This is a genomic window from Psychrobacter sp. NPDC064578, from assembly GCF_044901245.1.
GTDB lineage: Bacteria > Pseudomonadota > Gammaproteobacteria > Pseudomonadales > Moraxellaceae > Psychrobacter > Psychrobacter cibarius_C.
In genome coordinates this window covers 1-57,671 of sequence record NZ_JBJDPI010000015.1, presented here as the reverse complement: position 1 = coordinate 57,671, position 57,671 = coordinate 1, and the positions used below count along the sequence as shown (strand labels likewise).

Here is a 57,671-nt window from a genome sequence, read left to right as displayed (position 1 = left end):
ACCTCTATTATTTAGACTTAATAATTAGTGCTCATTGATAATAACAAGATATTACTATCATTTAATAATATAAAAAAGTCTAATGATAGATAGATTATCATTTAAAGGTTTTATGTTTTGGGTATAGGCTAATGATAGGAAAAAAGCACAGCAACCAGTCCTATAATTCAAAAGTCTGTTATAGATGACTGCATGTTAACAGTCTGCTTTAAGTAGTCTGTTAATAGGTTTGAAGGGTTAAACAGCTGGTTCCCTTAAGTTATGCTCTAACGAAAGGGTTTGGTTGCGTTATTGGCGTCAGTTTATATGAGTAATATTAACCAAACCTAACGTCTCAATATTGTCAATTGTTTGCTGACTCAGTTCTGGTACGTTTATATATAAGTTTTTTATAGCTCTACTGATTGCAACATACTGAAGTCTATGTTTTTCATTATCTAAGTTTGGAGCAGTTATAAAATCAAGATCACTCTCTTTATCTAAAACAAGTAAAACACTGTCAAATTCAGAACCTTTAGATTTATGTATTGTAATATTACTGCTTGTATCCTCAATAATATTTACACATAAAGAGATGTCTCTATAATTATTGTTGTCATAAAAATCTTTAGGTTTGCCAGGCTTAAATTTGTTAAGATCACCCATACCTAAATCTCCTCTTAATATATTATAGAGAGTCATCAACGGTTGATCGCAGTATTCATCGTATCTATTATTTAATAGAAAAAGTAAATTTAGTGCGCTATTTTTATTATCTTCATCTCTTTTAAAGCATCTCTTAAGCTCTTTTAAAGCCTCTTTGATTTTCTTCTCACGGCATAACTCTACTGCCTTTATACATGGTATTATTAATTTTGGACGATCAGATCTATCTATATTTATCAAGTCATTCAACAAATTATCGTTTAAATCTATACCTTCTATGTCTTTTTTTAGAGCATTAGCCGTTATATTTTTCCAAGACAAGGTTGTTACTTGCTCATTTAAAATATTAGCTTCAACCTCTTTGAAAACACTTAATCTATCACCAATGTAAATAACAGGCTTATTCCCAATAAAACCACTTCTATTTTCTTGTTTGAAATCAGCTCTGATATAGTTCAATAAGTCAACAATTTCTTTCGTACTTCTCATATTACAACTTATCCTGTAACTCTTCATGCCTTCTAATTCAAATTCCTCAAATTGAGTTGGCTCTGCCCCTTGGAAGCTGAATATGGACTGTGCCTTATCTCCAATGATTCCCACTATAGTATCTTGCTCTCCGATCATACGAAGTAATTTAACTTGAATAGGATTACTATCTTGAAACTCATCTACAAAGAAATAAGGAAACTTAGCTCTTAATATACTCAAGACAAAAGGATAATTTTTAATGATTTCAAAGCTAAAAAATAGGATATCGTCATGGCTTAATATGCCTTGATTCCAATACATTTCCTTAAAATTTTTTAAGTCTACTTCTAAAAGTTCTAAGCATTTTTTGGCTAGAGGTCTTCCATTCACGTAAGACTGTTTTCTGTCAGCTGTTATATATAAATTATCGTTAGTGTCAAATTTATAACTGACAGAAGATAGCCAGTTATGCACTTTAGATGATCCGTCAGGATTCTTTGTTAGTTGATCAAGAGAGTAAGGGTGTTTAAAGTAGTCTTTCTTAGAGTGTTCTTTTAACCATTTTATAGTTGCCCCTTTACTTATTTGAACGTCGTCATGACCATCTAATCTTGAAATGTTAAAGTTATATTCATTCGCGATAAAATGTATATATGGCTTTATAATATGCTTATATAAGAAGCTATGAATTGTTGAAATCTCAACTTGATTAGTTGATACGCCTAATCGGTTTCGAATTATCTCTACAGCTGTGTTTGTGTAAGTAATACAAGCTACTTCTCTACTTTTATCTAAACGCTTAGAGGTATGTAAAACCTCTTTAATATGATTGACAAGCCAATGTGTTTTACCAGCACCAGGCCCTGCCGATACTTTGAAGTGATGCTCAATATCGTCAAGTTTATCGCCTGAAGTAATGTGATTTATCTCTACTGACATATCCACTTTAAGGCCTCCTGGATATATACTGGCACTGTAAAGACTTCATTCATACTATCATGGTTTAAGTTTTCTTCTAGAGCATAAGCTAGTTCTAGTGCGTTTTCTCCCTTACCAATAGAGTTTAGATATCTTGAGGCTATAACTGCTTTTATTTTATCATCTTCTTCCCAACTACTACCTAGATCTCTAATACCATCTCTAATTTTATTAGATTCAGCACTTGTTCCTATTAATTCCAAATAGCTTTCTAAAGAGCTGCTATCATCTAGATTCATCATTTCCTTTATTTTACTTTGATTGGACATACTTTCTGTCACTAAAATTTCGCATTTAGGGTTGTATAATACTAAGTCGTACTCAAAAGTCTTGCCTCTGTTTTCATCTTGGCTAAAAAACTTGATATTTTTATGTTCACCATATATTTCAAATAAATCAGAGGCATGATTCTTATAATCATTATTGTTTTTTTTATATTCAAAAGGGTAGCATGCTACGTAGTTATTACCACTTTTCTTAACAGGGTCTCTATCTGTAATACACGCAACTTTTTTTAAAATTGCATAATTGCTATTTTTTTGTTCATCAAATAATTTTAGAAAATGTTTAAAATATCTTCCACCTATGTTAATAACAGCTACATGGTTATCTTCTAGGGATAATCCTAGATATTTCGCTAACACACTCATGAGTAATTGTTCAGCAATACCCTCTACAAAAATAATTTTCTCTGCAAACAACATATTTGATTTAGTAGCATCTAAAAATCTTTTTACATATTTTTTGGATTTTAAGTCGTCATCACTTTCATTAAATAGTCTTCCGAGGTAGCCAACTCTTGTACTTCCTTCAGTATCATGATGTAAACATATTATTTCTTCCAACTCAGTTGCTGATGTCACATGTGTTGAATGAGAAGTAATAAAAATCTGTCTAACTGTGTCATCACCGATATTCCCTCTGAGAAACTTCAAAAACTTATCCTGCATGGAAGGATGAAGATGAGCCTCAGGCTCTTCAATAACAAGCATAGGAAATACCTTAGAGTTACTTCCAAGAAAATCTTCATCAGCATCTGCTTGCATTTTGGCTAGTAAAATAGAGATATAGATAAGATTGTTATACCCCAACCCATTATGAGAAGCAGGAATTTTGAATCCGGTCTTTTCTTCGACAATCAACTTTAAGAAACCTAACATCTCAATATCTGAGGTTTCACCTTCAAAGCTGGGTTTAGACTTCAAAGATGCTCCAGTATCATTTGCATATGATAAGATTTTGTCTTTACCGATTCTCATTCGCCTATCTAATACTTCAATTAATTCTGATGCCTGCTTGGAGAAATCTTCTGATTCTTTTTTTAGTCTTTTGTTTCTTTCTTCATCGGTATCCTCTAACTTTTTAATATCGTAATCTAGAAAAAAGTGTAATACTTCTTTCAACATAACATTACGTCCTGAAATAAGATCTCTTTCTACATCTCTAATAGCATCAACGAACTGAAAGTCAAATTTCTGTAATGACTCACCGTCAGCTTGAGATTTATTTTTTACTTCACCACCCCAAATTTTATATGTATAAAATCTGAGGAAATCGTTATTAATAATTTTAAATATTTCGCTTTTTATTTTTCTTATAGGGTTATTTGATATTTTACTTATCAAGAGAGTATAATTCGTAGTATATGGTGCGCAAAAAGTACATTGATATTGAAGTAGTAGTTGGTTTATTTTTTCTAAATATTCTTTCTCGTATTTCTCAGGCAAAAAGAATTGGTAGGTCAACTTTGCCTCATATTTCCTATTAAGAACTGTTAGCCATTCACTTACAGTAACTAAGTCGTCTTCTGTAGAAGTCGTACCCTTCGCTATAGTAATTGTAATTGATACCTTTGGAGAGTATCTTGTTAAGTCATCTAAAGTACTATTCATATTAAAGTCATTAATATAGTCAGTCTTCTATAAATAAGATACAATGTTTTTAAAATAAGTGATACGGCAGAAGAATACATGACCTATTCAGCAGACTTTCGAGCGCAAGTTATCAAAAGTGTTAAAGAACAAGGCATGAGTATTCGTCAAGCTTGTACTTTCTATAACATTAGCAAAACCGCATTACAGCGTTGGCTAAAAAACCCAAATATCAAGCAAAATAGGGATAAGCCACCAAGTAAAATACCGAATGAAGCTCTTCTCAAAGACGTTGCTCAATATCCAGACGATTACATGTACGAGCGAGCACAGCGTCTAGGATGCAGCAAATCGGGTATTGAGATTGCCCTAAAGCGCCTCGGTATTAGTCAAAAAAAAGAGCTTAGAACACCCAAAATCGTGTCTGATAAAAAGAGCGAAATATCAGGCTAAGCTTGATAGCTTCAAACAGCAAGGCTATCCTATTGTGTATATGGACGAAAGTGGTTTTGAGGCTGAAACGATTCGTCCTTATGGCTATTCACCGATCGGCAAACCCTGCATTGATCGCTACAACTGGCAAGCAAAAAAGCGAACAAACGTCATTGGTGCTCTCTATGAAAAGGTGCTGTTTGCGCTTGATTACTTTGAGACAAACATTAATGGTCACGTATTTTACGACTGGTGCAAGTTCACGCTTATCCCAAGCCTTAAAACAAAGTGCGTGATTATTATGGATAATGCCCGCTTTCATAAAAGTAAACGTATTCAAAAACTACTCAATAGGCATGGCCATCGTATTCTTTGGTTACCACCCTACAGTCCTGATTTAAATCCCATTGAAAAGAAGTGGGCACAAGCTAAGTCTCTACGACAAGGATGGATGGAAAATAATCTACTTAAACTGTTTCATAATATGAGCTGTATCTCTTTTATTATAGACTGACTATACTTAGTCTTCTGTTGACAGCGGGATTTAAAACTAATGCTAATGCTTTAATTAAATTTGATTTGCCAGCGTTGTTATGACCAATAATAACGTTAATACCATCATTAAACTCAACTTCATTGCATCTAAAATTTCTAAAGTTTTCTATTTCTATTTTTGATATATACATATGCTTCAAATCCTGGTGTTAGACCTCGCAACTTCTTCAATGGAAGTCTATGAACTGGTACTTTCGCAACAGGTCTATTGAGTTAATTATAAGTTCAGAAGGTAGAGTGCTAACTACATAGCAGTATTTAAAATGACCCCTGCCGTCAAATCCGTACAACTAAACTTGGGAGATTTTAATTACGCAGCCTGACGATAATAGTCAAACCACACCTGTCTTGGCGTTTTATAGCCCAAGCCCTTTTGAATTCTAGTTTGGTTGTACTCAAGCTCAATATATTTAGTAATATCGTTGATGGCTTCGAATCTTGTTTTATAGTCTTAGTGATACACCAGCTCATTCTTTAATATGCCCCAGAAGCTCTCTATGGGCGCGTTATCAAAGCAGTTGCCTTTACCACTCATCGAGCCTGTAAATTGGTGGCACTTAATGATCTTATGATACTCATTGCTACAATACTGACTGCCTCTGTCAGAATGTAAAATCAACCCTTGGCTAGGTCGCTTGTTTTTGATTGCCATATTAAGTGCACGGCATACCAAATCAGCGGTCATGCGCTTATTGATGACATAGCCGACGAGCTCTTTAGTATATAGGTCTTTAACACCTGCTAAGTATAGCCAACCTTCATTTGTCCAAATATAAGTGATGTCACTGACCCAATCCTCATTAGGACGATTGGCATTAAATTTCTGTTCTAGACGGTTTGGATAGACCAGCTTGTTGTGATTAGAGTTGGTGGTGACTTTAAAGCGCTTGTGACGACGGCATTTAATGCCGCATTCTTCCTTTATACGTCTAACCATATATTTACTTATGGCATATCCTTGCCCTGTAAGGTAAGCATACAGTCGCTCATAGCCATAGCGCTGCTTAGTCTCATCATGAGCCACTCTGACTAGCAACTCACACTGATTGCGATGGATCTGCTGATTACTGATGCCACGATTTATCCAGTTGTAATAGCTTGATGGCTTAACATCTAATACGTGACACATGCAGGTGATGCTAAATATTTTCTGGTTATCCTTGATAAAGACGTACTTCATCAACTGTGCTTCGCGAAGTACGCCGTCGCCTTTTTTAAAATGTCTCGCTCCTCCTGAGCAACCTTGAGATCACGTTTAAGACGTTTATTCTCCTATAATGGCCATGAGTTCAGGATCATATTGCTTAGTGCCGACAAGCTTGCCTTCATTCGCTTTATTCTGCCAGTTAGATAAGGTCTGCATGGCTATACCTAGCTGCTTTGCAGTCGCTGAAACATTGCCATTATTATCTGCTATCTTTTTGACGGCTTCAGCTTTAAAAGCTGCACTGTAGGTTCTGACTTTCTTAGTCATGATAAACTCCTGTTAATACACTTAGTTTACCAAGTTTGGTTCTATAGTTTCTTCAGCATAGCTCACCTAAGCAACAGTGTTTATTTTGCCAGTGCTATTTTCTTCGTACCTTGCTTCCGCGTCTGACTTAAGAAAACAAGCATACGATGATACTGAAGCGATTCACAGCATTCAATAACATGTATAGTTTTTTGAGTTTTTTATACATATCCTTTTTATAAGCATAAAAAATCCGATTTTTTATGCTTATCGTTCGACCAACTTTTCCTCAATCATCTCAGTCAACAGCTCAGTAACCGTTTTGCGGTTATCTAGTGCATACTTTTTAAATTCAATGTACTTATCTTCATCAATATTGAAGTTTACTCTCGTTGTCTTTTTTGATGGGTCTATCACATCAGACAGCTTGAGCTCATTAATATTTTCCTTACTTGGTCTACCAGCTTTCATATTCACACCTCACTATTCTTGAAAAAATGTTTTAACTTCGTTTACTAGGGCTGTCATCTCTTGTACTGCATTGCTGTTAGCTGATTCAGTATCAAAAACCGTTTTACCTAATGAGGCGCTATTTGGATAACTTACACGTTGCATAATTCTACTATCTAACACAGGTAGACCGTACTCTAGTAAAACTGAAGCCACCTCTTTACCAATATTAGTATTCTGAATGGCCCGAGACACTACAAACGCTGCCTTTAGTTTGCCATCCATCATCTCTATACGCTGCTGCACCAAGTCAACCAAATCACTGGTCGCCCATATGTCGTAGGGGCTAGGCTGAACCGGTATCAAGATGAAGTCAGCAGCTTTAATAGCTGAAATGGCCAGACTGGTCGCTTGGGGTGACCCATCGATCACCACGTACTCTTTATCAGACACATATTTTAAATCTTTATCCAGCGTCGGCCGATCAAGTCCAATCACTGGAACCGGATTGTCTTCATCAACTGCTCTCCAGTCACGCGCACTACCTTGTTGGTCACTATCTACCAGCAGCACACTATGACCTTTTAGCTGTAGTCCTCGTGCCAAATGCGTTGCAATGGTAGTCTTACCGCTGCCGCCCTTTTGATTCAATACCGCAATTACTTTCATAAATACAGGTCCCTGTAGTATGTATTGAGTATATAAGTATATAAGTATATAAGTATATAAGTATATAAGTATATAAGTATATAAGTATAACTAAAAATGTACGTCACATCCTTACTAATAGCAATATCTCATAGTAAAAATAGCATCGTCTTTTCTAACGAGCGTATATCCATCATGATGGACGTTCTGTATCAAAGACAGCATAATAAACTGCCTGCTACTAGATAAATTGTCGCTATTAGATATCAATTTGAACTACTAAAAGCAATACTTTAGCCGCTCATATTCGTTATAATCCGCTCACCAATCAAAAACCACTAATATGAATGAGGGAACCACTATGGTGAAGTGTCACTTATCGACCATCATGGGTGAAAGACGCCTTAAAATTGCCGATATCTCAAGAGATACTGGCATCAATCGTGGCACCATTACTCGCATGTATCATGAAGAAGCCAACCGCGTTGATCTAGATGTCATCGAGTCTTTATGTACTTATCTTAGAATCAATGTTGGTGATTTATACGAAATCATAAATGAGGACAGCAGTGAGTCACCAGCATAAATAACGTTATCATGAGCTATGATTGTCTTTAAACGAATAAAAAGACCTACAGAAGGTTATTTTCTCTTGCAATAGATTAAAATATAGGTATAATTTGACCTGTAGTAAGTCATTTTATCTATTATATGTATATAATAATCTATAGGAGAATACCAATGAGTAACAATCTATCTCGGCTCAATAGCTGCACATGGTTTAGTGAACAGACTAAAACGTTAGCCTCTCAGCTGTTATTAAACTTACAAATACAGCAAGGCGTACGGCTGGCAACCTTACTTGGTGTTGACCCCATTCTTTATAATGATGAAGCGGTCTATGTATGGGTGCAACGACAGCTAGATGACGGTCTTATCGTTGATGATTATACGTTAAGCACTCTTGAAACTGCTTTTATAGAGTTGGTCACAGCTCACACTGACCAAGCAGCGTAATGGCTTTAGCTTATATTTACAGACTTCTTGTTTAACAAGAAACAATAACCCTTAAAGCCAGATAAAGTGTCATTATCTGGCTTTTTAATATAGACAAAGATAACGACAGTCAAACAAGCCTTTTTTCAGTCTTATATATTCCAGAAGACACATTTTTAGGCAATATGGCTCACTATTACCATACGGCTTTACTCAGTCGGCTCTGCACGCGGCATCCCAGCTATTTTATAATAAACAAAGCCTCTCTCATCTCTCAAAACACTCTTACTGTCTGCTCTAACGCACCAGCTGATTGCATCAGGCTGCGCTTCATCAACATCACAAGCCAAAATAATCTGCTGACTTTGAGCGTTATCAAATGCCTGCTTCCACCCCGTTTCAAGCTCATCGATGCCGCGCTGTAGCTCTGCTTGCTGGTATCTCATCTCTGCAATCTCATCAAAGCTTGGCACATACCAAAATACCAGGGCCACCAAACTTATTATCACAGCCATCGTACCCGCTGCGACAGCGACTGCAATCCTTTTAATACTCATAGTCTCAATGGACTTATGAATTTTGTCCAAGTCTTTACTAGCTCTACCCTCGACCTGCTCAATCCGCGTTTTGGTGGTGGTCTCAAAGGTCTCAATATCTTCAATAATCTGCTTATGACCAGCTTGGTACTGATTGGTGAATAGGGCTAGATTGTCAGCGCTTGCGCTAAGTTTATCAGCAACTCCTTGCATGGTACTCACTTGTACCTCTATGCTGTCGTTTTTAGCAGTGACCACCGACTGTACAGCCGTATCAATCTGCTGTTTCATATCGGTGATAATGCCCGCTATTTTGTTGTCATAACGACTTGGCATCTCATTGTCAGTGAAAGCAGTCACTGCCGCTTGTAGCTGCTTTAACACGAGTTCTTGATACTGACTCAATGCCTGCGAAGTCGTGCTTGCGCTACCACCTAATTCTTCAATGGCAGAAGACACCTCACTCACCTTGCTATCAATACCGCTAAGCGAACGCTCAAGCCGCCTCGCTACCGCATCATCGGCTCGCTTAATCAGCTCACGCAAGGCCCCAATGACCGGAGTCAATGAAGTCACTAGGTTAACAAGTTGATCGTGTATGTCTTGCTCAGTGCGGTCATTTTTATTCATAGTAAGTACTCATTATTATAATCATCACAACTAAAATGGGCGTGGTGACGAGTAATGGCGCGCTTTTTCTTGAATAGCCTTGTCTATATCCAGCACTTGTGCGGCCAAGATTTGCGCTAAATTTTGCGTGCCCACGCGGATGTCAGGAACCTGCTCAAAACGCTCATTAAGCGCGTTTATAGTATCAATTTTATGACGGTCGCTAGGAAGCGTGCCGAGCGCTTGTAATAGTGTCTGTACCGACGTATCTCTGTCTATCATCACCCGTTTTGCATCCGTGTCTCGCAAACGCTTTTGCAACGCGGTGACATTATCAGTATGCTGAAGCGTTTTTAAGACGAGGGCCTCAGCAGCTAACTTTTCAGCCGCCTCTATCACAGTGGCAGTAGTATCAATCGCTTTAAAGTCGATCTTATCAATACGGTCTTTAACCCGTACCAGCATATTATCAAACCTGCTCTGATACGCCTTGACTTCTGCCTGTCGGGTACGCGCAAGGGCAGTAGCATCTTGCTCTTTTTGTTGTTTTTCTTGCCGCCGCCGATGTGCTTCCTCTCGCTCACGCCTGGCTTTGTTCTCAGTTTCGGCTTGCTCATGCGCTTTGTTGAGCTGGTATTGGAGCGCCATGGTACGAGTACGCCAGTCATCAAGCCGATCTGCGTTCAATTGAGTGGTCTTGGTACGGGTAATCTCATCGTATAAGTTATCATCTTGCACAATCACCGCTTCACTTTGATCAAGAAGGGCAATACGCTGCTCATAAAACGGCGATAGGCGCTGATAGGTTTTTTGACTAGTATTGATTTGCAGCTTTAATTGTTTGATGTCTTCATTATTGGCGGTTTTAAATGTCTTTACATCAGATACAAGCATCTTCAAACGTGCCTCAGCGGTATCATCTATCTCTACCGCTTTAAGAGCACGCAGCGCCTCACGCTCTTGCTCAAGCGCTTTAAAACGCTCAACATCAAGATCTGCCATTGCCGCGAACTTATGATAGGTGTCAAGATTACTCGTTACCTCGATCGTCTGCAAATCCTCAAACGCCTCCCGCCAGTGCCGCTGCAGCTCAGTTTTTTCAACATCAATCTCATCAAGCACTTTAAAATCAGTAGCCAGCTTATTGAGCGTTGCGGCAAAAGGTTTTAAAGTGGCCTTTAGCGCCTTATGATCATCAATAACTCGATTGTTAAGGGGAATAAGCTTTTTTAAAACTGCTTTATTGTTCAGCACCGTTTTATCAATCTGTGACAGCTGCTCTTCAAGGCGGCTAACAGCGCGGCCTGTTTGTAGGGTGTCATCTTGTCTAAATTGATCAACCAACACTAAAGCCGTCTTTAGTGCCTCACTTTGCTCTTTCGTATGTATTTTCCGGGCAAGCTCAATCATTTTTTGGCGGGGCTCGCTAAAATCCTGTCCCACCTCCTCGGTGAACCGCTGGGTACTCTTAATGTTTTTATCAATGGTAATAATCTGTTTAGACTGGTGCGCTAACTCTTCATGCAGCGCATCAATGGTTGAAAATAAGGCGCTGCGTACCATCTTTTTTTGACTCACAAAGTTGGCTGAGATTGCTAAAAGCTCATCAAGTGCGTGATCATTGGCCGCATCACTATGCGTCTGACTCTTATTTTTAGGAATAGCGGGTTCAAGTTCAGCGGCAGGATCTACAAAGCGGATATTACTGAGCTCAATTCGCGCAAAGGGTTTACGCTTTTTATAATGTATTGTGACGCCGTTAACCTCTTGTTCATTGCTTTCTAGGTCAATACGTCCCTTGTCGTCATACTCAATTACCAGACCATTTTTTTCAATGTAAGCATTGATCTCATCAATCGTCTCGTTGTACTCATGAATCACTGAACGATTGCCTTTGAGAATATCCTTATATAGTGACTTACCCAGTTTCATTTTTGGTAAACGACTGATGCCCAGCTCACGGTAGGATTTCTCACTAATGGTTTTATTCTCAGGCAGTAGCTCATTGGCCATATCCGCCCAAAGGGTGCGTTGATATTTAAGTTCATCGCCGCGCCCGTTTAACCCCTTAGATAACCGCTCCTCCGTTGACCACTGCAACCAATTCTTGCGTGCTGATAAAGCATAACCCTTAACATCCGCTACTATCTCACGGCTTGAGAGTAAAATATGGGCATGAAAGTTACGACTGGTCAGCTCAACCACTTCAACCTCCCCCACATGTTTCTCGTGACTGTGGGGCCGATGAATGGCCACATCGACAAGCACGTTATAGCGATCAGATAAGGTTTGAGCGTAGCACTCGGCCAGAACTATACGCTGATCAGCGGTGATTCCATCAGGAAACATCACATCAATCTCAGTACCCAATTGCGCGTTTTTACGAGTCTCAATGCGTTCGATATCATTCCAAAAACCCTCACGTGTCACTGCTAGATCCCCAGCAAGAGTTGGCGTTAACAACGCCGTATGCACCACATTTTTCTCAATAACTTGCGTGTATTTAGTGCCATCACTGTCCACTAAGTTTAAGATTTTGTCTTTAGCTTTACTGGTATAATCGTGGACGACTCCTGACTGCTCATCAACCAGTTTTGAGCCAGAATTATAAGCCGACTTTGCCACCACACTATGATTTTTCGCCTTACTAACGGCGCTAACCGACAGATGAAACCCTTTATTATTCATAGCAAAAAAACCCAATATTGAGAGATGATTTTTTGGGGGTTGTAGGGGGTTCGCCCCCTGCCGAACGACGGAGTTTATGTAAAAAAATAGCGCCCCTTGTGGGCCTTTTTTACATAAACTCCTAAGTTCGCTCTTAACAGAGGGTTAAAATACTACTGCGCCCACGAAACAATGTGGTCTTGTGTATTTTACTACCTTGCATCCCTATGTGTACACTGCTAGGATCAACTCTATCATAGTTGACTAGAAAAGGATGAGATAATGTCAGTAATATCAGATGATCTATTCGCAGATAAGATAAAGCAGTTACAGGCTATTAAAAAAGAAATCAATCAGGACAGACTTGAGGCACATCAGGTGTTGGGGGAATGGTTAGCCAACGCATTAGACGATGATGACAATCATGAACTACAAGCTATATTTTTAGACGCCCATGATAATGAAAGGTACGTTCGTTTAAAAAAGCACCGTGAGTTTTTAAAATCAATCGCTCATAAGATGCAAAGTGAGGCTAAGGAAACACCAAGCAGCTTTACACCACCTAAAAGCAGTCAGGACAGTGACCACGGTTCATTGCTTGATGCTTACTCATCAGCACAGTAGCTGCTAGAAATCGCCTAATTGAAGGTACAGCTGGATCGTCTACTAATTAGCGAAAGGTTAGGAAACGGTTATCGGCTGTTTTAAGCGTTTTAGAATAGCTTTAGCTACCATCGTATCGGACAGAGCGTAAAACGTATATAAGAGTGGTTTCTAGGCTTTTTAGCAACGGTTTGATAAGTGTTTACAGATGTGTCGATAATGGCTACTGAAAATGAAGACAAACTATCTACAAAAAATGAGACTGATATTGAGAATGTGAAAACAGGGTTGTCCAGAATGACAGACGAAGATATTCAAAATATCTTTGACCATGCTTTTGAAGATCTTCAAAGATCTAAGCTTGATCCGAACCATGCGAACGTGGAATAACATTAAGTAAATGGAGAATTGCATTCTGAGCTACTGATCAGTTTTACAAGTGATTGGTCGATCAAATTATCATCTTAAATCCGTCGGTTTTTTGGTTTTTTCCTTATTATTTAAAATAAAAATATATTTTTTACTTTTAAAAACTTTTAAAGACTTTTAGACAGTCTGTAAGCTTTGCTATTAAAGGGTTACGCACTCTATTATGCTACTTTTATCCCGCATTATGCTACTTTTATCCCGCATTATGCTACTTTTATCCCGTTTAAATGCTACTTTTATCCCGCATTATGCTAGTATCTTAAAGTAACTAGCATAATGAGGTTGTCATAATGAATGATGTCGAGCTATACGAAAAAAAATATCCTGAAAAATGGATTGTTATGCAGAATAAAATTACTCAAGCTTTTAGAGAGATGTCTATTGATGAGAAGCGCATCATTATTCTAGCGAGCCCATTGGTTAGGGTTAATAATGCTACTGAAAAAACACCGATAGAGGTTGCGTCTTCTGAATTTGCTAAGCTTAGCGGAATAGATAGAAACTCGGCTTATAAGCAAATGAAATCAGCTAGCAAAAAATTAATGAAGCGTACATTCATTTATGAGGATAAGGATGGTGATGATACAGAGGTTCAATGGCTAATCAGGTCGAAATATGCAGATGGCTATATATCGATGCATTTTACAGATGAGGTAATATACTTACTTCAGGTTTTTGATAAGCTCAACCCTTACACTAAATATTTAAAAGAAGATATCTTAAACCTCAAATTGACTTACTCGTTAGACCTTTACCATCTAGCAAAAAAGTCTGAGGGGAAGGGTGGTTTTTCTATGACTTTAGATCAATATAGGCAAGAACTTGGCACGCCTAAGTCGTATGAGCGCATCAACAATTTGAAAGAGAATGCAGTTGATGGGCCCATAAAAGAAATTAATCAGAAAACCGACATCAAAATCACCTATGAAAACATCAAACGTGGACGCACAGTTACAGGTTTGACATTCACCGTCAAGGCCAAGCCAACTAAGAAAAAAGGACAGGAGGGCCTAAATCAGAATAATGAGGATAGAGATATCCCACCTCTAACCGTTAAGCAAATTGATCGTTTTGCCCCTTTGTTGGCTAACTACTCACCGTTTGGTAGTTACGCACCATCAGGTAAAAGCACTCAAGAAGTTATTAGTTGGTTACACACTCAATTAAGAGATGAGGCTTTTTTAAAGACCCACAAAAAGCACTTACTGGCGATAGGCTATACGTTCCCTAAGCAGAAATCATAGCAAAGAAAAAAAGAGTAATTGAGCTAGCGTAGCCTATACAAATGGCTTATATTATATGTACATAAATAAGCCAAAAGTGATGTTATGACGACAACTAATTATAATATTAGGCTCGATCAAGAGCTAAAAGAAAATGCTTTTTCGGTATTTGAAAGCTATGGATTAACACCGTCTCAAGCGATCAAATTATTTTTGACCCAAGTGGCGCAAACCAATAAAGTGCCACTATCTTTTGAGTATCAGAAAGTAGCAGCTGTCAGTCAAGATGAATTGCCAATCTATAAAGAGCATACTGATTGAGAGAAAAGATGAGTATTAGATTTGAATGGGATGAACAAAAAAACATCACCAATCAGTGCAAACACCGTTTATCATTTGAGGCAGCTACCCGGGTTTTTTAGATCCTTTATGCCTGCGTCAGCAAGACAGGTATGAAAATGGTGAGGAGCGGTGGCAGGCGCTGGGTACAATAGACGGCACAGCAGTCTTATTAGTAGCCCATACGCAGACAGACATAGATGGTGGCGAGGTTATACGCATTATCTCGGCTAGGCGTGCCACAAAGAGTGAGAGGAGGCAATATGAACAAGGTTAGCTATCAAATAGACGATTTACCACCACTAACGGCAAAGCAACAAGCGGACTTAGAATATTTAGCAACGCTTAGTGATGACAATATTGATTTATCAGATATTCCAGAAGTTACGGATTGGTCAAACGCTATCCGTGGCAGTATTAAGCCGCAAGCGTTCTCTGCTGAAGCGAGCGTCATCAACCCAAGTATCATTGCCAAGTTTAAGGATAGAGCCAAGCAAACAGGTGGTGACTATCAAGAAATGATCAATAATGCGCTAGAAGAATACTTAGCGGATCACTAACTATAATTTAATGACCGTGACCTCAAGATCACTTGAGGTTTTTTTATATTTTGTATTGTAGTATATTGTAAATTGTATTATACTACATACATAATATACAACAATTACATATTTATTCATACAAAATTAAGGACGATGATGATGGCCATCACTATTCAGCAAATTCATGCTACTGCCGACCAATTGCAAGAACAAGGAATTAAGCCAACATTAGCTGAGGTGCGTAAGGCTTTGGGCGGTGGTTCATTCACAACCATCAGTGAGGCGATGAAGTCTTGGCGTCAGGATAACCAAGAAGAAGAGCAGCTCAGACAGGTTGAGCTACCAAGTGGTATCACTGAGCGCTTACAAGCGCTTGGTGCGGATATGTGGCAGACGGCCATTGATATCGCTAATGATCGCTTGGTGAAAGAGCGTGAGGCACTAGAGAGTATTAAGGCCAAGGCACAAGCTGAAACAGATGAGGCGCAAGAGGCGGTTAAAACGCTAGAGAGTGAACAAGCCGATTTGTTGGTACAGCTCGATGAAGTCACAGCAACGGCAGAGGCAGCAGCAATCAGTACAGCTCAAATGACTGCTGAGCGTGATACGCTGTTACAGACGCTCAGTGATACTCAGCACGCGCTTGAGCTTGAGCAAGCTAAAACAGATGCAGCCCAAGTGCAACTTGCAGAGCTACACAGCAGCTTTGACCAGCAAGCAAAAGAGCTTAACGTCAACTTATCAAAAGTGGCCACGCTTGAAGCCACTGCTCATAGCGATAAAGCAGAAATTTCACGTCTGCAAATAGAACTGACCGCGACTAAGGATGAGCTAAAGAAAGTCACTACTGAACGCAATGAGATAGCGACTGACACAGCAGAGGTTAAAGGGGAGTTAAAGGCCATAATCGCTGAGCGTAACAAACTATCAGGACTCAACGATCAGTTGACTCAAACACAGGCTAAGCTTGAAGCTGAGCATAGCGTATTGAATAAACAATATAGCGAGCTATCAAGCCGTCATTTATCAAAGCAGGAACAAGCGACTCTGTTACAAGATCAACTTAAGAAAGCACAAGATGCTCTAATACTTATTCAAAACAAAGATAATACTTTGGATGCTGACTAAATAAAAGTATTCGAGGTTTCAGTTTAATTAGGATTTCAAGATAAAGAACAGTTATAAGTTTGGGAGGTAGTTTACCCAAGGCATAGATCTCGTTCTATTCACACTAAGCTTATGAATCAACCATGACAATATCGACTCACTGAATAAGTGACTGCTGTATAATAACTATTCTAAATTTTTCTCTGGACTCTTATAGTATATAGCCGAGTGGGCTATATACTACTTAAATTAGCCTAAGTGAATTTATGCTGATTTTGGAGCCTTGAGCAGATTTCAAGGAACACTCACCCTAAAGCGATTATGAGTAGATAAAATACTCACAATCGCTTTAGTGCATTCCTTGGATTTGATGTGATTAGTCATGCCGACTTCATCGCCCATCGCGTCATCAAGACCGTATCACTGTATCAAGCTACGGTTGTTAAGATTACGGCTGATAGCACCGCCTAGACACGCTCTTAACCGCTACTGTGCTGTCATACGCTAGCAAGGGCATAAACCCAATATACCGCTACGATATGCACGAGTAACCACTCATTGCGTTGCTCAATATGTCTAGAACCCCCTGTCGAGAGCTTACCCCTGTGTCAAACGCAGTCGTCGCCGAGGCCTGCCACCCATTTGACGGGTAACGGGTACAAAGAGAGCAGCACAAGGATGTAACGAGCGAACAAGCAGTTTTTAAAATGTATAGTGAATAAGGTTGATATGAAAGCAGTTTTTAAAATGTATAGTGAATAAGGTTGATATGAAAGCAGTTTTTGGATAAAATGCACCTACACGGGCATTTAATGCTGTTCAAATAACGCACTGCGTATGCTTATTTGTTCGTTACAGGGTGTTGACGCACTCTGTAACCGTTAGCTACATTAAAAACTAAATGCCTCTAGGAGTCAACTCCCAGAGGCATTTTTTTGTTTAGTCTTTCGATATGACTCTGGTAAATCTTTAGGTGCTATCATAATCAACTTTCTCAAGTACTTCAAATCGCTTTGAGAGTGTCATAATCTCTCAAAAAACCATCTGAACCGCCTCAGGTTTTCGGAGACTAAACAGTCTTAGAGAGTACGACGAACTCGGGGTGGTTTACCCATACGCTTTGAGCTAAGCCACATCTTCATGAGCGTCGTTTCGTAATTTGTCTTGTAATGCTAGCAATCCAAAAATTTCTCAGTTTTGCGCCAGAAATGTGCAGGTAGTGCACAAGCGGTATCATGTGGCATCTTAAACGCGCTTGCCGATAATTCTTGTAATGAGTAATGATATCAGTAGTGTCTATTTCTGACTGATCAAATCATGAAAGGTTAAATACACCCTGATGTTAAGCACAAAAAAACCCAGCAATGATAGTAAGATCACTACTGGGTTGGAGAAAAGCAATAAATATGTTGTGCTGACTTCTCAGGTCTTATTTATCATTCATAGCAAGGTAGATATTACGATCTGATGCGGATGCGTCATCCACATATTTTGAATCACGCCATGTCGTATAAGCATAGACACCACTGTATGGGCTGATACTGTTCTGACGGAAGTCAGAAATCCAATCTGTACCATCGAAAATTTGAATATGGCCATGTGGACGCTTTGATGAGCGATCATAGACAATAACATCACCTACTTGGGTTGGCATATCATTGCTGATTTTGCTGAAACCTGCTTTATCAAGTGTGCCACGAGTAGCGTACTGATAGGCTGAAGGATTTGGAGTGAACTCATAACCAGCTGATTGTAGTGCTTTACGTACGTAACGGGCACAGTATCCAGAGCTGCTAGATAGAGCCACTCGTGAAGCGCGAGCAGCAGCGATAGCGGGTGCTGAATTGCTATCAGGGATAGTATTGACTTGCTGCTGTTGTCTTTCAGCATATAAGCGGCTACTTGATAACGAAAGCTGTTTCTCTTTTTGTTGAGCCTGCGCACTTAAGTTGCTAATTGCTTGACTGATTTCATCATTGCTAGAAACATAAGCACCACTTTTGGTGCTATAAATATTTTTTGACGAACTGTAGTTTGATGCCGCAGAAATATTGGTTATATTATTACTTGTTTGAAAGGTCGTTACAGCAGCAGTACTCGTTTGTGCTATGCCCATACCCAGTACTGACAAAATCAATAAGGCCTGTTTCATAAATCTAATACCTACGGTTAATTCAAAATGGTCTGTTGTCCATAACAGAGCAGTCAATTAAATCTCAACAACTCAAGAATATACACATTGTGGTGACTAATAATTATGCTGCAAACCCTTATTCCATAGGCGGCCGGCATTATCAACGATTTCGCTAAAACCTTATAAATTTATTGGAAGTCAAACTGTTAGCCAAAACACAAATCGGACTTTAGCATAGGCTGTAAAGCATGTCATCACTAATAAAAATCTGATAAAAGCTCTTTTTAAGCTTATAAAATGATAAAAAATACCTATTTTATAATGTAATTTCGTGTAACATTTATAGAATATAGCTGACCAACCTGACAACAATATCTCCTGTTTGATAAGCAGAAAAAAACTTTTGAGGATTAAATCTAAATTAAGGATTTAATCCTCAAACGTTTTTTTAGTGGGTGAAGTAATTATGCTATATAGGGTTTAACCAATTATTAAAATAATATACTAATTTATAGTGTCAATATGAATTTTAATTCGCTAAGGAACTATGTAATCTTACGTAATTGTTGCGATACATCATGTAGTTCCTTGTATTAATTTCTAAGAAATTGGTTATTTTAAAGACAGATAACATCTAAAATAGGTTACATTGACATAAAAAGTTACATATCCAAATTTATTTTTAGCTTTTGAAGTTCCACTATCTGATGAAAAAATTAGGTTTAGGAATAAAAATCCTTGTACTAACATAGGTATTAATTCTGCAAATGGAATGTATCTTGTTAGAACTGCATTTATATTTATTTGTTCATGCACCTCGACACTTATTTCTAATATGCAGACTGCTTACCCCAATCATAAATACCGCGTTTGTAAGCATAAATCAGCATGATTAAGCCGGCGATAATCATCGGCGCGCTTAAGATTTGCCCTTTGGTCATCCAACCTAATAATATGAATCCTTGGTCAGCATCTGGCTGGCGGAAGAATTCAATGATAAAGCGGCTGATGCCATAGCCTAGTAAGAATACAGCGGAGGCGGCCATACGTGGACGTGGTTTTGATGAATACCACCATAAGAATATAAATAGCAGCAGACCTTCGGCAAAGGCTTCATATAGCTGTGATGGATGACGAGGCAATATGTATTGACCATTGACTTCAATCATCAATTCTTGCAATTGTGGATTGCTCTGTAATTGCTCCATATCAAACGCCGCGGCTTGCGGAAAGTAGGTCAGCCAGTTATAGCCACCGTCTGAGACGCGACCCCATAATTCGCCATTGATATAGTTGCCGATACGCCCAAACAGTAAGCCGGTTGGTACACAAGGAACGATAAAATCGAATACTTGAAAGGTAGTCTTTTTATATTTACGGGCAAAGAACCACATACCTAGCATGACGCCGATAAAGCCGCCGTGGAAAGACATACCGCCTTCCCAGACTTTTAATATATAGGCAGGGTTTTGGAGTAATTCACCGAACTGATAAAACAGCACATAGCCAATACGACCGCCTAAGATGACACCAAGCGCGCCATAAAAGACTAAGTCAGAGACCATGTCGGTGGTCCAATTGTCGCGTTTGGTACTGCGATACCAAGCCAAACCGTAAGCGGCAGCAAAGGCTAGCAAATACATTAGCCCATACCAGTGCACTTCCAATGGACCCAAGGAAAGCGCTACGGGATCATACTGAGGATGAATCATCATAAAGGCATCATAATTATTGGTAATAGAATGTATGAAATAGGCTTATATAAGAAATTTTTTGTCCAACAATTGAAAAGTACAACTATCGCAAGTCAGAATCTCATCTTATGGATAGAGAGACCTTCCAAGTAAACTCGCCTTCGATCTAATCTGAGCGGTTCATAGACAGTATGAAGGTATTTACTACCTGGCAATCAACAACTTTACAGCAACCTCAAAAAGACACTCATCTTTGATAGTAATACTAACTTTGCCATTATGAGCATTGGCGATAGCTTGCACAATAGATAAGCCTAAGCCTGTTCCTGAATGCATCGTATTCGTTTTATCATGACGATAGAATCGCTCAAACAGTTTATCGGCTTCAATCTGATTTAATGGTTTGTCTAGACGATTGGTCATAGTTATTCTTAACCAGAGCTGCTCTGGGGATTGAATATCGTCTTTTGGCGCATTAAGCGAGGTGCTTGAAGTGAGGACGGTAGCGGATATCATAATAGTGCTATTACTAGCCGCATAATAAATCGCATTTGACATCAGGTTGGCAAACAGCCGTTGCAATAAGCCTTTATCACCTAGTACTGTTTTAAAGTCACCCGATTTTTCAAAGGTTATCTCACGATCCTCAGCAATCATCTCATAATAATCTATAAGCTTTGTGATCAAGCTCTCTATATCGACATGACTGATTTGCGAATCACTCAGCTCTTTTTGAGTTTTTGCCAGTAGTAACATATCGTTAATCATGGCGGATAACTGCTTTAACGTATCATGCTGATGATGCAATTGCTCAATGTATTCGTCGCTTTCTCTTGGCTTAGTTAACATGACTTGCGTTTGCGTACTCAGCGTCGCTATTGGCGTACGTAGCTCATGGGCGATATTGTCTGAAAACCGTGATAATGATTCAAAGTTACTTTCAAGCTTGACCATCATAGAATTATAGGACTCCGTTAGTGGACGTAATTCTAACGGCATATCGCCAACCACAATTCTTTCATCTAACCTTTGAAGATTAATGCCTTTCATCTTTTGTACGATAGTAGCTAGGGGAGCAAAACCCCAGTGTACACTTAGTGCAGCTACTGAAACCAATAATAAGGTGATGGCGATAAGTATCAAGCTCAGCTGGCGATTAAACTGGATAAGATATTGATGATGCACATCGATAGGTAGAGCAATAAATGCCAAAACCTCTTGATGTGTAATGATAATGGCTCGGTAATGCCTATTATTTATCTTGATCATAAACTGCTGATCTCGATAGTCCTGCAATAGTTGTAACAAGCTAAAATCTGCCGGTAGATCATTGATGAAATTACTGGGATCGCTGGATAATAATTTGCCATTTTTATCTGATACTAAGGTTTTTAAATCATAATCCAGCCAAGAAGAATGTAGATGATTGGCATCAATTAGCGCTTGCGACTTTGATACTGTGAATGGTTCTATGTGATCTTCCAAACTAACCATACGTTTGCGCAGGTTAAAAGCTGCATGAGTAAGGATTTCTGAGTCCATTTGCTCAAAGTGTCCACTCACAGAGCGCTGAACCCATGCGTAGATAATAACCTGAGAGATAATAACGAACAATGTCAGTAAAAAAATAGTTCGCCATAACAGTGACCAACGCCGATTCTTAGATTTATGTCTCATTTGATGCCAGACTGTCTTTATTAATACTATCGTCGCCCATGCCACTATCCACGTCGACAGCCAGTGGCTCTAACTTGTAGCCCATTCCGCGTACCGTATGAATCAGCTTTATATCAAATCCATCATCAATTTTTATCCGCAAGCGCCTTATAGCCACGTCAATGACATTCGTATCACTCTCAAAGTTTATATCCCATACTTGCGAGGCGATCACAGTGCGCGGCAGTACCTCACCTTGACGTTCTAAGAAAAGTTGTAATAAAGCAAACTCTTTAGCAGTCAATTTTATATTAGTGTTGCCTCTATGAACGGTGCGTTTGGCAATATCCATTTTCAGATCAGCTATGTGTATGACCGAGCTTTTATAATCAGATTGATTGGCACGGCGCAATAGGCTTTTTATTCTAACAATCAGTTCAGCAAAAGCAAAAGGCTTGGTCAGATAATCATCGCCACCAATTTCAATGCCCTTAATCCGATCGCTTAAATCATCTTTAGCCGTTAAAAATAAAACTGGCGTATGCTTTCCAGCAGCTCGGTAGCGCTGTACCAACTCAAAGCCACTGACGTCAGGTAGCATGACATCCATCAAAACCACACTAAAATCTTCAGTCATTAACGCATGATAGCCATCTAAACCTGTCATGTGATGATCCACGATGAAACCGGCCTCAGTTAAGCCTTTCTTAATATATTCTCCAAGGTTTTTCTCATCTTCTACTAACAGTACTTTCATCGTTGCTTACCTTTATATCATTATAGTTGTCAACAGCGTATCACTAACATTGTTAGCTTATCAGCCATATATTTATCAGGAACCCTTGTTATAACAGTGTTCTTTGGATAGAGACAGATGCTGGTATTTGGTTTTAATGACAAGAAGATGACAATATTATGCTGTTCCTAACGAACATGTAATATCCGTGTCATCTAGCTGTCAGCCACCATTTAGTATTCTAAATCAACGCCGCATATTGGCTTGTCTCTGATACAGACTGCCTCTACGAGTAAAGCAATTATCCTACTTAAACAGTTTGTTATTTATCTTTAAAGGGTCTTATATGAAAAATTATAGTTCATTAAAAAAAGCAGCTTTGCTTTCAGTATCGATGTTAGTGGGCATGTCAGCGGCCAATGCGCATACCACAAACTTAGATGCTTCTGTTCTCGGTAATTGTGATGCGCTCACTAGTTTTGCAAAGAACGCAGATCATAACGATGCACAGATTTCTAGCGTGCAAATGAAAGGCTATGTTGATGCGAGAGTCGCGTGTCAGGTGCAGCATCAAGATCAACACTTGCAGTCTGAAAAGTATTTTGTGAAAAAATATGGTAGTGAGAAGTAATACTAAAAGATTATCTGCGATATTAAAATACAAAATTAGAAGTCTGACAACATTGTAATCTTAACGTCATCTACCAGTCAGAATGATTAATGTATCATTTAGGCTGGTTTAACAGCTATTGAACTCAATAGCCTTTAATCCAAACAATAGGAATTAATCATGTCACAATTTAAATTACTGTCTAAATCAATCGCAATGACGGCCATCGCTCTTGTCGTATCGACCTCAGCTATGGCGCATGACCCTAAAATGCATGCTGAAAAAGATCAAATGAACTGTGAAAAAATGCAAAAGCATATGGATATGATGGGAAAAATGGATCATAGCAAGATGGACATGAGCGATCCTGCCATGAAAGCGATGATGGCTAACATGGGTAAAATGAAGCAAATGTACCAAAAACACTGCGTTACTAACGACAGTAAATCTTAAAAATTTTAGCTCTGTTAAATAGCAGTCAACACTTAACGGAAATAAATTCTTAGGAAAACATATGAAATTTTTATTGGGTGCGCTCTTTACCGTATTTGTGGCAATCGTTAGCGTGTTTGCGGTTGTTACTAGTGGCGTTGTCAATGTGGGAGCTGACCAAGAGCATAGCCCAATGATGTTTAGCTTTTTAGAAACTGCTCGCAATCGTTCCATAGAAAATGCCAGTAAAGATATTGTGGTACCAGATTTAGAGAAGGTTGAGCTAATCAGTTCTGGTGGCGCGGACTATAAGGATATGTGTGCAGGCTGTCACTTGTCTCCGGGAGTGGCACAAACTGACTTTAGTGAGAGCTTATATCCAAAGCCGCCCAACTTTACCAAGGCTGATATTGTCAAACGTTATCAAACAGAAGACGGTGCAAAGCAAAGCTTTTGGGCAATTAAGCACGGTATTATGGCATCTGGAATGCCTGCGTGGGGCGCGTCCCATGATGACGGTAGAATGTGGGCAATGGTAGCCTTCATTAGATCGTTACCTGAATTAGATGAAAGCCAATACACGATGCTAACCACTAGGATAGATGGCGATATGATGGACATGTCATTTGACGGTGATATGAATATGTCAGATGGTGGTGATATGGGTATGAATATGTCGGATGATGGATCTGGAATGCAGCATTAATACTTTCTAGATATGAAAGCCTCCTAACTCACGGTTGTCGCTATTAATAATGCAGTACTGAACAGTGCTGCATTTAATGTTTTTAGTTAAGTACATAAGAATTCAAATATAGGGTGTAAGTTTTTAGAATATCGAGCATAACAATAGACGTTTAGGAGTAATTTAATGAGACATTACACACATGTGCTTTCTAATGGACATAGCTGGTTATCCGGTCGTGTCCTTTTATTGATGGTGACATCGTCACTCTCGTTAACGCTAGCCGCTTGCAGCCAATCTAATACCAGTGGCTCTGATTCTCAACCAGTAAAGGTTGAACAGTCTGCTACCCAGAATGCACAAGTACAAAATGAAAGTTCTGCTCCTACAAATGCTCCCGTTAACAGCTCGTCATCATTACTCAAAAACGTCTCAGCCACGGTTTATAAAGATGCCAACTGCGGCTGCTGTAAAGAATGGGTAGGCTATGCAAAAAACAATGGATTAAGTGCAACCACGCACGATGTGGAAGATCTATCCTTATTTAAGGAGCGTTATGGCGTACCACAGCAAATGCGCTCTTGTCATACCACCGTTACCACCGACGGTTTTGTCTTTGAAGGGCATGTCCCTGCTAAACACATGGCTGAATTCTTAGCAAATCCTCCTGCACAAGCTATTGGACTTGCCGTACCGAGTATGCCGGTTGGTAGCCCCGGTATGGAGTATGAAGGTAAATTCATGCCTTATAAGGTAATGCAGCTTAATAAAGACGGCACCACAGAAGTCTATGCTGCTATTGAGTCTCCTCAGCAGCAGCTGTAGTGTTGGCTTAGATGTGAATAGATTCTGTTAAATATCGAAAATGTTATAACTATAAGCTTAACCACCATCTCTCAAATTAAATCAGGTTATCATTATGAATAAAAAGAACATACTGAACCGCCGACGTTTTTTAACCGGATCCTCTGCTGTCCTTGGTGCCTCCTTGATGCCGACTATTGCTAGTAGCGCATTGGGACAATCGAGTCGCTCAGGCAGTCAGGGCGCTACTATTAACAGTGATAAACCCGATCATAAAGTACCCATACTGACAGGCAAAGAGTTTGATCTTTATGTCAGCAAAAAACCCATCATTGTTGATGGCAAGTCAAGCACGGCGACGCTCATTAATGACTCATTACCAGCGCCAACGCTAAAAATGCGCGAGGGCGATACGGTAGTGATACGCGTCCATAACCAAATGAATGAGTCGACCTCTATTCATTGGCATGGTCTACTAGTACCGTTTGAGATGGATGGCGTGCCCGGCATTAGTTTTGATGGTATACCAGCAAATAGCACCTTTACGTATAAATTTACGCTGAAACAATCTGGCACTTATTGGTATCACTCGCACACTGGATTCCAAGAACAAACCGGTATGCGCGGGGCCATCGTCATTGAGCCGAAAGGGCGCGAACGTCATCCTATCGACGAAGACCATGTGATCGTGCTTAGTGATTGGACCAGCCGCAACCCGCATAATCTCTTGAAGCTGCTCAAACAGCGCGCCGACTTTGACAACTACCATCTACCAGACTTCAAAAAACTGCTTGCTGATATTGCCGAAACGGATATGAAAACCGCGTTTGATAAGCGCAAAATGTGGAATCAGATGCGCATGATGCCGACAGACTTTACTGATCTGTCTGGTGAAAAAACCTTTACCTATCTGATGAATGGTAAAACCACAGCGGCTAACTGGACGCAACTTGTCAAGGCTGGACAGCCTGTCAAACTACGTTTTATTAATGGTTCAGCGCAGACGATATTTGATGTACGCATCCCCGGCCTAAAAATGAAAGTCGTCGCGACGGATGGGATTGATGTCAGTCCCGTCGATATCGATGATTTCCGTATTGGGGTGGCCGAGACTTATGATGTCATCGTGACGCCCACTAAAGACGCGCATACCATATTTGCTCAAAACATAGATCGGTCAGGCTATGTTGCGACAACGCTTGCTACCAAAAAAGGTGCTCGTCCTGCGATACCTGCTATGGACAAAATCGAATGGCTGACGATGGCCGACATGATGGGCGCCATGGGATCGAATGGCTATAACGCTAAACATGCCAAAACAGAATATGACTTTAAGTCCGATATGCGCGTTGATAGTCCGCGTATGAACCTTGATGACCCTGGTATTAATCTACGTAACATTGATAGAAAGGTTTTGAATTATAGTCAGTTGCGCTCTGTCGGCGATGAGATAATGGCAGAGCAGCGCAAACCCACCAGAGAGATTGAAATACATCTGACGGGAAACATGGAGCGCTATATTTGGGCTCTAGACGGGGTTATGTTCAAAGATGCCGCACCGGTCAATATTAAGCCCAACGAGCGCGTACGTATTACCTTAGTCAATGACACCATGATGAATCATCCCATGCATTTGCATGGTATGTGGAGCGATCTGCGGATGCCTTCAGGTGAGTTTCAAGTACGTAAGCATACGATAATGGTACAGCCTGCACAAAAGATAAGCTTTGATGTCACCGGAGAAGCTGGCAGATGGGCATGGCATTGCCACTTGCTCTATCACATGGAAGCAGGGATGTTTAGAGAAGTTGCCGTTGTTTAATAAACCTTCGAATATGAGCCTTATTATGAAAATATATAAAGTAGGTCTACCGTTTATTGGCATGTCATCTTTGATGCTACTAATGTCACCTTTAGCAAACGCTGCTGAGATGTCGAACATGGATCATGGCAGTATGGACATGTCTGGTATGGACATGTCAGATATGGATCACAGCAGCATGGATATGTCGGGCAATATGTCAGATATGGACCATAGTGGCATGGATATGTCAGGCGATATGTCGGATATGGATCACAGTGGTATGGATATGTCAGGTGACATGTCAGATATGGATCATAGTGGCATGGATATGTCGGGCGATATGTCAGGTATGGATCATAGTGGCATGGATATGTCGGGCGATATGTCAGGTATGGATCATAGTGGCATGGATATGTCGGGCATGGATCATGGCAGTATGGACATGTCAGGAATGCAAGGTGGCGAAGCACCAGCCGATGCTCGAAGCCCTGACTACTCGAACGGTGTTCCCTATGGTCGCTTTGGTAAGCCTGTGATGATGGGTAGCTTACCGTTATGGGGCGTATCAGTAGACGATTTGGGCTATCAATTTGACGATGATCAAATCAATTATGAGTTTGATACGTGGTACGGTACAGACAGCAACCGCGTAACGCTACGTAGCGAAGGTAGTATCCAAACTAAAGATGATAAAGAAATTGATAGCTTAACCTCACTATCTTACTGGAAGCCACTTAGTATTTTTTGGAATGGGGAAGCCGGTGTTGCTTATGATACCGAAAATGATAAATCTGCCGTGATGGCTGGTATTGCAGGCACTGCACCTTACTTCATCGAAACCGATGCTAGAGCTTATTTATATACTGATGGGCAAGTTCGTCTAGATCTAGGTGCGGAGTATGAGTGGCGCTTAGATCAACATTGGGTAGTGATTCCAGAAGTAGAGCTGACGGCGTTTAGCAAAGATGATACAGATAACCATATTACTAAAGGCTTTAATGAGTTTGGGGCTGACGTTAGGCTTACTTACGAGATGTTAAGTCGTCAGCTCGCGCCTTATGTGGGTATCAGCTATGAGACCGCTTTAGGCAACGCAAGAGATTTGCGACGTCAAGAAGACGAAGCTGTTGATTCTAGTAGCGTTACAGCTGGTGTGAAATTTTGGTTCTAGTGTTAACCATGTAAGTAACAACAGTTTATAACACTAGCTCTAAAAAAAGGCACCTCTTTATTTAGGTGCCTTTTTACTAAATTAAGGACAAGAATATGAATAACCATATGGATAATAAACAGAAGCAAATGAACCCTTATGTAAAGTTCACAATCATGATTTTAACATCGACAGTCGTGATGTTTATCATGATGTATTTTAATACTTATCAATGGGATCACGTTTATTTTAGCGAAACCAGAGCTTATATGGCGTTATATATGGGCGCTATGATGGCTATTATTATGCTCGCCTTTATGACCAATATGTATAAAAAGACTAAGGTCAATCTAATGGTTTATGGGATTAGTGTCGTGCTATTTGCCTTTGGTTTATGGGGCGTTAGATCACAACAAACGGTCGATCAAGTGGATTGGATGCAGGCGATGATACCGCATCACTCGATTGCTATTTTGACCAGTTCGCGTGCTGATATCGAAGATCCACGTGTACGCCAGCTTGCTGATGACATTATCGAAGCACAAAAGCGTGAAATCGGTGAGATGCAAGCGCTTATTGATGAGTTGGAATAGGCAGTCACAAATTTTGAGCACTTTGTATTAGGTGTTATTAAGTAAGCAGACTATTGAGAGGTGTACGTTCACACACTAGCACTATATCATTACTTATACTAAGGAAATAACAAATAAGGAGTCCTTGTAATGGTTATTATGATGCACGGTATGATGAACGGGACTATGCACGGCATGATGAATGGATCGATGCACGGTATGGGTTGGGGAGAATCTATTGTCTCCTTATTGTTTACAGTACTGGTTTTTGCGGTACTGATATTGACTATTATGGCCTTACTCAAATATTTGCGTAATAAAGATTAAGTTCCAATTGAAACTTAATTTTCGAGATATCTAGATTAGTAATTAGATGAATAGCAATTAAAGGTTGATGATTGTGCTTTAAAAGCTTTATTTATTGTCTTCAAGGAGTGATTTTATGAAACATATTGCCGATGAAAAATCTATCAAAGGTGGTCAGTACGATAAAGTGCCAGAAAACTATAGTGGTACGGTTTATATCTGCCCGATGCATCCTGAGGTTAGAGATACTGAGAAGAGCGATTGTCCGATATGCGGCATGTTTCTCAAACCTGAAGACGAGGTTGCTGAATCCAACAATAATGAGGGCAGTCATGCGCATTGTCATAAAGCGGATGCTAATAATAGTACTGAGTTAAAGTCTGTCGAAGGCAATAAGTACGACAAGATACCAGAAAATTATAACGGCACGATTTATATTTGTCCTATGCATCCAGAAGTAAGAGATGTTGAAAAAAGTGACTGCCCAATATGTGGCATGTTTCTTAAACCTGAAGACGAAGTTGCTAAAGATGATAGTCACGCCAGTTGTCATGGAAAGGATACTGATAGTAGCGGAGTAAAATCTGTTAAAGGCGGTAAATACGATAAAGTACCTGCTGATTACGATGGCACGGTATATACCTGTCCTATGCATCCTGAAGTGAGAGACGTTAGAAATAGCGGTTGTCCGATATGTGGTATGGCGCTTGAGCCCGAAACGCTTACTATCGGTGAAGAGGACACCTCAGAGCTTGACGATATGACTCGTCGTTTTTGGATATGTACCGTGTTGACTGTACCGCTATTAATATATGTGATGAGCGGTATGTTTGACTTAAACGTAGTTAATTTTAGTCAGTATGGTATCTCTTCAAAGATCTTACAATGGGCTGAGTTAGTGCTCGCGACCCCTGTAGTGCTTTGGGGCGCCGCCCCGTTTTTCGTCCGTGGCTGGCAGTCTATAAAAAGCCGCAATCTAAATATGTTTACCTTGATTGCGATAGGCGTAGGCGCTGCTTATATTTTTAGTATTGTCGCGACCTTTTTTCCCGATATTTTCCCAGACAGTTTCAGAGATGCCTCTGGTCAAGTCGGAGTCTACTATGAAGCGGCAGCGGTCATTGTGACCTTGGTGCTACTGGGTCAAGTATTAGAGCTCAAAGCTAGAAGTCAAACTTCAGGTGCGATTAGAGCTTTGCTTGAGCTCGCACCACCAACCGCAAGACGTGTCGATGAAAACGGTAAAGAAGTCGAAGTCTCGCTTGATGAGGTCGTCACTGGCGATAAGCTACGGGTTAAACCAGGTGAGAAACTACCCGTAGATGGTACAGTGATCGATGGTAATAGTAATGTTGATGAATCAATGGTGACGGGTGAGCCAATCCCTGTATCAAAAGTAGCAGGAGATACAGTGACTGGTGGTACGGTAAATGGCACCGGAACGCTATTAGTCGAAGCGGTCAATGTTGGAGCAGATTCAGTATTATCTAAAATTGTACAAATGGTTGCTGAAGCCCAGCGTAGCCGCGCACCTATACAGAAATTGGTAGATAAGGTAGCTGGGTGGTTCGTACCGATCGTGCTTATTTGCTCCGTCATTACCTTTATTGTCTGGGCAATATTCGGCCCTGAGCCCGCTATGACCTATGCTTTGGTTAACGCGATTGCGGTACTGATTATTGCTTGTCCTTGTGCCCTTGGTCTAGCGACGCCGATGTCCATTATGGTTGGTACCGGCAAAGGCGCGCAAAACGGCGTCCTCATCAAAAATGCTGAAGCGTTAGAGAGTATGGAAAAAGTCGATACCATTGTCGTCGACAAGACCGGAACACTGACCGCTGGTAAGCCCGAGCTTACCGCAATTGATGCGCAGGTAGGTCAAGATGAAGACGAGTTCCTCGCATTGGTAGCCTCAGTAGAAAGCGCTAGCGAGCATCCTTTAGCAGAAGCTATCGTTAGAGCAGCTCAAGAAAGATCACTCATTATTCCTAAAGCTACTGACTTTAATTCGACTACTGGCGAAGGCGTACAAGCCGTGGTCGATGGTAAGAAAGTCGCTATTGGTAACTCTAAGCTTATGGAAAGCCTAAATAGTTTTGATAATGAGCTGTCCACTAAAGCTGATGTCCGTAGAAAAGACGGAGAAACGGTAATGTTTGTGGCTATAGACGGTAAAGCTGCTGGTATTATTTCAGTTGCTGACCCTATTAAACCAAGCACTAAAGAGGCTATTTCACTGCTTCATGACGCAGGTTTAAAAGTTGTGATGCTAACCGGTGACAACGAAAAAACCGCGCAGGCAGTCGCCAATAAACTAGGTATTGATGAAGTTCATGCGGATGTCTCACCAGAGGATAAAAACCGTATCGTCAAAGAAATGCAAGACAGCGGTAAATTGGTCGCTATGGCGGGTGATGGTATCAACGACGCACCAGCGCTAGCGCAAGCTAATGTTGGTATCGCTATGGGAACTGGTACCGATGTGGCGATGGAGAGTGCGGGCATTACCCTGCTAAAAGGTGATTTAATGGGCATTGCCAAAGCTTATAAGCTTAGCCACGCCACCATGCGCAATATCAGACAGAATCTGTTTTTTGCCTTTATCTACAATGCACTTGGTGTTCCTATTGCCGCAGGTGTGCTCTATCCCATATTTGGGCTTCTGCTCAGTCCGATGATAGCAGCGGCAGCGATGAGCTTGTCGTCATTCTCGGTGATTGCTAACGCGCTGCGATTGCGCCGTTTGAAACTATAATTCTGGTACGGTAAAAAGTGTTCTAAAGCACACTGACACATACTGGTCTAAACAAGATCACAAAATATAAGGATACCGTTATGGGCAGCTTTTCTATTACACATTGGCTGATTTTATTGGTCGTAGTGGTGGTCGTATTTGGTACTGCCAAGCTTAAAAATGCAGGTAAAGATTTAGGCGGTGCGGTGAAGGGTTTTAAAGAAGCGGTCAAAGATGAAGAACCCGAGAATGCTCGCAAAAATCATGTGCTTAGCCATGAAAATAGTACGCCAGCTGCAAGTAATGATTTAAATACGCGTGTAGGTAATCAGGCTGATGATATGGAAATCAGCCCTATTTCCACTGATGACCAGCCTAAAGTATGAAGCGCGCCGCTTATAAATAGCGGCACTAAGTAGTCTATTAATATATGTGACTGTTATGTTTGATATTGGGTTTTCCGAATTACTCTTGTTTGGCGTCATTGCTTTAATCGTATTGGGGCCAGAAAAACTGCCGCAAGCCGCACGTACCGCTGGGCAATGGTATGCCAAACTGCGCCGTACAGTATCCACTCTACAATCTGAAATAGAAGCTGAGCTTGATCTAGCTGAAACACGTCAACAAATGCAAAATGAACTTGCGAAAATCCGTCAGACCGAGTCGGATATGAAGCGCGAATTAGCAGAAATGCGTGGCAGTATGCAAAAGTTTGAGCAGTCACAGAACCAAAGCCTAGACGCTTCACATCAGTCAATCACCCCTTATGATAAAGACCATCAACAGAATACTACCTCCTCGTTCATTAAACAGGAGGCGGATCAGTGAGCCTATTTAAACGGCAAAAAAGTCGACAAGAAAAAATAACAGATATAGAGTTTGAGGCGCCAACAGATACAACACAGAATAGTGAGTCTGGAGATACGTTAGGTACGCTTGGCGATATGCCTATTACCGGACATTTAATCGAGCTGCGTACGCACTTAATAAGAATATGCGTGGTCGTCTTAATTATATTCTTAGTATTGGTGGGATTTTCACGCGAGCTTTATAATCTTTTATCAGACCCATTAGTGGCGCAGTTACCCATCAATTCGACCATGATTGCCACTGATATAACGTCAAACTTTATGGCACCCATTCGCTTAACGATATTCGTCGCCGCATTTTTAGCAATGCCTTATATCCTGTATCAAATTTGGTCATTTGTAGCTTCCGGCTTATATAAAAAAGAGAAGAAAATTGCCATTCCTGTACTGCTATCTTCGATATTTCTATTTTATGCTGGTGTTGCTTTTTCCTACTTTGTCGTACTCAAAGGGGTATTGAAATTTTTTATTATGTTCGCTCCGCAGAACGTTATACCAATGACCGATATTGACAGTTATCTGAGCTTTGCCCTCAAGCTATTTATGGTGTTTGGACTGACTTTTGAGATTCCAGTGGTTACCTTATTGCTGATAATGGCCGGAATCGTTTCTACTCAAATTTTAGAAGATAAGCGTCGTTATATCATAGTCGGCTGTTTTGGGATCGCCGCGGTAGTGACACCGCCTGATGGTGTATCAATGCTGTTGTTGGCGATTCCTATGTGGCTATTATTTGAGCTGGGTTTACTCTTAGCAAAGATATTAATTAAAAATGAACGAAATAATGATTTAGTCTCAGGGAATGAAACATTAGAAAGTAGCTAGCACTACTTAAATACGCCAAGAACCTTTTTTACTTTTTACTTTTTACTTTTTACTAGAGTATGTCAGCGTGAGTACTCTACTTAGCGACGGACTCTAAATGGAACACCCAACTAATAACAACGAAAAAAATGACGGTCTTGCAAATCGACTTAACCAAGAGTGCTACTGCATTACCCTTGATCGTAAAGCGCTTAATACAAGCCTTCAAGATCAATTGGTAGAAACTAGAAACAATCCAATAGGAGCGAACGAGCTTAATAAGCTTTTTTCAGCAACACCCGTGTTCGTTCCCAAAACAGAGATAGAGGCGATGGAGCGAATCGTCAGGGCTATCGAGTCAGCTGCCGAACTGCCATTGTATCAAGAGCAAGTGCTGTCGTGGGCACCAGAAATAGCTGCTTTCGACCCAGGCCCAATAGGGGCCCTCATGGGTTATGACTTTCACTTGGGTAGCGATGGACCTCAGCTCATCGAGGTCAATACTAATGCCGGTGGCGCATTTCTGAATGTGTTGCTCGCTCGCGCACAAAAACGCTGTTGCAACCCCTCAGAGCAAAGCGCTGCAACCAATCAAATGCTAGATAGGTTCGAGGAAGCAGTGTTTGACATGTTCAAACAGGAATGGCAGCGACAGTCCGCTGTTGCTATGCCCAATCGGATAGCCATTGTGGACAATGACCCCGAGAGTCAGTTCATGTTCTTAGAGTTTGAGTTAGCCTGTCAACTGCTCCAAGCTAGAGGTATTGATACTGTGATACTTGATCCCTCTGAACTCGAGTATATCGACGGTACGTTAACAGCCCATGGCCAGAAAATCGATATGATTTACAATCGGCTTGTCGACTTTGCATTTGAGGACCCTGACCATGTATTGCTTAAGCAGGCTTATTTAGAGGGTGCTGTGGTAGTGACACCCAATCCCCGCGTACATGCTATGTTGGCCAATAAGCAAAACCTGACATTGCTATCAGACTCCCAAATATTGCGCTCTTGGGGTCTGGATGAGGCTGCAGTGGAGTGCCTCGAAAGGTCTGTACCGAGGACTAAGATTGTATCAAGAGACGATGCAGCAGAGTTGTGGCTTACTCGGCGGCAACTGTTTTTTAAGCCAGTTGCTGGTCATGGAAGCAAAGGCGTTTATCGCGGTAGCAAACTGACTCGACGCGTCTTCGAAAACATTCTGGATGAAGATTATATCGCACAGACCTTTGTCCCTGCAGGAGAGAGATCACTCAAAATTGATGACATCGTAACAACAAGAAAGGTAGATATACGTCTTTATACGTATGGCGGAAAACTGTTACTACCTGCTGCGCGTGTGTATCAAGGTCAGGTGACTAACTTCCGTACGCCAGGCGGTGGATTCGCGCCTGTCTTTCAGGTGTGATCGTCTAGGTCTTATTTAGATAGCATTAGGCTGTTATAAGTCCGGTTAACTAATTCAATATTCTTCTTACCTAACAAAAGATGGTTGTATATTTATGATTGTCTATTACTTTCGGCACGCTTTTCAAAACACTTCGAAAACAATTGGAGCTAGAGATAGCAGTAAATTTCAATAGTTTCCAATAATAAAAATCCAACCGTTACAGTGAGCTTAAATCATATTAGAGTAAACAGGGTTAGACCGTATGTTAATCACAGAATTGGGTTATTTTGCCTTGCTAGCCGCCTTAATCTTGGCGATTTTGCAGGTGGTATTACCAACGATAGGCGTTATGCGTGACCATGTTGCTTGGCAGCGTTTGGCACCGAGTTTGGCATGGGCACAGTTTGCTGCCATGATTTTTTCATTTGTTGCATTGATGGCAGGCTTTTATTTCAATGACTTTAGTCTCGTCTATGTCACGCAGCACTCTAATACTTTGTTGCCTTGGTACTATAAACTCTCGGCGACATGGGGCGGACACGAAGGCTCGCTCTTGTTGTGGATGACCATCATGGCCACGTGGTGCGCGCTGGTCTCCTATTTTAGCCGTGGCTTACCGTTGTCGATGCGCGCGCGGGTACTCGTGATATTGGCCGGTGTGCAGGTCATGATGCTAGCGATGCTGATTTTTACCTCGTCGCCATTTGATCGTACCTTGCCCAATCTGCCCGTAGATGGGGTAGATCTCAACCCACTTTTGCAGGATTTTGGGCTGATCGTTCATCCACCGATGCTGTATATGGGTTATGTGGGCTTAGCGGTGCCATTTGCTTTTTGTATGGCGGCATTGTGGGAAGGGCGTTTGGATGCAGTATGGACACGTTGGTCGCGTCCATGGGCGCTAGCGGCTTGGGGGTTTTTGACCGTTGGTATCGCTCTTGGCTCTTGGTGGGCGTATTATGAGCTTGGCTGGGGCGGCTGGTGGTTTTGGGATCCTGTAGAAAACGCCTCACTGATGCCTTGGCTTGCCGGTTTAGCCTTGCTGCATTCGTTGGCAGTGACTGAGAAGCGCGGTGTCTTTAAAGCATGGACCATTATGCTGGCTATCTTTGCTTTTGCCTTAAGTCTCTTGGGTACTTTCCTTGTACGTTCAGGGGTTATTACCTCAGTGCATTCGTTTGCCGCTGACCCCACTCGTGGTCTGGTAATTTTAGTGATTCTTGGCATCATCGTCGGTGGTGGTTTGCTGATGTTTGCGCTGCGTGGCTGGCGTTTGACGATTGAAAGTCAGTATCAACTGGTTTCGCGTGAGTCATTTTTAGTCATTAACAACGTCATCATTTTGATTGCAACGTTAGTGGTATTGCTTGGTACCCTCTATCCTATCATTGCCGACGCCTTTAGCTTGGGTCAGGTATCGGTAGGTCCTCCGTACTTTAATGCGCTATTTGTGCCTTTAACATGGCTATTGCTGGTTGCCATGGGTATGGGCTCCAATATCCGCTGGAAACAAGATAAGCGTCCATTGTTAGGCGTTGGTATGGTCATTGCGGCGAGCAGTCTAGTATTAGCTGCAGTCATCACTTACTTTGTCAGTCCATCTGCCATGCTTAATATTGGTGTAACACTAGCAGTAAGTTTTTGGGTACTGTTCTGGATGGTGGTTGATTTCAAAGACAAAACCAAAAATGCACCAAGCTTTTTGCAAGGCTTAAATAAGCTGCGTTTAAGCTACTGGGGTCAGCAAACGGCACATATTGGTGTGATTGTAGCGGTCATCGGTGTTGCCTTTACCAGTACCTTGAGTATCGAGCGCGATGTGGCATTGAGTGTTGGCGAAACGGTCCATGTCCAAGGTTACGACTTCACCGTTAAAGGCTTCCGCGAAGTCAAAGGCAGTAACTATGATGCGACCCAAGCTGAGGTCGAAGTGAGTAAAGATAGCCGTGCTGTGACTACGTTATACCCTGAAAAACGCAATTACATTATTAGCATGATGCCAATGACCGAAGCAGCGATTGATGACAGTCTGATGCGTGATGTGTACGTCGCACTTGGTGAACCTATAGCTGAAGGCAGTAATAAATGGGCCGTACGTATTTATGTGAAGCCATTGATTCGTTGGATATGGCTCGGCGCTATTATTATGGCATTGGGTGGTCTGCTGAGTATGCTTGATAGGCGCTATCGTCTCAAAACATCCAAGACCCCTGCACAAATTGCAGCGAGTAAGTCAGGCTTTACGACGGTTACTGATTTAGATGTTAAAAGCACTACTAATAACACGACACTAATAGGGGAGAAGCAAAATGACTAAGTCTAATCATTTTTCCGAGCAACCCCCTGAAACAAAAGGTAATCGAACAATGAAAAAAAGCCAAATTAGAATATGGTTTTTGATCCCGCTGATCATCTTTGCTGCTGTTATGGTTATGCTTTATTTTCGTTTGGGGCAGCCGACTGAAATCGTAACCAATACCGCGCTTGAACGCCCAGTACCAGCGTTTGAGCTGCCATTGTTGTCCGATACCAGTCGGATCATGACCAATGACAACTTACCTGATGAGCCCTTTTTGATGAATATTTGGGGCTCTTGGTGCCCAACTTGCGTTATTGAGCATCCTTTTTTGATGCAACTAGAAGAGCGTGGTGTCAATCTGGTTGGCGTGAATTATAAAGACGATATTGGTGATGCTTTCGGTTATCTGAACCGAGGCGGTGATCCCTTTTCGATGTCTATTCAGGATTTGTCCGGCCAGTTTGCCTTGGACTTAGGGTTGACGGGTGCGCCTGAGACTTTCACTGTCGATGGTGAAGGCGTTATTCGCCAGCACATTGTTGGTGAGATTAACGAGAGTAACTGGCAAGATCGTATTGAGCCTTGCTTAACGGTACTCAATGATGCCAATGATAATAACGTCAGTCCAGATGCGATTCAGGTTGAAGAGGTGTGCAAATGATAGCCCTTTCAATAAAGGCCGTTACGATAAAAGTAGCGAGCTTAATACTTGCCTGTCTCCTAAGTGTGACCAGCTATGCGGCGATTGACGTCTATGATTTTGATTCTGTCCAACAAGAAGCACAATACCGAGGATTGATCGAAGAGCTACGTTGCCCGAAATGCCAAAACCAAAACTTGGCAGGTTCTGATGCGCCGATTGCCCAAGACTTAAAGCAAAAAGTCTATGATTTGATTAAAGACAGACGTAGTGATGCGGAAATCCGGGATTATATGCAAGAGCGCTACGGCGATTTTATCAGCTACAAGCCGCCTGTACGTCCATCGACATGGATTTTATGGTTTTTTCCGCCATTGCTACTGATCGTATTATTGATAGGGTGGTTTTGGCAAAGCCGTCGCCGCCAGCTGGTAGCGAGCGGTCAGAGTAGAGTGACGGTAGATAATACCGCCTCGGAGCTGACTGCCGCCGAAAAAGCCGAACTTGATCGTCTGCTATCGCGTGCCAATAGCACCGATAATGACGCTCATGACACCACAAGCCCCGAGGACAAAAAATGACCATATTCTCTACTGCTGGCTTATTTATTGCTCTAAGCTTACTGATTGCCTTACTCCTTGCTGTTATTACCATCATGCCATGGCTGCGCGCCACGCGTACATCAGGCACTTCTGTGGACAACCAGCTACTAGATATCAACGTGGCGGTGTTTCGCGAGCGTCTGGCAGAGCTAAAAACAGACAAAGACAGTGGCACCATCGATGATGCTCACTACCAAAACCAAAAGCTTGAGCTTGAGCGGCAACTATTGGATGCCCAGCGTGAAGTCACGCCGATGGTCACCCCTGGTATCAAAAGCCGCTTGATCCTCATGGTTTGGGTGCCTGTATTGGCTGCGCTGGCGTATCTGATGGTGGGTGACCGAACGCCTGTGTTTGATCTGTGGACGGCCGAAGACAAGGTCGGAAAAGTCGCTGATGACTTGTTGACTGGCAAAATCGATCAGCCACCTGTATGGGCAATCGAAAACGGCCAGCAGCTTATCAGCGCGATGCAGACCAACGTTTATCGTCATGCCGATGATCCTGATCGCTGGATGCGTTTGTCAGAGCTGTTTTTATCGCTTGAAGCTACCGACTCAGCGATTGAAGCTTTGTCACGCGCTTACCGTCTGTCACCAGACAATGAAGAGATTGCGACCACTTATGCGCAGATTAGCTTTTTTGCCAATAAAGGTCAGCTTGATGCCAGTAGCCGCCGTGTATTACAAGATGTCCTTGCCAAAAATCCACAGCATGAAGGTGCGCAGATGCTAATGGCAATGGGTGAGGCACGTGGTAGTAACTTTGCAGAAGCGCAAGGTTGGATTAAGCGTTTACGTGAGAGCATCGCTGCCAAACCAGGTGACCATAGTAAAGCGCTAGCGAGCCTTGATGAGCTAAGTGCTAATGTCATCGAGCAAGAGCAGCAAGCCGCGCAAGGTATCGAAGTTACCGTCTCTATTGATGCGAGTCTATTACCATTGGTTAAAGCCAATGATGTGTTGTTTGTAGCGATACGTGATGTGAAAGGGGGCCCTCCGTTTGCCGCCAAACGTTTACCTATTAGTATCATCAAGCAAGGTAAAGCCAGTATCCGTTTAAGCGATCTTGATGCGATGATGCCAGAACGCACGTTACAATCTGCCCGTAGCGACAAAACTCAGTTAGCAGTCGTTGCTCGTGTTAGCCATAGTGGGACTGCGTCCGCAGAGTCGGGTGATCTATCAGGTAACCCAGTAGTGATTAGCGCTGAACAGACTCAAGTTAATATTGAAATCAATCAACAGATCCCTTAACAAATGATTATTACAGTAAGTTTCATAATACTAGAACCGTATGTAGGACAGCTTTTGAAAGTGGTGCTATCAATAGCTGTATAACCTATTAGTAAAGAAGTAAAAAACGGCTATGGTGTTTTGCTAGTGAAATAATTGGACGGATGACTATAGAAAGTCTTGATTAAACATAACAGACAGCTCATTTTCAGCTTCCCGCAGAAGAGGTATATGGCTTAATAACTCTACTAAAGACTTTTTAACAGTGGGACCATGAGTAAATACGGTGGCAAAGGTTTGCTTGCTGCTCACTATTTAGAATTAGTACCGCACAGGCAACCATGCCTCGAATGAATTCTTAGTTATCTATCCCTATCTGAGTATCCCGCGTTTCAGCTATGGTCCGCGTAGCTTGTTTTTACATCAGTATTGTTAGCTCTAGCAGTGATAATGAATATATTCACTGTCAGATAACTTTGGTTTAATTTAAAACAGAATCATGACGTTTTGGACAATCATCACTACGCCACTAATGACCATTAATAGGATCAGCATCACTCTAAACTGCTTGATATTCATACCTGCTAAAAAGCGCTTACCAATGATGTTGCCAACCACAGCACCAAGCCCTAAAGCAAAGCCATAAATCCAAAGATTGGCAGTCAATACGCCAAAAAAAGTATAACTACCAATCTGAGCCAATCCTACAAAGAATGAATTAGCTGTTTTAGTAGCGATTAAATCTTCTTTTTGTAATCCCGTATTCATATAGAAAGGATTGAGCACAGGACCCAAACCGCCGACGAGTGTGCTAATGAACGCCGTAATAAAACCTAAAGGCACAAACCCCAGTTTAGGCATATTAAAAGATTTTTCTACTTTGCCAAAACGATACTGCAAGACGGTAGATATCAAAAATGCACCCACTAATAACTGAATCCAGCTCCCATCAAGACGGCTAAATAATAATGCAGCTAACCACGCACCAACGATAGCGCTTGGCGCATAATACTTTATTAGCGACCAGTCGATATGATGCCAAAATAAATAAAGACGTGAAGGGCGACTAATGAAATTACCTAAATTAATCACGGGTGGCGCAGCCGAGATCCCTATCAGCGCAGAGGTGACAGGTATAAGTAAAAGTGCACCGCCACCTCCTGATATGGTGGAAATCACAAAAGCAATCATACCCGCCAAAAACAGCCCTGCAAGATGCCAATTAGGAATTGCTTGTAAAATATCGAGCACGGTTAAGCTCCAACATTAACAGAAGGGAACGAGATTGTTTTAGAGCTATATCCTATCTAAAGTCACCATAAAACGTTACCTGAAGAGCAAGATGCCAAGCGTGCCAAAAATGAGCTCATACAGTTTGCTACTGATCATGGTCATAAACTTGCTGCGTTCTACGTAGAGAATGGGTCAGGGGCAAAGCTAGTACATCCAAAGCTGATAGCTATCATAACCCCAGTTCGGGATAAGCCACATTGTAACTCATTGATACTATTTACAATGTCGCTACCTGTCCCTGCTGAGGCATGTTTTTGATGGTGGGTTTATAGGGAAACCAGCAATAAGCAATCAAACCTGACAGCAAGTTTGTAATAAAACCCGTGACACTACGATAGCGTGAGTGTTCGATTTGGCACAAGTTTTTAAGCTCTCCAAACACCGTTTCAACCAAAGAGCGATGATTGAGTAGTGCCTCATCCATAGGCTTGAGTAATTGTGAGCTATGCTGAAGAAACCGTAGAGATAAACTTGGTAAACTAAGCGTATTGACAGGAGTTTACCATGACCAAGAAAGTAAGAACCTACAGTGACGAATTTAAAGCTGAAGCCGTCAAGAAGATAGCGGATAACAACGGCAATATTTCAGCGACCGCAAAGCAACTTGGCATCGCCATGCAAACGCTATCCAACTGGCAGAACAAAGCTAATCAAGGCAAGCTTGTAGGAACAAAGCAGTATGACCCTGAACTTATGAGTGCGCTTGAAGAGGTAAAACGCCTAAAGCGACAGCTTAAAGTTGCCGAAGAGGAACGCGAAATACTAAATGAGGAGGGATAAAGCGAAGCACTGCTTCGCCCCGACGCAAGGGGAGAGCTATGCTCGAGTTGGCGACGGCGTACTTCGCGAGAAACAGTTAGTCAGGTACGCCTTTATCAAAGACAACCAGTTCCTCTTTCGCATCACCACTATGTGCCGTGTGTTAAGGGTTAAGCCATCAAGCTATTACGACTGGCTAAGTCGTGATCTCAGCGACCAACAGATACATCGCAACCAGTCTGAATTACTGGTTAAAGCGGCTCACAATGAAACGAAAGAACGTTATGGCGCAGATCGACTGCATGCTCATCTAAGCGAGCAAGGCCATAACATTAGCCTGTATATGGTAAGAAGCATCAAAGAGCAACACGGCATTAAATGTCGTCGTCATAAGCGCTTTAAAGTCACCACCGACTCCAATCACAACAAGCTGGTCTATCCAAACGTACTGGATCAGAAGTTTGATGCTAAGCGCCCTAACGAGTCGTGGGTCAGCGACATCACCTATATCTGGACGAATGAGGGTTGGCTGTACTTAGCAGGGGTCAAAGACTTATACACCAAAGAGCTTGTCGGTTACGCTATTAACAAGCGTATGACCGCAGATTTAGTTTGCAAAGCACTAAATATGGCCATCAAGAATAAACGTCCAAGCAAAGGGCTAATCGTTCATTCAGACAGAGGCAGTCAGTATTGCAGTCACGCCTACCACAAGACCATTAAGCAGCATCAATTTATAGGCTCAATGAGCGGCAAAGGCAACTGTTTCGATAACGCTCCGATAGAAAGCTTCTGGGGCACATTAAAGAATGAGCTGGTATATCATCAAGACTATAAAACAAGGTTCACAGCCATCAATGATATTATCAGTTATATCGAGCTGTACTACAATCAGACGAGGATTCAAAAGGGTTTGGGCTATCAATCGCCAAGACAGGTGTGGTTTGATTATTATCGTCAAGCTGCGTAATTAAAATCTCCCAAGTTTATGTATACGGATTTGACGGCAGGGGTCAATAGTTTAAAACTTTTATATTTACGTGCGTTAGGACGTTACCTAGAAAAAATAAAAAACTTACACTGATTAAATTATTATGATTAAGTTTACTATTACCCTCGTCTTCTAAGTGTGGTTAGACCTTTGCCAAAATAGCTTAGTAGTAATAACAAGGTTATTATTATCAAGATAGGATAATTTCCCATAAGCATAAAGGGCGTGTTACCAACCCGTGCCTGTATCTCACCACGTAGTACAGTACGCTCAAACTGCGGTGCGCGTTTTACAATACGACCTTTATGGTTAATGATAGCGGTAACACCAGTATTGGTCGCTCGAATAAACCAGCGCCCGTTCTCAAGCGCGCGCATTTGTACCATTTGCAAATGTTGCAATGGTCCTGCTGAAGTGCCAAACCAGGCATCGTTAGAGACGGTCAACAAAAATTCAGTATCGATGGCATTTTTACGCGTGGTATCTGGATAAGCTACCTCATAACAGATAGCCGTCCCTATATTGTGTCCACGCACCTTTAGAGGTGACTGCTGATCACTACCACGACTATAGCTCTTAATATCCTGACTACCGGCCAAACTTGGGAAAATATCGAGCACGCCTTCAAATGGAATATACTCTCCAAAAGGCACTAGACGCTGCTTCTTGTATAGGCCTTCCGCTTCTACACCTCGAGCAATCACGCTATTGTAAAATGGGGGATACTTATCCGTACTGGCATTGAATGCCGCTTTATCCTTATAAGGGATACCAGTTATCCATGTCGTATTGGTCGCATTAGCCATTTCTATCATTTCACTAATAAAGCCCGCAGCCTCATCCTGAAACATAGGAATAGATGATTCAGGCCACACCACAACATCACGTCCCCACTCAGTGCGTGTTAACTTCGCATAAATCTTTAGCGTTTCTACTTGATACTTAGTCAGCCACTTTATATCTTGTGAAATATTACCTTGAATCAATGACACTGACAGATCAGGTGTGCCCTTAGGTTTTGTCCATTGCGGATTGACCAGCCATAATGATGTGCTAATGGCTAATAACAGTACAGAAACGATGGCATAACTACTGCGCCGAAGCAGTAGCTCTACTAAACTTGCAGCCAATAGTATGGCAACAAAAGAGACGGAAAAAACACCAGCAACGGGTGCTAAGGACGATAACCAATACTCTTCAGTAAATGCATAACCAACAAACAGCCACGGAAAGCCTGTGAATAACCAAGTTTTTAACCATTCTTGTAGCACCCAAAGAGCAGCAAATGAAAAGGGTTGTTTGCCTACCATACGGTTAAAGACTAGTGCTAACAATCCATGAAATAGTCCCATACCGAGACCCATCAATGCAATCATAATCAATGCGAGCCACGTTGGTGTATCGCTATAATCATGGATAGCAGTATAGAGCCAAAAGCCGCCGACGCACCATAGCCCCATACCGTAAGCTTCACCGATAATAAAAGCGCGACGACCACTCATACTTGTCACCAACAGCGCATATAAAATCGCTGGTGATACTATTGCTAGCGGCCAAAACCCATAAGGCGCTAGCGAAAATAAAAAAATAGCTCCTGCAAGCCATGCTGCTACTAGCGTAAGCGATAGCGGTAATTGATTTAAGTGAGTACTCAAACGCTTTTGTAGATTAATAGTAGACAGGCGCATCGCAAATTATCCAAAATTATGAGCCTTGAATTTTTAATCAAAATCCAAAACTTAGATAGAGCCGTTAATACTACAGGCAGTATTTTAAAATAAAAACTGCTTATGATACCAGCCTGCACTGCTCAATGGATGAATTTACGTACTCCGTTTAATGGGTTATTATGCTACATTACCAAACGATATGAAGTGTTACTTGATCTTCTATAGCTCACAATATCTACAGTACATGAGAAAGCACTATGCCCCCCTTAAAAATAAAATCCAGTCTTATATGCAATCGTTATCTGTCTAAGGGGTTGCGTAGTACGTTATTATTACTGGCTGCCTCATCACTATTTGCTTGTAGCCAACCGAGTAGTGGCGTATCTGATGCAAGCACAACATCGGCATCAACTGAAGATGTTTTGGCTGTTCCAAAGACAGCTGAACCAAACGTTATAAATAATTCTATGATGACATCAGTAAGTAAACCAGACTTACTAAAAAACGTATCAGCCACTGTCTATAAAGATGCCAATTGCGGCTGCTGTAAAGAATGGATAAGTCATGCAGAAGATAATGGTCTAAGTGCAACCGCGCAAGATGTTGCGGACTTAGCCGTATTTAAAGAGCGCTACAGCGTTCCAAATGAAATGCGTTCTTGCCATACTGTAGTCACTACGGATGGTTACGTCTTTGAAGGTCATGTACCCGCTAAATATATGGCGCAGTTTTTAGAAAATCCGCCAGTACAAGCTATGGGTCTTGCCGTACCTGGCATGCCTATTGGTAGCCCAGGTATGGAGTATCAAAATAAATTCATGCCCTATCAGGTTATGCAGCTCAATAAAGACGGGACAACCCAAGTTTATGCTGATATTGAATCGGTAGAGCAGCAATTATAGTGTGTTAGCAGTTAAGAATACTTTGATTATAGTGTTAGCGTTAAAAGTAAATGAGGTAGGTATAAGACTGTTCTATTGCTTATAAAATGATTCTTCATCAAAAAATTCATTAGCTATTGCGACTTTAAAATTAAAAATAACTTTGAATTTGTAACTTTTGATGACAATGTAAGCGAATTTATCGGTTATTAACCCTTAAAATAGATAAATGACTAAGGGTTAATACAAGAATATACAGGATGTATCGAAACAATTACGTAATATTACATAAGCTAGTAGGGAATTAGCATCTATATTAATATTATAAATTAATTATATTATCTTAATAATTAGTTAGACCCTATATAGGGTAATTACTTCATCCAATAGAAAAACGTCTGAGGGTTAAATCTAAATTATAGATTTAACCCTCAGACGTTTTTTTTGCTTATAAAACAGTAGAAATTGTGGTCAATCTAGTCAGCTATATTCTGTACATGTTACACAAACTTACATTGTAAAATGTGGGATATTAGCAATTTTTTCGACATCAAAAAAGTATTTTTGGGGTTTTTAAGGGGAATGACAGGCTAAACAACCTATGCTAAAGTCGGCTTTGTGTTTTGGTCAGCAGCTTGATTTGTAACAGCTTCGTAAGACTTCAATGAGCTGTGATCGCCAATAATCATTTTTTATATGAATAATATGCAGCAGAAGTATCAGTCACTATGACATATATATACTTGAGTTATTGAGATTTAATTGACTGCGCTGTTGTTGATAACAGACGATTTTGAATTAACCGTAGGTATTAGATTTATGAAACAGGCTTTATTGATTTTGTCAGTACTGGGTATGGGCATAGCACAAACGAGTGGTGCTGCTATCACAATCTCTCAAACAAATAATACCATCACCAATACTTCTGTGGCATCAAACTACGGTTCATCAAAAAACATCTATAGCACCAAAAGTGGTGCTTATGTTTCTAATAATGATGAAATTAGTCAAGCAATTAGCAACCTAAGTGCGCAGGCCAAGCAAAAAGAGAATCAGCTTTCATCATTAAACAGCCGCTTATACGCTGAAAAACAACAGCAGCAAGTCAATAAGGTTCCTGACAGCAATTCAGCCCCCGCTATCGCTGCTGCTCGCGCCTCAAAAGTGGCTTTATCTGGCAGCTCTGGATATTGTGCCCGTTACGTACGTAAAGCACTACAATCAGCTGGTTATGAATTTACACCCAATCCTTCAGCCTATCAGTACGCCACTCGTGGCACGCTTGATAAAGCAGGTTTTAGCAAAATCAGTAATGATATGCCAACCCAAGTAGGTGATGTTATTGTCTATGATCGCTCATCAAAGCGCCCGCATGGCCATATCCAAATATTTGATGGCGAAAATTGGATTTCTGATTTCCGTCAGAACAGCATCAGCCCATACAGTGGTGTCTATGCTTATACGACATGGCGCGATTCAAAATACGTGGATGACGCATCCGCATCAGATCGTAATATCTACCTTGCTATGAATGATAAATAAGACTTTCTAAGTCAGCACAACATAGTTGTTATTTCCTCCAACCCAGTAGTGATCTTAATATCATTGCTGGGTTTTTTTGTGCTTAACATCAGGGCGTATTTAACCTTTCATGATTTGATCCGTCAGAAATGAACACTACTGATATCATTACTCATGACAGGAGTTATCGACAAGCGCGTTTAAAATGCCACATGATGACGCTGGTGCACTACTTGCACATTTCTGGCGCAAAACGGTCAAGTGATGCTTTAAGTGCATCAGTTCTTCCATTCGTATTTCCACAGCATGAATGTGCTCATCTAGCAAGTTATTCACATCGCCGCAGTCCTTGTCAGGCGACTCCCAGTATTCAAGTAAGATTCGCACATCATCTAAAGCCATATCGAGCGTACGGCAATGTAGGATAAATTGTAGACGCTCAATGTGCTCTTCATTATATAAACGATAATTCCCTTCGCTACGAAAAGGCTCGGGTAATAAACGCTCTTTTTCATAATAGCGAATGGTTTCTACTGTGGCACCTGTGCGTTTAGCGAGCTCACCAATTTTGATTGTCATAACAACCTCTATGATTTAAATAATTAAAGTGGCTGTAAAGACTAGCGCTAGAGAAATTAAAATTACGAAACTGTAGATAAATAACCTTGACTCTAAAGCCACTATAGGGTTCATAATATCATTATTCAAAGGGTAAATTATTATGAAATATCATATTGAAGGTATGGACTGTGCCAGTTGCATCGGCAAGATTGAAACAGCTTTGAAACGTATGCCTGGGGTTTCTGATGTTCAGCTGAATTTCGCTACAGAAACGCTAGAGCTAAATTTAGCCCCTGGTGCGCCGACTCAGGCTAGTGATATCGAAAAAACAATCAAAAGCCTAGGGTTCGGCATCTCTGCCAATACTGGTCAACAAACTGTATCGGCTATTGATATTGACAGCGACAATCAGATGGCTCCGCAGGATAAGCAATGGTGGCAAACTCAAAAAGGCAAACAGGTTGTTGGCCTCGGTATTTTGATGGGCAGCGGTTATGCACTGTCACTACTGTTGCCCGCTTATGGGATATGGGTGTTTGCCATCGCTGTGATTGTAGGCGTTTTTCCATTTGCGCGCAAAGCCTTAGCACTGGCTAAAACAGGTTCATTCTTTTCAATTGAAACGCTGATGTCCGTCGCCGTGCTTGGCGCACTTATCATTGGTGAAGCTGAAGAGGCCGCAGCGGTTGTCTTTTTGTTCTCAATCGGTGAACTGTTTGAGAGTATCGCTGCTGATCGCGCTCGCGCTGGCATCAGAGCCTTATCATCGCTGGTTCCGAAAAGTGCAATTTTACTTGATGCTCAAGGTGGGCAGCGTAACGTTCCAGCGACTTCATTACAAGTGAATGACCTTGTGCTGGTGCGTCCTGGAGATAGGGTATCTGCTGATGGTTCCATTGTTCAAGGTGCGTCCAGCCTTGATGATTCGCCCGTGACGGGAGAGTCTGTTCCTGTTGCCAAGACGATGGGTGACAATGTATTTGCAGGGTCAATTAACATCGATGGTGTGCTCCAAGTGCGCGTAGAAAAGACAGCCGCCGATAACACCATTTCGCGCATTATTGAGCTGGTAGAGCAAGCCCAAGCCTCCAAAGCACCCACTGCCCGTTTTATTGAGAAATTCAGTCGCTATTACACACCGGCAGTGATGGCTATTGCCGCACTAATTATTATCATTCCACCGTTAGCCATGGGTGGAGATTGGTCGACTTGGTTGTATCGCGGTCTAGCACTGTTGCTGATTGCCTGTCCCTGTGCTCTTGTACTATCAACACCCGCTGCCATCGCCTCTGGTCTTGCTGTTGGTGCGCGCCGTGGCTTGCTGATCAAAGGCGGTAGTGCTTTAGAAACTATCGGCCAAGTGAAGACGGTCGCTTTTGACAAGACAGGCACTTTAACTGAAGGCAAACCACGCGTGACCGATGTTGTTGCCTTTACACAAGAGGACTCAAGTATTCAAGGTCAGAATTCTCAAGGTCAAGATGAGATATTGGCACTTTTTGCCAGTGTGGAGACTGGTTCTAGTCACCCGCTTGCTGAAGCCATTGTTAGTCATGCTGAAGCTGCTAAAGTGTTCATACCTGTGGCCTTCAATGCTTCTGCAACTGCCGGTAAAGCGGTACACGCAACTGTCGCGGAGCGCGCGCTAGCTATCGGTTCGCCTGTTTACGCAGCCGATGAGGCATTGATTTCATCCACACAACAGGCGCAAATTGAGGCGCTGCAAAATGAGGGTAAGACCGTCTCTGTTCTTTTCGATGAGCAAAACCATGAAGTGCTTGGATTAATCGCGCTAAGAGACGAATTACGAGACGACGCTCATGAAGGTGTGGCTCAGCTCAAAGCGATGGGTGTGCGCTCCGTCATGCTAACAGGCGACAACCGCTTAACCGCTCAAGCACTTGCCAGTAATTTAGACGTGGAATGGGAAGCTGAGCTGTTGCCTGAGGACAAACTGCGCCTGCTTAACGAGATGAAGAACAACCGCAAAATAGCGATGGTTGGTGATGGTATTAACGATGCGCCAGCGCTAGCAACTGCCGATGTTGGCATCGCGATGGGTGGTGGTACCGATGTGGCCATTGAGACGGCCGATATCGCATTATTAAAAAGTCGTGTTACGGACATGGCTCATCTCATCGCACTTTCACGTGCCACCATGCGCAACATTCATCAGAACGTCATTTTCGCTTTAGGTCTCAAAGGCGTCTTTCTGATCACGACCATATTCGGCATTACTGGACTATGGATTGCGGTTCTAGCTGATGCTGGAGCAACAGTGATCGTTACTCTTAATGCGTTACGTTTACTGCGCTTTAAAGGCGCGCCTCCACTGGTAAATCCGCCTAAAGTAGTTAAATAAAACCCTTCGAAATCAATTAAAAACTAGAGATAGCAGCAGATTTCGGGGTGGGTTCTAATAATAAAAATTCCACCGCCACAGTAAACTGCAACCGCATTAGAGTAAATAAGGTTAGACCGTATGTTGATTACAGAATTGGGCTATTTTGCCTTGCTTACCGCTTTTGTACTGGCGTTATTGCAGGTAATTCTGCCAACTATTGGTGTTATTCGTAACCAAGTTGCTTGGCAACGACTAGCCCCTAGCCTAGCTTGGGCACAGTTTGCCGCCATGATAACGTCATTTGGCGCTTTGATAGCAGGTTTTTATTATAATGATTTTAGCCTCAGTTACGTCGCGCAGCATTCTAATACGCTGTTGCCTTGGTACTATAAGTTATCGGCGACATGGGGCGGACACGAGGGCTCTTTGCTGCTATGGATGACCATCATGGCCACATGGTGTGCACTGGTATCATACTTTAGTCGCGGCTTGCCGTTATCAATGCGTGCGCGGGTATTAGTTATTTTGGCCGGTGTACAGTTAATGATGCTAACGATGCTGATATTTACCTCGTCACCGTTTGAGCGTACCTTACCCAATCTAGCGGTCGATGGCGCTGATTTAAATCCTGTCCTACAAGATTTCGGTCTGATTATTCATCCGCCCATGTTATATATGGGCTATGTGGGTATGGTAGTACCTTTTGCATTTTGTATGGCGGCATTGTGGGAAGGGCGTTTAGATGCTGCTTGGACACGCTGGTCACGTCCATGGGCGCTCGCGGCTTGGGGATTTTTGACCATTGGTATTGCACTGGGCTCGTGGTGGGCCTACTACGAGCTTGGCTGGGGCGGTTGGTGGTTTTGGGATCCGGTAGAGAATGCCTCGTTTATGCCTTGGCTTGTCGGCTTAGCATTGCTGCATTCATTAGCAGTCACTGAAAAGCGCGGGGTGTTTAAAGCATGGACCATCATGCTGGCTATTTTCGCCTTTGCCTTAAGCTTGCTTGGCACGTTCCTGGTACGCTCTGGAGTCCTTACCTCAGTGCATTCGTTTGCCGCTGATCCGACGCGTGGTTTGGTTATCTTAGCTATTCTTGGCATTATCATCGGTAGTGGTCTATTAATGTTTGCCGTTCGAGGTTGGCGTTTAACCGTTGAAAGTCAATATCAGCTGATTTCACGTGAGTCCTTTTTAGTGATCAACAACGCCATCATTTTGATTGCAACCTTAGTGGTGCTGCTCGGCACCCTTTACCCTATTATCGCTGATGCTTTTGGTTTAGGACAAGTGTCCGTTGGCCCTCCTTATTTTAATGCATTATTTGTACCTTTAACGTGGCTGTTATTAATAGCTATGGGTATGGGCTCAAATATTCGCTGGAAAAAAGACACCCGTCCACTACTGGGTATAGGCATGGTCATCGCCGTTAGTAGCTTAGTATTAGCCGCCATTATTACTTACTTTGTTAATCCATCGTCTATGCTTAATATTGGTGTGACTTTAGCCGTTAGCTTTTGGGCACTGCTATGGATGGCAGTTGATTTTAAAGATAAAACTAAGAATGCGCCTAATCTTTTTAACGGTTTGCGGCAGTTGCGTCTGAGCTATTGGGGTCAACAGACTGCTCATATTGGCGTATTGGTTGCTGTCATTGGCATAGCCTTTACTAGTAGCCTGAGTATTGAGCGTGACGTAGCAATGGGTATTGGCGATACAGTCAATGTTCAAGGTTACGATTTTGAAGTAACTGAATTTTTTGAAATAAAGGGTAGTAACTTTGATGCAACGCAAGCGCAAGTGGTGGTATCCAAAGACGGTCGTGAAGTGGCGAAACTGACTCCAGAAAAGCGTACTTATATTATCAGCACGATGCCAACAACTGAAGCTGCTATTGACCCCAGTCTTATGCGCGATGTTTATGTCGCACTGGGCGAACCTATTGCCGATGGTAGTAACCAATGGGCATTAAGGATTTATGTAAAACCATTAATTCGCTGGATTTGGTTAGGGGCAATTATCATGGCTCTAGGTGGATTAATTAGTATGCTTGATAAACGATACCGCATCAAAAAAATTAAAGCTCCGTTGCTAGTTACTGGTAGTTTGGCTACTTATGGAGTCAATGAGGTAGCTATTGAGCAGGCAATCTCAGTATCGACGATGTCGACACTAAAGGAGAAGTAAATGACTATGTCGAATAACACTCCTGAGCAAAAAGATAGCCAAAACAGTAAGCAGCGTAACCCAAAGGCAATGAAAAAAAAGCAGATGAAGCTATGGTTCTTAATTCCGCTTATCCTCTTTTTTGGTTTGGTAGTTATATTGTACATGCGCTTAGGTAAACCAACAGACATTGTGACCAATACCGCTCTTGAGCGTCCGGTTCCTGCCTTTGAGCTGCCGTTATTAGCAGATACTACCCGTACTATCACCAATAATAATTTGCCAGATAAGCCGTTTTTACTTAATGTTTGGGGCTCGTGGTGCCCAACTTGCATTATTGAGCATCCGTTTTTAATGCAACTAGAAGAGCGCGGCGTTGATATCGTTGGTGTGAATTATAAGGATGAGATTGGTAATGCGCTCAGTTACTTAAACCGAGGCGGTGATCCATTTTCTATGTCTATTCAGGATTCATTGGGTCAGTTTGCTCTAGACTTAGGCATAACTGGTGCGCCCGAAACCTTTGTTGTGGATGGAGATGGCATCATTCGTCAGCATATTGTTGGTGAGATTAATGAAGCCAATTGGCAACAGCGTGTTAAGCCGTGCCTGACCGTACTTAATGAGGCTAATAAGAACAACGATAGTCCTGATCTCATTCAGGTTGAGGAGATGTGCAAATGAACGTTACTCGAATAAGAGCTCCTCAAATAAAACTCAATATAATTTTAAAACTAGCAAGCTTAATACTAGCGTGTTTGCTTAACATGACGGCAAACGCAGCTATTGACGTATACGATTTTGATTCACCACAGCAAGAAGCTCAGTATCGTGGATTAATAGAAGAGTTTCGCTGCCCAAAATGCCAAAATCAAAACCTTGCAGCCTCTGATGCACCGATTGCACAGGATCTAAAGCAAAAAGTCTATGATTTAATTAAAGATAGACGTAGTGATGCTGAAATACGCGCCTATATGCAAGAGCGCTACGGTGACTTTATTAGCTACAAGCCGCCTATGCGACCATCGACATGGATCCTATGGTTTTTTCCACCATTATTATTGCTCGTCTTAATTGTTGGTTGGTTTTGGCAAAGTAAACGCCGCCAAGTTGTCGCCCGTGGCCAAAACGGCGTTACAGTGAACAGTACTGCTGCCTTGACCTCTGCGGAAAAGGCTGAGCTTGATCGTCTATTATCGCAAGCTGAGAATGTCGACCACGATATTACTAGCATAGAGGACAAAAAATGACTCTATTTTCTACTTTTGGCTTATTTGTAGCTCTAAGCTTGCTGATTGCTCTTATATTTGCGCTAATTGCTATTATGCCATGGCTACGAGCACCGCGTTTGCAGTCCAAACCAATAGACAATCAACTGCTAGATATTAATGTTGCAGTATTTCGCGAACGTTTAGCTGAGCTACAAACAGATAAAGACAGCGGTACTATTAATAATAGCCATTATCAAAATCAAAAGCTGGAACTGGAGCGTCAGCTATTAGATGCGCAGCGTCAGATAACACCTATGGTCACCCCTGATGTCAAAAGCCGTTTAATTGTCGCAGCTTGGATCCCAATATTGGCTGCAATGGCGTACTTACTAATAGGCAATCGTACGCCCGTGTTTGATTCGTGGACAAGCGAGGACAAAGTAGGACAAGTGGCTGATGACCTATTGACGGCTAAGATTGATAAGCCACCAAAGTGGGCGACTGAAAACGGTCGTCAGTTGATTAGCGCTATGCAGACCAACGTCCATCGTAACGCTGATGATCCTAATCGCTGGATGCGCCTATCTGAGCTTTTCTTATCGATGGAGGCGACTGGCTCTGCTTTAGAAGCCTTATCGCGTGCCTATCGTTTAGCACCTGATAACGAGGAGATTGCTACTACTTATGCTCAGACTAGTTTTTTTGTTAATGAAGGTCAGTTAGACGCCAATATTCGCCGTGTATTACAAGCTATATTAGCTAAGAATCCGCAGCATGAACGGGCTCAAATGCTCATGGCAATGGGTGAGACTCGTAGTAGTAACTTTGCCCAAGCGCAAGGTTGGATTAAACGCTTACAAGGCAGCATTGTGGCCAAACCAGGTGATCATACTAAAGCTTTAGCAAGCTTAGATGAGTTAAGCAACTACGTTAGCACGCAAGAAAAGCAAGCGCTAGAAGGTATTGACGTGACAGTGAAAATTAACGCTAATTTATTACCGTTAGTGAAAGCTGATGATGTGTTGTTTGTTGCGATACGTGACGTTAAAGGAGGTCCACCGTTTGCCGCCAAACGTTTACCCATTAGTATTATCAAGCAAGGTGAGGCTAGTATCCGCTTAAGCAATCTTGATGCGATGATGCCAGATCGCACGTTAAATTCAGCTCGTAGTGACAAAACTCAGTTAGCAGTCGTTGCTCGTATTAGTCATAGCGGTAATGCCATAGCAGAATCAGGCGACTTATCGGGTAATCCTATAATGATTAGCGTTGAACAGACTCAGGTTAATGTTGAAATCAATCAACAGATTCCCTAATAAAAAATTAGGGGCTGTCCTAGATAACTAGTTCAAACCCTGTTTAACCCATTGTTTTAATTGTAGTAATTGCGACTTTGGGTCACTGTGATTAAAACGCCACTCACATTCCTTTAAATAGAGTTGAAAATGTTCTTTTGGAACTCCGTTAAACTTACGTAGATGCCGTTTAGCTTGGTTCCAAAAGTTCTCTATACCATTAATGTGATTCTTGTCATTAACAAAGGTTTTGGAGTGGTTGATACGATAATGAGTAAACTCACTGACATCTAATGCGTTATAGCTTTTAAATGAGTCAGTATAAACAATGCTATCAGGCTTCACTTTTTCTCTTATGATGGGGATCAAAGTATCTGCTTTAGCATTGGGTATAATACAAGCGTAGACCTTGCCATTACGCTTTAATAGACCAAACACGGGCACTTTGCTACCAGCACCTCGCCCTCGCTTGCCTTTACGAGTTCCACCAAAGTATGATTCGTCTACTTCGATTTCGCCTTCAAATAGACCAGGGTCTTGACTATTCTCGTAAATAAGCAGTCTTAGCCTATGAAAGTAATAACTGGCTGTCGTTTTATTAATACCAATTAGGCTTGCTGCTGTTCTCGCGGTAGAACCGGCAACAAATAACTCGATTAGTCTGCTTTGTTTATACCAACTTAGTTTACTCTTTCTCATAGTGCTATCCTAAATAATTTTACTTATCTAGGACAGCCCCAAAAATTATTACCGTAAGTTTCATAATACCAGAGCGGTAAGTGGAGCCGTTTATGAAAGTGGCGCGATTAATAATCGTATACCAAAAACATATACGTTTAACATTGTTCATTGTATAAACATAGATAAAGGAAACAACTATGACTGAATCTACCGACAGATTAGATAGTACTAAATTGAATAGCGTTGAATCGGCTAGTACTAATATTGCTGACAAGAAGGTACCTATAGCTGTGAGTAGTACTCATCAATCGATTGACTCTAAAACCATAAATCATACGCCTAAAGCTATGTACGTGACTTCAGGCAACTCAATAACACCTAAAGATAAGTTGGACAAAATGCCAAAAATGGTTGCCAATGGCAGTCGCGCTTTTATCTGGTATTTGTTGGCGATAATGGTATTAATACTTGATCAATGGACTAAGTGGTTGGCCCAAACCACATTAGCGTTCAATGACCCCGTACCGGTCATTGAACCATTTCTCAACTGGACACTCGCTTATAACTATGGGGCAGCATTTAGCTTTTTAGCCAACGCTGGCGGTTGGCAGAAATGGTTTTTCTCAGGCTTAGCTTTTGTAATGGCTATCTTTTTAACGGTTTATTTAATCAAAGCGCCACGTGCAGCCAAGCTATTATCTATGGGGTTGGCCTTAATGCTTGGTGGTGCGATTGGCAACTTAATCGATCGTTTAAGAATTGGTAAAGTGGTTGACTTTATCCATGTGCATTATGCTGATGTCTGGAATTATCCTATTTTCAATGTTGCAGATATAGGTGTCTGTGTCGGTGTCGCATTGATTATAATTGACATGATATTTTTAGAAAGTAAGCGTAATAAATAAGCACATTGATACCGATTATCACAAACAAAATGAACTAGCGTCGTATTCACTCTATACGGAAAAATACTTTTTATACTTGAGTATGTTTATAAAATGTGAACTGGAAGGTAATGTATGACTGGTATAGGTACTCACTCATTTTAGGTCTTAAAACTCAATACTTAAAAGCTCTGCGTAGAGCCATTATTATAGAGACATTGAATAATCCATAAATTCTTTATTGATAATAACAAAAGGAAAATACAGTGTCACAGACTCAGCCAACTATTGAAAAAATTCACAGCCTTAGAAAAAAACAAGAGACAGCGTTAAAAAGTCTTACCCTTATAGGCTATCTAGAAGGCACCTCTTTCTTATTATTGCTCTTCATCGCCATGCCACTAAAATATATGATGGACATTCCAGAAGGTGTGAAATACATCGGTATGGCACACGGTATGTTGTTTATTACCTATATCATAATACTTATAGGCTCAGCTATCAAAATGAAAATGCCTCTTTGGGCAATACCTGCGGGCGTACTCGGCTCACTCTTACCTTTTGGCCCATTTATATTCGATCATTTACTAAAAAAGAACTTGCAGGAAAATGTAAGTAAAGAAGCCTAGAACAAGCTCTGCTATAAATGCCACAAACGTATCTTATTACTCAAGATTATTTTTCCTAACTAAATCACAAGCCGCCATCACTCATCGTGGCGACAAATGAATAACATTGAGCAGAAATTAATCACAATAAAACTTTAATTCAGACCCAGTATGAATAGTCTCACACTCCAGTTACTTTTCGAACTTATCTTACATACTATCGACAAACCCGTTTTGTTTAAAAGCTAAACAGGTTTTGTCATCCGCGATGGCTTTCCTGTTATCGTAGGGTATACCCCAGGGGCACTATCAAAACAGGTCTCTTAATCAATTAATAGTCTACTTATAATAGACTGCAATAATGGAACTACTTATAACAGACTATTTTAGGTGTTTATGTTTATCAGAGCATAGAGCGCCAATCAAAGATCAAGATGCCAAGCGTGCCAAAAGTGAGCTCATATAGCTTGCTGCTGATCATGGTCACAAAATTGCCGCCTTCTATGTTGAAAACGAGTCAGACGCAACTTTAATACGTCCACAGTTAATGTAACTGATAAATGATGCCCATGAAGGCGATATAATTTGGTTGAGCAGATTGACCGCTTAGCACGTTTAAACCAAGCTGATTGGGATACTCTCAAAAGAATGCTATTAGAAAAGAAGCTGGCGGTAGTATCAGAAGAGCTACCGACCTCTTATATAACGCCTCAATCTGATAGCAGCATTGTATTTATGAGCAGCGTATTACAGGCCATCAATTCGATGATGCTTTATATGCTCGCTGCTATTGCTAGAAAGGACTATGAAGATCGACGTAACCGTCAGATGTAAGGTATTTCTCGTACTAAGGTAGAAAGTAAATATTCAGGACGTAGGAAAGATACCGAGAAGCGTAAGATTATCGCTAGCCTTCTGAAATCTGGGCGTAGTTATTCTGAAATACAAGCTACAGCTAAGTGCTCGCGTCATTTGATAGCTGTATAGCTAAATAAATACTCAAATACTCAAATACTCAAATACTCAAATACTCAAATACTCAAATACTCAAATACTCAAATACTCAAATACTCAAATACTCAAATACTCAAATACT

General features: G+C 41.4%; 51 protein-coding genes and 5 pseudogenes. 39 read left to right on the top strand and 17 right to left on the bottom strand.

Going from position 1 to position 57,671, the window contains the following annotated elements:
* Positions 1–297: 297 nt before the first annotated feature.
* Together ACI2JM_RS14195 and ACI2JM_RS14190 are read right to left on the bottom strand one after the other, a co-directional pair.
* Positions 298–2,055, bottom strand: a complete 1,758-nt coding sequence (locus ACI2JM_RS14195) for a UvrD-helicase domain-containing protein (RefSeq protein WP_404645022.1) — start codon at positions 2,053–2,055, stop codon at positions 298–300.
* Entirely contained in the window at positions 2,046–3,986 is a 1,941-nt protein-coding gene (locus tag ACI2JM_RS14190) for an ATP-dependent nuclease (RefSeq protein ID WP_404645019.1), read from the bottom strand. The genes ACI2JM_RS14195 and ACI2JM_RS14190 overlap by 10 nt, the downstream gene beginning before the upstream one ends.
* 78 nt (positions 3,987–4,064) lie before the next feature.
* Here ACI2JM_RS14190 and ACI2JM_RS14185 point away from each other — a divergent pair, with 78 nt between their 5' ends.
* Both ACI2JM_RS14185 and ACI2JM_RS14180 read left to right on the top strand, forming a co-directional pair.
* On the top strand, positions 4,065–4,418 hold the full coding sequence (locus ACI2JM_RS14185) for an IS630 transposase-related protein (protein ID WP_192520530.1): 354 nt from the start codon (positions 4,065–4,067) through the stop codon (positions 4,416–4,418).
* Between the two features lie 34 nt (positions 4,419–4,452).
* Positions 4,453–4,911, top strand: a complete 459-nt coding sequence (locus ACI2JM_RS14180) for an IS630 family transposase (RefSeq protein ID WP_404645016.1) — start codon at positions 4,453–4,455, stop codon at positions 4,909–4,911.
* Here ACI2JM_RS14180 and ACI2JM_RS14175 read toward each other — a convergent pair.
* From ACI2JM_RS14175 to parA, 4 genes and pseudogenes are all read right to left on the bottom strand, one after another.
* Positions 4,901–5,083, bottom strand: coding sequence for an AAA family ATPase (locus tag ACI2JM_RS14175; protein WP_404645014.1), 183 nt, complete (start codon positions 5,081–5,083; stop codon positions 4,901–4,903). The genes ACI2JM_RS14180 and ACI2JM_RS14175 overlap by 11 nt on opposite strands.
* Positions 5,084–5,262: 179 nt before the next feature.
* A pseudogene (locus ACI2JM_RS14170) lies at positions 5,263–6,426 on the bottom strand (IS3 family transposase).
* A 246-nt stretch (positions 6,427–6,672) separates the two neighbouring features.
* Positions 6,673–6,876, bottom strand: coding sequence for a plasmid partition protein ParG (locus ACI2JM_RS14165; protein ID WP_404645012.1), 204 nt, complete (start codon positions 6,874–6,876; stop codon positions 6,673–6,675).
* Positions 6,877–6,888: 12 nt separating this feature from the next.
* Entirely contained in the window at positions 6,889–7,524 is a 636-nt protein-coding gene (gene parA / locus ACI2JM_RS14160) for a ParA family partition ATPase (RefSeq protein ID WP_404645010.1), read from the bottom strand.
* Positions 7,525–7,864: 340 nt separating this feature from the next.
* On the opposite strand from parA, the gene ACI2JM_RS14155 reads away from it, so the two are divergent.
* Together ACI2JM_RS14155 and ACI2JM_RS14150 are read left to right on the top strand one after the other, a co-directional pair.
* A complete protein-coding gene (locus tag ACI2JM_RS14155; RefSeq protein ID WP_404645008.1) occupies positions 7,865–8,089 on the top strand; it encodes a helix-turn-helix domain-containing protein in 225 nt (74 codons plus the stop codon).
* Positions 8,090–8,244: 155 nt separating this feature from the next.
* Complete coding sequence (locus ACI2JM_RS14150) at positions 8,245–8,520, top strand: hypothetical protein (RefSeq protein WP_404645006.1); 276 nt, start codon at positions 8,245–8,247, stop codon at positions 8,518–8,520.
* Between the two features lie 188 nt (positions 8,521–8,708).
* On the opposite strand, the gene ACI2JM_RS14145 is transcribed toward ACI2JM_RS14150, so the two are convergent.
* Positions 8,709–9,665, bottom strand: coding sequence for a hypothetical protein (locus ACI2JM_RS14145; protein WP_404645004.1), 957 nt, complete (start codon positions 9,663–9,665; stop codon positions 8,709–8,711).
* Positions 9,666–9,695: 30 nt separating this feature from the next.
* Positions 9,696–12,332: a MobA/MobL family protein gene (locus ACI2JM_RS14140; RefSeq protein WP_404645002.1), complete on the bottom strand. Its 2,637-nt coding sequence runs from the start codon at positions 12,330–12,332 to the stop codon at positions 9,696–9,698.
* A gap of 261 nt (positions 12,333–12,593) precedes the next feature.
* Here ACI2JM_RS14140 and ACI2JM_RS14135 point away from each other — a divergent pair, with 261 nt between their 5' ends.
* From ACI2JM_RS14135 to ACI2JM_RS14105, 7 genes and pseudogenes are all read left to right on the top strand, one after another.
* Positions 12,594–12,935, top strand: coding sequence for a hypothetical protein (locus tag ACI2JM_RS14135; protein WP_045448302.1), 342 nt, complete (start codon positions 12,594–12,596; stop codon positions 12,933–12,935).
* 198 nt (positions 12,936–13,133) lie between these two features.
* Positions 13,134–13,304 carry a hypothetical protein gene (locus ACI2JM_RS14130; protein WP_157292455.1) on the top strand — a complete coding sequence of 57 codons (171 nt, stop codon included), beginning with the start codon at positions 13,134–13,136 and terminating at the stop codon, positions 13,302–13,304.
* A gap of 329 nt (positions 13,305–13,633) precedes the next feature.
* The gene (locus tag ACI2JM_RS14125) at positions 13,634–14,587 is read left to right on the top strand and encodes a replication initiation protein (RefSeq protein WP_045448300.1); all 954 of its coding nucleotides are present in this window, start codon (positions 13,634–13,636) and stop codon (positions 14,585–14,587) included.
* Positions 14,588–14,671: 84 nt separating this feature from the next.
* The gene (locus tag ACI2JM_RS14120) at positions 14,672–14,887 is read left to right on the top strand and encodes a type II toxin-antitoxin system RelB/DinJ family antitoxin (RefSeq protein ID WP_045448298.1); all 216 of its coding nucleotides are present in this window, start codon (positions 14,672–14,674) and stop codon (positions 14,885–14,887) included.
* An 8-nt stretch (positions 14,888–14,895) separates the two neighbouring features.
* A pseudogene (locus ACI2JM_RS14115) lies at positions 14,896–15,182 on the top strand (BrnT family toxin).
* The gene (locus ACI2JM_RS14110; protein ID WP_045448295.1) at positions 15,169–15,465 is read left to right on the top strand and encodes a hypothetical protein; all 297 of its coding nucleotides are present in this window, start codon (positions 15,169–15,171) and stop codon (positions 15,463–15,465) included. The pseudogene ACI2JM_RS14115 and the gene ACI2JM_RS14110 overlap by 14 nt, the downstream one beginning before the upstream one ends.
* Positions 15,466–15,606: 141 nt before the next feature.
* Positions 15,607–16,575 carry a DNA-binding protein gene (locus ACI2JM_RS14105; protein ID WP_404644999.1) on the top strand — a complete coding sequence of 323 codons (969 nt, stop codon included), beginning with the start codon at positions 15,607–15,609 and terminating at the stop codon, positions 16,573–16,575.
* Positions 16,576–17,983: 1,408 nt separating this feature from the next.
* Here the strand turns inward: ACI2JM_RS14105 and ACI2JM_RS14100 are convergent.
* The 4 genes from ACI2JM_RS14100 to ACI2JM_RS14085 all read right to left on the bottom strand — a co-directional run bounded on the left by ACI2JM_RS14100 (position 17,984) and on the right by ACI2JM_RS14085 (position 22,795).
* Complete coding sequence (locus ACI2JM_RS14100; RefSeq protein WP_060492333.1) at positions 17,984–18,706, bottom strand: CHAP domain-containing protein; 723 nt, start codon at positions 18,704–18,706, stop codon at positions 17,984–17,986.
* Positions 18,707–19,518: 812 nt separating this feature from the next.
* On the bottom strand, positions 19,519–20,403 hold the full coding sequence (gene lgt / locus ACI2JM_RS14095; protein WP_011959981.1) for a prolipoprotein diacylglyceryl transferase: 885 nt from the start codon (positions 20,401–20,403) through the stop codon (positions 19,519–19,521).
* A 183-nt stretch (positions 20,404–20,586) separates the two neighbouring features.
* Positions 20,587–22,059, bottom strand: a complete 1,473-nt coding sequence (locus tag ACI2JM_RS14090) for an ATP-binding protein (protein WP_404644996.1) — start codon at positions 22,057–22,059, stop codon at positions 20,587–20,589.
* The gene (locus ACI2JM_RS14085; RefSeq protein ID WP_201555269.1) at positions 22,049–22,795 is read right to left on the bottom strand and encodes a heavy metal response regulator transcription factor; all 747 of its coding nucleotides are present in this window, start codon (positions 22,793–22,795) and stop codon (positions 22,049–22,051) included. The genes ACI2JM_RS14090 and ACI2JM_RS14085 overlap by 11 nt, the downstream gene beginning before the upstream one ends.
* 325 nt (positions 22,796–23,120) lie before the next feature.
* Here ACI2JM_RS14085 and ACI2JM_RS14080 point away from each other — a divergent pair, with 325 nt between their 5' ends.
* From ACI2JM_RS14080 to ccmI (ACI2JM_RS14000), 17 genes are all read left to right on the top strand, one after another.
* On the top strand, positions 23,121–23,405 hold the full coding sequence (locus tag ACI2JM_RS14080) for a hypothetical protein (protein ID WP_062844972.1): 285 nt from the start codon (positions 23,121–23,123) through the stop codon (positions 23,403–23,405).
* Positions 23,406–23,564: 159 nt separating this feature from the next.
* A complete protein-coding gene (locus ACI2JM_RS14075) occupies positions 23,565–23,837 on the top strand; it encodes a hypothetical protein (RefSeq protein ID WP_011959985.1) in 273 nt (90 codons plus the stop codon).
* A gap of 61 nt (positions 23,838–23,898) precedes the next feature.
* A complete protein-coding gene (locus ACI2JM_RS14070) occupies positions 23,899–24,522 on the top strand; it encodes a cytochrome c (protein WP_045448094.1) in 624 nt (207 codons plus the stop codon).
* 165 nt (positions 24,523–24,687) lie between these two features.
* The gene (locus ACI2JM_RS14065; RefSeq protein ID WP_062844971.1) at positions 24,688–25,326 is read left to right on the top strand and encodes a DUF411 domain-containing protein; all 639 of its coding nucleotides are present in this window, start codon (positions 24,688–24,690) and stop codon (positions 25,324–25,326) included.
* Positions 25,327–25,420: 94 nt separating this feature from the next.
* Complete coding sequence (locus ACI2JM_RS14060; protein WP_062844970.1) at positions 25,421–27,127, top strand: copper resistance system multicopper oxidase; 1,707 nt, start codon at positions 25,421–25,423, stop codon at positions 27,125–27,127.
* Between the two features lie 25 nt (positions 27,128–27,152).
* The gene (locus ACI2JM_RS14055; protein WP_404644993.1) at positions 27,153–28,280 is read left to right on the top strand and encodes a copper resistance protein B; all 1,128 of its coding nucleotides are present in this window, start codon (positions 27,153–27,155) and stop codon (positions 28,278–28,280) included.
* A gap of 95 nt (positions 28,281–28,375) precedes the next feature.
* Positions 28,376–28,852 carry a DUF305 domain-containing protein gene (locus tag ACI2JM_RS14050; protein ID WP_037059145.1) on the top strand — a complete coding sequence of 159 codons (477 nt, stop codon included), beginning with the start codon at positions 28,376–28,378 and terminating at the stop codon, positions 28,850–28,852.
* Between the two features lie 150 nt (positions 28,853–29,002).
* Positions 29,003–29,158 carry a hypothetical protein gene (locus ACI2JM_RS14045; RefSeq protein WP_201555241.1) on the top strand — a complete coding sequence of 52 codons (156 nt, stop codon included), beginning with the start codon at positions 29,003–29,005 and terminating at the stop codon, positions 29,156–29,158.
* A gap of 115 nt (positions 29,159–29,273) precedes the next feature.
* Complete coding sequence (locus ACI2JM_RS14040; protein WP_062844968.1) at positions 29,274–31,892, top strand: copper-translocating P-type ATPase; 2,619 nt, start codon at positions 29,274–29,276, stop codon at positions 31,890–31,892.
* Between the two features lie 80 nt (positions 31,893–31,972).
* Positions 31,973–32,257 (top strand): Sec-independent protein translocase subunit TatA, encoded by a 285-nt coding sequence (gene tatA / locus ACI2JM_RS14035; RefSeq protein ID WP_011959992.1) that lies wholly within the window; start codon positions 31,973–31,975, stop codon positions 32,255–32,257.
* A 55-nt stretch (positions 32,258–32,312) separates the two neighbouring features.
* Positions 32,313–32,699, top strand: a complete 387-nt coding sequence (gene tatB / locus ACI2JM_RS14030) for a Sec-independent protein translocase protein TatB (protein WP_036599454.1) — start codon at positions 32,313–32,315, stop codon at positions 32,697–32,699.
* On the top strand, positions 32,696–33,565 hold the full coding sequence (gene tatC / locus ACI2JM_RS14025; RefSeq protein WP_011959994.1) for a twin-arginine translocase subunit TatC: 870 nt from the start codon (positions 32,696–32,698) through the stop codon (positions 33,563–33,565). Before tatB ends, tatC begins: the two co-directional genes overlap by 4 nt.
* Positions 33,566–34,073: 508 nt before the next feature.
* Positions 34,074–34,952: a hypothetical protein gene (locus ACI2JM_RS14020; RefSeq protein ID WP_244656567.1), complete on the top strand. Its 879-nt coding sequence runs from the start codon at positions 34,074–34,076 to the stop codon at positions 34,950–34,952.
* A 244-nt stretch (positions 34,953–35,196) separates the two neighbouring features.
* Positions 35,197–37,251 carry a heme lyase CcmF/NrfE family subunit gene (locus ACI2JM_RS14015; RefSeq protein ID WP_058025868.1) on the top strand — a complete coding sequence of 685 codons (2,055 nt, stop codon included), beginning with the start codon at positions 35,197–35,199 and terminating at the stop codon, positions 37,249–37,251.
* Positions 37,244–37,894 (top strand): DsbE family thiol:disulfide interchange protein, encoded by a 651-nt coding sequence (locus tag ACI2JM_RS14010; RefSeq protein ID WP_062844966.1) that lies wholly within the window; start codon positions 37,244–37,246, stop codon positions 37,892–37,894. Before ACI2JM_RS14015 ends, ACI2JM_RS14010 begins: the two co-directional genes overlap by 8 nt.
* Entirely contained in the window at positions 37,891–38,454 is a 564-nt protein-coding gene (locus ACI2JM_RS14005) for a cytochrome c-type biogenesis protein (RefSeq protein ID WP_062844965.1), read from the top strand. Before ACI2JM_RS14010 ends, ACI2JM_RS14005 begins: the two co-directional genes overlap by 4 nt.
* Positions 38,451–39,731: a c-type cytochrome biogenesis protein CcmI gene (ccmI, locus tag ACI2JM_RS14000; protein ID WP_062844964.1), complete on the top strand. Its 1,281-nt coding sequence runs from the start codon at positions 38,451–38,453 to the stop codon at positions 39,729–39,731. The genes ACI2JM_RS14005 and ccmI (ACI2JM_RS14000) overlap by 4 nt, the downstream gene beginning before the upstream one ends.
* A gap of 465 nt (positions 39,732–40,196) precedes the next feature.
* Here the strand turns inward: ccmI (ACI2JM_RS14000) and ACI2JM_RS13995 are convergent, their stop codons facing one another.
* Complete coding sequence (locus ACI2JM_RS13995) at positions 40,197–40,961, bottom strand: sulfite exporter TauE/SafE family protein (RefSeq protein ID WP_227522957.1); 765 nt, start codon at positions 40,959–40,961, stop codon at positions 40,197–40,199.
* Positions 40,962–41,220: 259 nt separating this feature from the next.
* Positions 41,221–41,442, bottom strand: a pseudogene (locus tag ACI2JM_RS13990) (transposase); the annotation flags it as partial.
* Positions 41,443–41,507: 65 nt separating this feature from the next.
* On the opposite strand from ACI2JM_RS13990, the pseudogene ACI2JM_RS13985 reads away from it, so the two are divergent.
* A pseudogene (locus tag ACI2JM_RS13985) lies at positions 41,508–42,732 on the top strand (IS3 family transposase).
* A 140-nt stretch (positions 42,733–42,872) separates the two neighbouring features.
* Here ACI2JM_RS13985 and lnt read toward each other — a convergent pair.
* The gene (gene lnt, locus ACI2JM_RS13980) at positions 42,873–44,441 is read right to left on the bottom strand and encodes an apolipoprotein N-acyltransferase (protein WP_007394851.1); all 1,569 of its coding nucleotides are present in this window, start codon (positions 44,439–44,441) and stop codon (positions 42,873–42,875) included.
* Positions 44,442–44,680: 239 nt separating this feature from the next.
* Here lnt and ACI2JM_RS13975 point away from each other — a divergent pair, with 239 nt between their 5' ends.
* Positions 44,681–45,325, top strand: a complete 645-nt coding sequence (locus tag ACI2JM_RS13975; protein ID WP_007394850.1) for a DUF411 domain-containing protein — start codon at positions 44,681–44,683, stop codon at positions 45,323–45,325.
* A gap of 798 nt (positions 45,326–46,123) precedes the next feature.
* Positions 46,124–46,846, top strand: a complete 723-nt coding sequence (locus tag ACI2JM_RS13970) for a CHAP domain-containing protein (RefSeq protein WP_057758750.1) — start codon at positions 46,124–46,126, stop codon at positions 46,844–46,846.
* Positions 46,847–46,993: 147 nt separating this feature from the next.
* Here ACI2JM_RS13970 and cadR read toward each other — a convergent pair whose 3' ends face one another.
* Positions 46,994–47,404, bottom strand: coding sequence for a Cd(II)/Pb(II)-responsive transcriptional regulator (cadR, locus tag ACI2JM_RS13965; RefSeq protein WP_007394845.1), 411 nt, complete (start codon positions 47,402–47,404; stop codon positions 46,994–46,996).
* A 142-nt stretch (positions 47,405–47,546) separates the two neighbouring features.
* Here cadR and ACI2JM_RS13960 point away from each other — a divergent pair, with 142 nt between their 5' ends.
* From ACI2JM_RS13960 to ccmI (ACI2JM_RS13940), 5 genes are all read left to right on the top strand, one after another.
* On the top strand, positions 47,547–49,748 hold the full coding sequence (locus ACI2JM_RS13960) for a heavy metal translocating P-type ATPase (RefSeq protein WP_131401084.1): 2,202 nt from the start codon (positions 47,547–47,549) through the stop codon (positions 49,746–49,748).
* A gap of 120 nt (positions 49,749–49,868) precedes the next feature.
* Positions 49,869–51,917 (top strand): heme lyase CcmF/NrfE family subunit, encoded by a 2,049-nt coding sequence (locus tag ACI2JM_RS13955; protein WP_062844959.1) that lies wholly within the window; start codon positions 49,869–49,871, stop codon positions 51,915–51,917.
* Positions 51,918–52,580 carry a DsbE family thiol:disulfide interchange protein gene (locus ACI2JM_RS13950; RefSeq protein WP_084387320.1) on the top strand — a complete coding sequence of 221 codons (663 nt, stop codon included), beginning with the start codon at positions 51,918–51,920 and terminating at the stop codon, positions 52,578–52,580.
* An 83-nt stretch (positions 52,581–52,663) separates the two neighbouring features.
* Positions 52,664–53,146, top strand: a complete 483-nt coding sequence (locus ACI2JM_RS13945; protein ID WP_371532842.1) for a cytochrome c-type biogenesis protein — start codon at positions 52,664–52,666, stop codon at positions 53,144–53,146.
* Complete coding sequence (ccmI, locus tag ACI2JM_RS13940; RefSeq protein WP_062844957.1) at positions 53,143–54,423, top strand: c-type cytochrome biogenesis protein CcmI; 1,281 nt, start codon at positions 53,143–53,145, stop codon at positions 54,421–54,423. The genes ACI2JM_RS13945 and ccmI (ACI2JM_RS13940) overlap by 4 nt, the downstream gene beginning before the upstream one ends.
* Positions 54,424–54,450: 27 nt before the next feature.
* On the opposite strand, the gene ACI2JM_RS13935 is transcribed toward ccmI (ACI2JM_RS13940), so the two are convergent.
* Complete coding sequence (locus tag ACI2JM_RS13935) at positions 54,451–55,101, bottom strand: IS1595 family transposase (RefSeq protein WP_131401083.1); 651 nt, start codon at positions 55,099–55,101, stop codon at positions 54,451–54,453.
* Positions 55,102–55,280: 179 nt separating this feature from the next.
* On the opposite strand from ACI2JM_RS13935, the gene lspA reads away from it, so the two are divergent.
* From lspA to ACI2JM_RS13920, 3 genes and pseudogenes are all read left to right on the top strand, one after another.
* The gene (gene lspA / locus ACI2JM_RS13930) at positions 55,281–55,988 is read left to right on the top strand and encodes a signal peptidase II (protein WP_007394842.1); all 708 of its coding nucleotides are present in this window, start codon (positions 55,281–55,283) and stop codon (positions 55,986–55,988) included.
* A gap of 275 nt (positions 55,989–56,263) precedes the next feature.
* On the top strand, positions 56,264–56,596 hold the full coding sequence (locus ACI2JM_RS13925) for a DUF3817 domain-containing protein (RefSeq protein WP_131603940.1): 333 nt from the start codon (positions 56,264–56,266) through the stop codon (positions 56,594–56,596).
* A gap of 340 nt (positions 56,597–56,936) precedes the next feature.
* Positions 56,937–57,562: pseudogene (locus tag ACI2JM_RS13920) on the top strand (recombinase family protein).
* The last annotated feature ends 109 nt before the right edge of the window (positions 57,563–57,671 follow it).

Excerpts from the sequence above, each read along its gene's own strand:
- ACI2JM_RS14130 (WP_157292455.1), top strand. The coding sequence starts at position 13,134 with ATGGCTACTGAAAATGAAGACAAACTATCTACAAAAAATGAGACTGAT.
- ACI2JM_RS14010 (WP_062844966.1), top strand. The coding sequence starts at position 37,244 with ATGACTAAGTCTAATCATTTTTCCGAGCAACCCCCTGAAACAAAAGGT.
- ACI2JM_RS14150 (WP_404645006.1), top strand. The coding sequence starts at position 8,245 with ATGAGTAACAATCTATCTCGGCTCAATAGCTGCACATGGTTTAGTGAA.
- lnt (WP_007394851.1), bottom strand. The coding sequence starts at position 44,441 with ATGCGCCTGTCTACTATTAATCTACAAAAGCGTTTGAGTACTCACTTA.
- ACI2JM_RS14110 (WP_045448295.1), top strand. The coding sequence starts at position 15,169 with ATGAACAAGGTTAGCTATCAAATAGACGATTTACCACCACTAACGGCA.
- ACI2JM_RS14055 (WP_404644993.1), top strand. The coding sequence starts at position 27,153 with ATGAAAATATATAAAGTAGGTCTACCGTTTATTGGCATGTCATCTTTG.
- ACI2JM_RS14015 (WP_058025868.1), top strand. The coding sequence starts at position 35,197 with ATGTTAATCACAGAATTGGGTTATTTTGCCTTGCTAGCCGCCTTAATC.
- ACI2JM_RS14165 (WP_404645012.1), bottom strand. The coding sequence starts at position 6,876 with ATGAAAGCTGGTAGACCAAGTAAGGAAAATATTAATGAGCTCAAGCTG.
- ccmI (WP_062844957.1), top strand. The coding sequence starts at position 53,143 with ATGACTCTATTTTCTACTTTTGGCTTATTTGTAGCTCTAAGCTTGCTG.
- ACI2JM_RS14080 (WP_062844972.1), top strand. The coding sequence starts at position 23,121 with ATGAAAAATTATAGTTCATTAAAAAAAGCAGCTTTGCTTTCAGTATCG.
- parA (WP_404645010.1), bottom strand. The coding sequence starts at position 7,524 with ATGAAAGTAATTGCGGTATTGAATCAAAAGGGCGGCAGCGGTAAGACT.
- ACI2JM_RS13955 (WP_062844959.1), top strand. The coding sequence starts at position 49,869 with ATGTTGATTACAGAATTGGGCTATTTTGCCTTGCTTACCGCTTTTGTA.
- tatA (WP_011959992.1), top strand. The coding sequence starts at position 31,973 with ATGGGCAGCTTTTCTATTACACATTGGCTGATTTTATTGGTCGTAGTG.
- ACI2JM_RS14060 (WP_062844970.1), top strand. The coding sequence starts at position 25,421 with ATGAATAAAAAGAACATACTGAACCGCCGACGTTTTTTAACCGGATCC.
- ACI2JM_RS13975 (WP_007394850.1), top strand. The coding sequence starts at position 44,681 with ATGCCCCCCTTAAAAATAAAATCCAGTCTTATATGCAATCGTTATCTG.
- ACI2JM_RS14125 (WP_045448300.1), top strand. The coding sequence starts at position 13,634 with ATGAATGATGTCGAGCTATACGAAAAAAAATATCCTGAAAAATGGATT.
- ACI2JM_RS14100 (WP_060492333.1), bottom strand. The coding sequence starts at position 18,706 with ATGAAACAGGCCTTATTGATTTTGTCAGTACTGGGTATGGGCATAGCA.
- ACI2JM_RS14050 (WP_037059145.1), top strand. The coding sequence starts at position 28,376 with ATGAATAACCATATGGATAATAAACAGAAGCAAATGAACCCTTATGTA.
- ACI2JM_RS14045 (WP_201555241.1), top strand. The coding sequence starts at position 29,003 with ATGATGAACGGGACTATGCACGGCATGATGAATGGATCGATGCACGGT.
- lgt (WP_011959981.1), bottom strand. The coding sequence starts at position 20,403 with ATGATGATTCATCCTCAGTATGATCCCGTAGCGCTTTCCTTGGGTCCA.
- ACI2JM_RS14175 (WP_404645014.1), bottom strand. The coding sequence starts at position 5,083 with ATGTATATATCAAAAATAGAAATAGAAAACTTTAGAAATTTTAGATGC.
- ACI2JM_RS14105 (WP_404644999.1), top strand. The coding sequence starts at position 15,607 with ATGGCCATCACTATTCAGCAAATTCATGCTACTGCCGACCAATTGCAA.
- ACI2JM_RS13945 (WP_371532842.1), top strand. The coding sequence starts at position 52,664 with ATGACGGCAAACGCAGCTATTGACGTATACGATTTTGATTCACCACAG.
- lspA (WP_007394842.1), top strand. The coding sequence starts at position 55,281 with ATGACTGAATCTACCGACAGATTAGATAGTACTAAATTGAATAGCGTT.
- ccmI (WP_062844964.1), top strand. The coding sequence starts at position 38,451 with ATGACCATATTCTCTACTGCTGGCTTATTTATTGCTCTAAGCTTACTG.
- ACI2JM_RS14195 (WP_404645022.1), bottom strand. The coding sequence starts at position 2,055 with ATGTCAGTAGAGATAAATCACATTACTTCAGGCGATAAACTTGACGAT.
- ACI2JM_RS14065 (WP_062844971.1), top strand. The coding sequence starts at position 24,688 with ATGAGACATTACACACATGTGCTTTCTAATGGACATAGCTGGTTATCC.
- ACI2JM_RS14085 (WP_201555269.1), bottom strand. The coding sequence starts at position 22,795 with ATGAAAGTACTGTTAGTAGAAGATGAGAAAAACCTTGGAGAATATATT.
- ACI2JM_RS13960 (WP_131401084.1), top strand. The coding sequence starts at position 47,547 with ATGAAATATCATATTGAAGGTATGGACTGTGCCAGTTGCATCGGCAAG.
- ACI2JM_RS14155 (WP_404645008.1), top strand. The coding sequence starts at position 7,865 with ATGGTGAAGTGTCACTTATCGACCATCATGGGTGAAAGACGCCTTAAA.
- ACI2JM_RS14135 (WP_045448302.1), top strand. The coding sequence starts at position 12,594 with ATGTCAGTAATATCAGATGATCTATTCGCAGATAAGATAAAGCAGTTA.
- ACI2JM_RS14005 (WP_062844965.1), top strand. The coding sequence starts at position 37,891 with ATGATAGCCCTTTCAATAAAGGCCGTTACGATAAAAGTAGCGAGCTTA.
- ACI2JM_RS13935 (WP_131401083.1), bottom strand. The coding sequence starts at position 55,101 with ATGAGAAAGAGTAAACTAAGTTGGTATAAACAAAGCAGACTAATCGAG.
- tatB (WP_036599454.1), top strand. The coding sequence starts at position 32,313 with ATGTTTGATATTGGGTTTTCCGAATTACTCTTGTTTGGCGTCATTGCT.
- ACI2JM_RS14090 (WP_404644996.1), bottom strand. The coding sequence starts at position 22,059 with ATGAGACATAAATCTAAGAATCGGCGTTGGTCACTGTTATGGCGAACT.
- ACI2JM_RS14075 (WP_011959985.1), top strand. The coding sequence starts at position 23,565 with ATGTCACAATTTAAATTACTGTCTAAATCAATCGCAATGACGGCCATC.
- ACI2JM_RS13970 (WP_057758750.1), top strand. The coding sequence starts at position 46,124 with ATGAAACAGGCTTTATTGATTTTGTCAGTACTGGGTATGGGCATAGCA.
- ACI2JM_RS14070 (WP_045448094.1), top strand. The coding sequence starts at position 23,899 with ATGAAATTTTTATTGGGTGCGCTCTTTACCGTATTTGTGGCAATCGTT.
- ACI2JM_RS14145 (WP_404645004.1), bottom strand. The coding sequence starts at position 9,665 with ATGAATAAAAATGACCGCACTGAGCAAGACATACACGATCAACTTGTT.
- ACI2JM_RS14140 (WP_404645002.1), bottom strand. The coding sequence starts at position 12,332 with ATGAATAATAAAGGGTTTCATCTGTCGGTTAGCGCCGTTAGTAAGGCG.
- cadR (WP_007394845.1), bottom strand. The coding sequence starts at position 47,404 with ATGACAATCAAAATTGGTGAGCTCGCTAAACGCACAGGTGCCACAGTA.
- ACI2JM_RS14120 (WP_045448298.1), top strand. The coding sequence starts at position 14,672 with ATGACGACAACTAATTATAATATTAGGCTCGATCAAGAGCTAAAAGAA.
- ACI2JM_RS14190 (WP_404645019.1), bottom strand. The coding sequence starts at position 3,986 with ATGAATAGTACTTTAGATGACTTAACAAGATACTCTCCAAAGGTATCA.
- ACI2JM_RS13950 (WP_084387320.1), top strand. The coding sequence starts at position 51,918 with ATGACTATGTCGAATAACACTCCTGAGCAAAAAGATAGCCAAAACAGT.
- ACI2JM_RS14040 (WP_062844968.1), top strand. The coding sequence starts at position 29,274 with ATGAAACATATTGCCGATGAAAAATCTATCAAAGGTGGTCAGTACGAT.
- ACI2JM_RS14185 (WP_192520530.1), top strand. The coding sequence starts at position 4,065 with ATGACCTATTCAGCAGACTTTCGAGCGCAAGTTATCAAAAGTGTTAAA.